The sequence below is a fragment of the Pedobacter sp. HDW13 genome (assembly GCF_011303555.1).
Taxonomy (GTDB): domain Bacteria; phylum Bacteroidota; class Bacteroidia; order Sphingobacteriales; family Sphingobacteriaceae; genus Pedobacter.
Genome location: NZ_CP049868.1, coordinates 3,402,619 through 3,460,289 on the forward strand (window position 1 = coordinate 3,402,619; position 57,671 = coordinate 3,460,289).

General features: G+C 41.6%; 40 protein-coding genes (2 of these 40 only partly in view). 36 read left to right on the forward strand and 4 right to left on the reverse strand.

Annotated features, from left to right (window positions below):
- The 9 genes from G7074_RS14430 to G7074_RS14470 all read left to right on the forward strand — a co-directional run.
- A protein-coding gene (locus G7074_RS14430) for a SusC/RagA family TonB-linked outer membrane protein (RefSeq protein ID WP_166209050.1) crosses the window boundary here: on the forward strand, positions 1 to 894 show its 3' end. 2,700 nt of this gene lie to the left of the window's left edge; only the last 894 of its 3,594 coding nucleotides appear in the window; its start codon lies off the left edge, out of view; the stop codon is at positions 892 to 894.
- 44 nt (positions 895 to 938) lie between these two features.
- Positions 939 to 2,858: a RagB/SusD family nutrient uptake outer membrane protein gene (locus G7074_RS14435; RefSeq protein ID WP_166209053.1), complete on the forward strand. Its 1,920-nt coding sequence runs from the start codon at positions 939 to 941 to the stop codon at positions 2,856 to 2,858.
- Between the two features lie 33 nt (positions 2,859 to 2,891).
- Positions 2,892 to 3,338, forward strand: coding sequence for a hypothetical protein (locus G7074_RS14440; RefSeq protein ID WP_166209056.1), 447 nt, complete (start codon positions 2,892 to 2,894; stop codon positions 3,336 to 3,338).
- A gap of 69 nt (positions 3,339 to 3,407) precedes the next feature.
- Positions 3,408 to 4,400, forward strand: a complete 993-nt coding sequence (locus G7074_RS14445; protein ID WP_166209059.1) for a metallophosphoesterase — start codon at positions 3,408 to 3,410, stop codon at positions 4,398 to 4,400.
- Positions 4,401 to 4,803: 403 nt separating this feature from the next.
- Positions 4,804 to 5,364 carry an RNA polymerase sigma-70 factor gene (locus tag G7074_RS14450; protein ID WP_124558429.1) on the forward strand — a complete coding sequence of 187 codons (561 nt, stop codon included), beginning with the start codon at positions 4,804 to 4,806 and terminating at the stop codon, positions 5,362 to 5,364.
- Positions 5,365 to 5,432: 68 nt separating this feature from the next.
- Complete coding sequence (locus G7074_RS14455; RefSeq protein ID WP_124558430.1) at positions 5,433 to 6,596, forward strand: FecR family protein; 1,164 nt, start codon at positions 5,433 to 5,435, stop codon at positions 6,594 to 6,596.
- A 240-nt stretch (positions 6,597 to 6,836) separates the two neighbouring features.
- The gene (locus tag G7074_RS14460) at positions 6,837 to 10,199 is read left to right on the forward strand and encodes a TonB-dependent receptor (protein WP_166209062.1); all 3,363 of its coding nucleotides are present in this window, start codon (positions 6,837 to 6,839) and stop codon (positions 10,197 to 10,199) included.
- 58 nt (positions 10,200 to 10,257) lie between these two features.
- Positions 10,258 to 12,093, forward strand: coding sequence for a RagB/SusD family nutrient uptake outer membrane protein (locus G7074_RS14465; protein ID WP_124558432.1), 1,836 nt, complete (start codon positions 10,258 to 10,260; stop codon positions 12,091 to 12,093).
- A gap of 138 nt (positions 12,094 to 12,231) precedes the next feature.
- Positions 12,232 to 13,737 carry an alpha-L-fucosidase gene (locus G7074_RS14470; protein ID WP_166209065.1) on the forward strand — a complete coding sequence of 502 codons (1,506 nt, stop codon included), beginning with the start codon at positions 12,232 to 12,234 and terminating at the stop codon, positions 13,735 to 13,737.
- Positions 13,738 to 13,836: 99 nt separating this feature from the next.
- Here the strand turns inward: G7074_RS14470 and G7074_RS14475 are convergent, their stop codons facing one another.
- Together G7074_RS14475 and G7074_RS14480 are read right to left on the reverse strand one after the other, a co-directional pair.
- Positions 13,837 to 14,268, reverse strand: a complete 432-nt coding sequence (locus G7074_RS14475) for a MarR family winged helix-turn-helix transcriptional regulator (protein ID WP_166209067.1) — start codon at positions 14,266 to 14,268, stop codon at positions 13,837 to 13,839.
- Between the two features lie 13 nt (positions 14,269 to 14,281).
- Positions 14,282 to 14,785: a GNAT family N-acetyltransferase gene (locus tag G7074_RS14480; protein ID WP_166209070.1), complete on the reverse strand. Its 504-nt coding sequence runs from the start codon at positions 14,783 to 14,785 to the stop codon at positions 14,282 to 14,284.
- Between the two features lie 238 nt (positions 14,786 to 15,023).
- Here G7074_RS14480 and G7074_RS14485 point away from each other — a divergent pair, with 238 nt between their 5' ends.
- The 7 genes from G7074_RS14485 to G7074_RS14515 all read left to right on the forward strand — a co-directional run bounded on the left by G7074_RS14485 (position 15,024) and on the right by G7074_RS14515 (position 23,520).
- Positions 15,024 to 15,584 carry an RNA polymerase sigma-70 factor gene (locus G7074_RS14485; protein ID WP_166209073.1) on the forward strand — a complete coding sequence of 187 codons (561 nt, stop codon included), beginning with the start codon at positions 15,024 to 15,026 and terminating at the stop codon, positions 15,582 to 15,584.
- 100 nt (positions 15,585 to 15,684) lie between these two features.
- Complete coding sequence (locus G7074_RS14490; RefSeq protein WP_166209076.1) at positions 15,685 to 16,842, forward strand: FecR family protein; 1,158 nt, start codon at positions 15,685 to 15,687, stop codon at positions 16,840 to 16,842.
- Positions 16,843 to 17,097: 255 nt separating this feature from the next.
- Positions 17,098 to 17,472 carry an STN domain-containing protein gene (locus G7074_RS14495; protein ID WP_166209079.1) on the forward strand — a complete coding sequence of 125 codons (375 nt, stop codon included), beginning with the start codon at positions 17,098 to 17,100 and terminating at the stop codon, positions 17,470 to 17,472.
- 2 nt (positions 17,473 to 17,474) lie between these two features.
- The gene (locus G7074_RS14500) at positions 17,475 to 20,330 is read left to right on the forward strand and encodes a TonB-dependent receptor (RefSeq protein WP_166209081.1); all 2,856 of its coding nucleotides are present in this window, start codon (positions 17,475 to 17,477) and stop codon (positions 20,328 to 20,330) included.
- A gap of 19 nt (positions 20,331 to 20,349) precedes the next feature.
- Positions 20,350 to 21,978, forward strand: coding sequence for a RagB/SusD family nutrient uptake outer membrane protein (locus G7074_RS14505; protein WP_166209083.1), 1,629 nt, complete (start codon positions 20,350 to 20,352; stop codon positions 21,976 to 21,978).
- 143 nt (positions 21,979 to 22,121) lie between these two features.
- Positions 22,122 to 22,901, forward strand: coding sequence for a helix-turn-helix domain-containing protein (locus G7074_RS14510; RefSeq protein WP_166209084.1), 780 nt, complete (start codon positions 22,122 to 22,124; stop codon positions 22,899 to 22,901).
- An 85-nt stretch (positions 22,902 to 22,986) separates the two neighbouring features.
- Positions 22,987 to 23,520, forward strand: a complete 534-nt coding sequence (locus tag G7074_RS14515) for a dihydrofolate reductase family protein (RefSeq protein ID WP_166209086.1) — start codon at positions 22,987 to 22,989, stop codon at positions 23,518 to 23,520.
- 184 nt (positions 23,521 to 23,704) lie between these two features.
- Here the strand turns inward: G7074_RS14515 and G7074_RS14520 are convergent, their stop codons facing one another.
- Entirely contained in the window at positions 23,705 to 24,151 is a 447-nt protein-coding gene (locus G7074_RS14520) for a hypothetical protein (RefSeq protein WP_166209088.1), read from the reverse strand.
- A 427-nt stretch (positions 24,152 to 24,578) separates the two neighbouring features.
- Here G7074_RS14520 and G7074_RS14525 point away from each other — a divergent pair, with 427 nt between their 5' ends.
- From G7074_RS14525 to G7074_RS14540, 4 genes are all read left to right on the forward strand, one after another.
- Positions 24,579 to 26,681 (forward strand): polysaccharide lyase 8 family protein, encoded by a 2,103-nt coding sequence (locus G7074_RS14525; RefSeq protein WP_166209090.1) that lies wholly within the window; start codon positions 24,579 to 24,581, stop codon positions 26,679 to 26,681.
- Positions 26,682 to 27,000: 319 nt separating this feature from the next.
- Complete coding sequence (locus G7074_RS14530; RefSeq protein ID WP_166209092.1) at positions 27,001 to 28,521, forward strand: alpha-L-fucosidase; 1,521 nt, start codon at positions 27,001 to 27,003, stop codon at positions 28,519 to 28,521.
- Positions 28,522 to 28,759: 238 nt separating this feature from the next.
- Entirely contained in the window at positions 28,760 to 30,658 is a 1,899-nt protein-coding gene (locus G7074_RS14535; protein WP_166209094.1) for a glycoside hydrolase family 36 protein, read from the forward strand.
- A 171-nt stretch (positions 30,659 to 30,829) separates the two neighbouring features.
- Entirely contained in the window at positions 30,830 to 33,583 is a 2,754-nt protein-coding gene (locus G7074_RS14540) for a glycoside hydrolase family 2 TIM barrel-domain containing protein (protein ID WP_166209095.1), read from the forward strand.
- Between the two features lie 120 nt (positions 33,584 to 33,703).
- Here G7074_RS14540 and G7074_RS14545 read toward each other — a convergent pair whose 3' ends face one another.
- On the reverse strand, positions 33,704 to 36,838 hold the full coding sequence (locus G7074_RS14545) for a GH92 family glycosyl hydrolase (RefSeq protein WP_166209097.1): 3,135 nt from the start codon (positions 36,836 to 36,838) through the stop codon (positions 33,704 to 33,706).
- Positions 36,839 to 37,256: 418 nt separating this feature from the next.
- On the opposite strand from G7074_RS14545, the gene G7074_RS14550 reads away from it, so the two are divergent.
- The 16 genes from G7074_RS14550 to G7074_RS14625 form a co-directional block, all read left to right on the forward strand.
- On the forward strand, positions 37,257 to 38,057 hold the full coding sequence (locus G7074_RS14550) for an alkaline phosphatase family protein (protein ID WP_166209099.1): 801 nt from the start codon (positions 37,257 to 37,259) through the stop codon (positions 38,055 to 38,057).
- Positions 37,970 to 38,926, forward strand: coding sequence for a LamG domain-containing protein (locus tag G7074_RS14555; RefSeq protein ID WP_166209101.1), 957 nt, complete (start codon positions 37,970 to 37,972; stop codon positions 38,924 to 38,926). Before G7074_RS14550 ends, G7074_RS14555 begins: the two co-directional genes overlap by 88 nt.
- A gap of 461 nt (positions 38,927 to 39,387) precedes the next feature.
- Entirely contained in the window at positions 39,388 to 39,936 is a 549-nt protein-coding gene (locus tag G7074_RS14560) for an RNA polymerase sigma-70 factor (protein WP_124558443.1), read from the forward strand.
- A gap of 70 nt (positions 39,937 to 40,006) precedes the next feature.
- A complete protein-coding gene (locus tag G7074_RS14565; RefSeq protein ID WP_124558444.1) occupies positions 40,007 to 41,098 on the forward strand; it encodes a FecR family protein in 1,092 nt (363 codons plus the stop codon).
- A gap of 142 nt (positions 41,099 to 41,240) precedes the next feature.
- Entirely contained in the window at positions 41,241 to 44,639 is a 3,399-nt protein-coding gene (locus G7074_RS14570) for a SusC/RagA family TonB-linked outer membrane protein (protein WP_166209103.1), read from the forward strand.
- Between the two features lie 30 nt (positions 44,640 to 44,669).
- Positions 44,670 to 46,310, forward strand: a complete 1,641-nt coding sequence (locus tag G7074_RS14575; RefSeq protein ID WP_124558446.1) for a RagB/SusD family nutrient uptake outer membrane protein — start codon at positions 44,670 to 44,672, stop codon at positions 46,308 to 46,310.
- Positions 46,311 to 46,369: 59 nt separating this feature from the next.
- Positions 46,370 to 46,963, forward strand: coding sequence for a hypothetical protein (locus G7074_RS14580; RefSeq protein ID WP_166209105.1), 594 nt, complete (start codon positions 46,370 to 46,372; stop codon positions 46,961 to 46,963).
- Complete coding sequence (locus tag G7074_RS14585; protein ID WP_166209107.1) at positions 46,873 to 48,921, forward strand: hypothetical protein; 2,049 nt, start codon at positions 46,873 to 46,875, stop codon at positions 48,919 to 48,921. The genes G7074_RS14580 and G7074_RS14585 overlap by 91 nt, the downstream gene beginning before the upstream one ends.
- A gap of 9 nt (positions 48,922 to 48,930) precedes the next feature.
- A complete protein-coding gene (locus tag G7074_RS14590; protein ID WP_166209109.1) occupies positions 48,931 to 51,168 on the forward strand; it encodes an alpha-N-acetylglucosaminidase in 2,238 nt (745 codons plus the stop codon).
- A 334-nt stretch (positions 51,169 to 51,502) separates the two neighbouring features.
- Positions 51,503 to 52,066: an RNA polymerase sigma factor gene (locus tag G7074_RS14595; protein WP_166209112.1), complete on the forward strand. Its 564-nt coding sequence runs from the start codon at positions 51,503 to 51,505 to the stop codon at positions 52,064 to 52,066.
- A 43-nt stretch (positions 52,067 to 52,109) separates the two neighbouring features.
- The gene (locus tag G7074_RS14600) at positions 52,110 to 53,126 is read left to right on the forward strand and encodes a FecR family protein (protein WP_166209115.1); all 1,017 of its coding nucleotides are present in this window, start codon (positions 52,110 to 52,112) and stop codon (positions 53,124 to 53,126) included.
- Between the two features lie 27 nt (positions 53,127 to 53,153).
- The gene (locus G7074_RS14605) at positions 53,154 to 54,032 is read left to right on the forward strand and encodes a DUF4974 domain-containing protein (protein ID WP_166209118.1); all 879 of its coding nucleotides are present in this window, start codon (positions 53,154 to 53,156) and stop codon (positions 54,030 to 54,032) included.
- A gap of 182 nt (positions 54,033 to 54,214) precedes the next feature.
- On the forward strand, positions 54,215 to 54,802 hold the full coding sequence (locus tag G7074_RS14610; RefSeq protein ID WP_240916311.1) for a hypothetical protein: 588 nt from the start codon (positions 54,215 to 54,217) through the stop codon (positions 54,800 to 54,802).
- Positions 54,802 to 56,685: a TonB-dependent receptor domain-containing protein gene (locus tag G7074_RS14615; RefSeq protein WP_166209120.1), complete on the forward strand. Its 1,884-nt coding sequence runs from the start codon at positions 54,802 to 54,804 to the stop codon at positions 56,683 to 56,685. The genes G7074_RS14610 and G7074_RS14615 overlap by 1 nt, the downstream gene beginning before the upstream one ends.
- A gap of 23 nt (positions 56,686 to 56,708) precedes the next feature.
- On the forward strand, positions 56,709 to 56,888 hold the full coding sequence (locus G7074_RS14620; RefSeq protein WP_166209123.1) for a hypothetical protein: 180 nt from the start codon (positions 56,709 to 56,711) through the stop codon (positions 56,886 to 56,888).
- Positions 56,885 to 57,671, forward strand: the 5' portion of a protein-coding gene (locus G7074_RS14625) for a RagB/SusD family nutrient uptake outer membrane protein (RefSeq protein WP_166209126.1). Its footprint extends 422 nt past the window's final position; 787 of the gene's 1,209 nt are visible here — the first part of the coding sequence; it begins with the start codon at positions 56,885 to 56,887; the stop codon falls past the right edge of the window. The genes G7074_RS14620 and G7074_RS14625 overlap by 4 nt, the downstream gene beginning before the upstream one ends.

Consider the following 57,671-nt stretch of genomic DNA (forward strand, 5'->3'; position numbering starts at 1 on the left):
AACTCGGTTTCAGAAACCAGGGGCTGGGAGCTGAGTATCGGCTGGAATGATAAATTCACCCTGGCATCGAAACCATTTACTTATGATATCAGGGTAAACATGAGCGATTATATTGGCTACGTTACTCAGTATAGCAGTAACACCTCAGGTTTAAGAAGCGGCGCCTGGACACCTGGTGAGCTTTTCGGTCAGAACTTTGTGTATAAATCAGCAGGTATAGCACAAAACATCAATGATTTAAACGGTCACACGCTTACCGGCACCTATAATTATCCAGGTTATCTACAGTATCAGGATCTGAACGGCGATGGTTATATCAATGCCGGTAATGGCGGTTTTTGGTATAGCATGGGCGATGTAGTGAGGGATGGTTTCAATTATCCACGTAAGAGTTATTCAATCGTGCCTTCCTTTTCGTGGAATAACTTCAACATATCGGCAGTATTTGAAGGGGTAATGCAATGGAAAATATACAGCAATTCATTGTATGTATGGGGTACTAATGCCGGTAGCAGCATTGCGTATTTTGGTACACCGGTATTTAAAGAAAGTAGCCAACTGGGATACTGGAGTACAGATAATCGGGATGCTTTTTTCCCGGCATTAAATACGGGTAGTGCTTTGGCTACTAACAAATATGCGCTCGATCTTGCCCATCTGCGTATCAGGAATATAACAATTGGTTATGATCTTCCTCAGAAATGGATAGCCAAAGCCCGCTTAAAAAATGTAAATATCTACGCCAGTGGTGAAAACCTGGGATTTATTTATTCCAAATCATTTATAAAATACGATCCCGAATTTTTGAGTAACCTCTCTGGCCTGTTCAGTAACAGCACAAGTGGCTATCCACCTTTGCGCTACTATTCATTTGGTATTAAGGTAGGGTTGTAACCTAACTGATAAAGCTCATAAAATGTACTTAAAATTTTAAACACATGAAACTGTTCATAAATAAAATAAAATGCCTTACGCTGCCCGGTATGGTGCTCCTTTTGGTACTCAGTTCCTGTAAAAAGGATTTTTTAAATAAAGAACCTTTAATTTCTACAGGGCCCGATAACCTTTTCCGTACAGCTGCCGATTTGCAAACCTATGCAAATGGCTTTTATCCCAAATTGGCACCCCAGTACACAGCCTTAGGTACTATAGCCAATACCAGTTTAGATGCCAATTCAGATGTAATGATCAGCCAAACTACGGTAACCGCAGGTTTAAACATGCTAACCTCAAACTCAGTTGCTCCCGAAACCAGCTCCATCTGGAATAATGGTTATACAGCCATCAGAAGCGATAACTATTTCCTTCATTATGCTTTGTTAAACGCACAGAAAAACGCTTCAACCAGACATTACATTGGCGAGGGCTATTTTTTCAGGGCCTGGGATTATTTTGCCTTGCTACGAAATTTTGGAGGCGTACCTATTGTTACTGATATTTTAAAGGAAACCGATGTCGCAGAACTTTATAAACCCCGTGCTTCGCGTTACGAAGTAGCCAGTCAGATTATTAAAGATCTCGATTCTGCTATTGCAAAACTCAATTGGAAAGGCGAAGCCGAGGGCGGAATAGCCGGGAGAATTACCAAAGATGCCGCATTGGTATTAAAAACCAGGGTGGCACTTTACGAAGGTACCTGGGAGCGTTACCATGGCCGAAAAAACTCGCCCTTTGCCATGCAGGGTAAAAACGGAGCAGAATTTCTGGCGATGGTTGAGCCTGCGGCGAATATGTTAATCAGTCGTTATGGCAGTAAAATATTTACCAATCAGGGCGATAGGTCATTAGCCTATAATCAGTTATTTGCCCAAAAGGATGCTGCGGCTACTGATGGCGTAATTCTTTATAAAGTTTACGATGCTTCCAAGCTTACAGAAAGCCATAATTTCTTTTGGAAGATTATAGATCTGGGGCCTTCCATTACCGATCACCTGGTAGATATGTACCTGAAAACCGATGGTAACCAGCAAGGTGCAACGAGCACGTTGAGCACATTAAGCAGCACCCTCGATCCCCGGTTTAAACAAACGGTTTGGACCTCAGACAGAGGGCCATTTAATAAACTGCCCGGCCGTGGTGGCGATGGTACACCTTTCCGGTATCCGCTTATTGCACCTGCAGGCTCCTACACCGAAGGCTTTACCTCTACCGGTTACCGGAATTTTAAAGGTGCCGTTTTTGCCCAGGAGTACAGAAAAGGAGAAACAGATGATGTGTTGATGCGTTACGAAGAATCTTTATTGGCCCTGGCAGAGGCTAAATCCATTTTAGGTACACTTAACCAGGCAGATTTGGATAAAACCGTAAACGTGATCAGAAGCAGGGTGGGAATGATTCCTATGACCATTAATGCAGGGGCCGGATTTGTATATCGCGAAGATCTGGGTTTTGATCTTAGCGAAACACCTTTGGTTAATGAAATCAGGAGAGAGCGCAGTGTAGAGTTTGCTCTCGAAGGGTTCAGGTTGGATGATTTAAAGAGGTGGGGTGTATTTGAAAAGGTGGTTAACGGTTATCAGCCCAAGGGTGCTTTATTGCAGGAGTTTTTAGATTATTATAACCGCACTCCGTCCCAGGTAGCCCTGGATATGGGAAGCGATGCTACAAAATATAGCCAGATCCGCGCTGATGGGTATACCCTGAATGAAACGGTGCTGAATTTAACCTCAGGCAGTAACGTAGATCGTTTTCCTGATGGGAGGATTAACCCCTTATTTAAAATAGCCGATTTCAGGCCGGGAGGCCGGGGGTTCTTTATTGAACCTGCAAGAGATTACCTCGCCGGGGTTCCGCTGCAGGAAATCAGGCTATACCAAACCAAGGGGGCTAAACTTGAGCAAAACCCTGGCTGGAGATAAGAAGATTTAATGATTACTATAAAATTCAAAATTATGAAACCTAATAAGTGGATAGTTATATTGCTGTTTATCTTTTCGATAAGTACAACAGCATGTTTAAAACCAAGAGTAGGGCTAGATGATACCGTTTGGGGCGATCAGGCCTATATTACCGGGGTGGTACTTTTTAAATATACTGCGGTAACCAATCAATTGGGGTATACCGATCCGGTGTCGGGGTACCAGAATACAGGTATTACCACACCAACGAATGTTATCGATAAAAATAATGCAATGATTACCATTGCGGCAGCCAAAGGAACCGATGTTACCAAAATGGGTATCAGGTTTACACATTTTGCCCAGAAAATAGAACCATTAGATGGCGCTCCGCCAGCGGGCGTAATCGCCGATTTTTCGAAAGGTAAATTTGTATATCGCGTAACATCGGCCAATGGTATTGTGCGCGATTGGACAATTATGATATCAGTAGCACCTTAATACGCTAATAGAAAAGGCTGAAACCTATACTGGGTTTGGCCTTTTCATAAAAATAATAAATTATTAACTATGGAAAAGATCAACAGAAGAAGCTTTATTAATGGCATAATGGTCACCGGTATTGTTTTGCAGATTCCCAATACCGTTTTGGGCATGTTTCCTTCAAAAGCGAAAATGGTTAAGGCCAGCCTCATTACCGATTTGCACCACGATATTATGCACGATGGTGCGGAGCGATTGGAAGCATTTTTAGTTCATGTTAAGAAAAATAAGCCCGACTTTATCATGCAAATGGGGGATTTTGCTTATCCCAACATTAAAAATAAGACGCTCATCGACCGTTTTAACCATGCACATGAAACAGCTTTGCATATAATTGGCAATCACGATACCGATGCCGGACATACCAAAGAACAGTGCCTGGAGTATTATAAAATGCCAGCCCGGTACTATACCAAAGAAATTAATGGTATTTGTTTCATTGTTTTAGATGGTAATGATAAAGGATCACCTACCCGTAAGAGTGGATACCCATCGTACATTAACGACGAACAGAGACAGTGGTTGCAGCAGCAATTAAAAACGATAAATAAACCCATTGTAGTAATGAGCCACCAGCCTTTGGCTGGCGAACTGGCAGTTGATAATGCTGCAGAAATACAAGAAATATTAAGTAGTGCTGCCGATAAGATTTTAGTAGCCATAAACGGGCATACCCATATCGATTGCCAGCTTTTAATTAAGAATATAAACTATGTACACCTTAATTCTGCTTCTTATTTCTGGGTAGGATCAAAGTACAAACACAACAGTTATTCCGAAGAAATTCATGAAAAGTACCCATGGATTTCCAGCACCTGTCCTTACCAGGATGCCTTATTTACCACTTTAACCATTAACCCTACATCCGCAACCATTCATATTGAGGGACGAAAAAGCAATTGGGTAGGTGCTTCGCCTGCACAGTTAAATTATGTTGAGCAAATTGCCCTTGCTCCAGACAAAGAAATTGTACCTTTTATCAGCAAAAGGAATATTCAGGTAACGCGTAAAGAAAAATAGCAAACGCTTAATTTTTTAGCCACAGATTTACAGATTAGCTATAGGGTGAGATTAAATCTGCTGGTCTGTGGCTTTAATTCGAATAGCCACTCCGATAGTTTACACCTAAGACCATGTAAGCTTTAGTTTTTCCGCTTTTAACCCCTTCCTTAAACTCCAAAACCCTGGACTTCCGACTTTCCGACCTCGGTCTTTTTCACCATCTTAGACATTTAAGGACATCCAAGCTCTTCGTTTTGGTCTCTCCGCTGTAGGCTTTAGCCTTAAATTCACCTTGTTCATTTTGATCTTACTGTAATTCTTATAAATTTGCTGTTACCAAATAAAACAAGTCAGAGCTAAAACTCCCTGGAGATCCATTTAATTTATACCCACTATCCTTATCTAACGGCTAATAATAAGTATGTTCAATAAAAACAACGGAGATGTTGCTGATGTTTTGCAACCTGAGGAGCTTTTTAAAAAGCTTTACCGGCGTTTATATGATTTTGCATATTACTTGTTAAAGGATAAAGAATTGGCAGAAGATGTAGCCCAGGATGCCTTTGTGGTTTATTTAGAACAACAGGAAAGTATAGCTGCCAATTTCAATGCAGTAAAATCATTTTTATACACTACCGTAAAAAACGCCTGTTTAAATAAAATACGGCATAACAATGTGGTCGATGTTTATAATAAAAACAATCCGTTGGATATTTATTCCGATCCACAGATATTGGAAGGTATTATCCATACCGAGATTATTGCCGAGATTTATGATCAGATTAATGCCCTTCCACTCGGATGCGCCATGGTAATCAGATATGGTTATTTAGAAGGATTAAGCAATAGCGAAATTGCCAAACTGATGAATATTAGCATCAACACGGTTAAAAGTCAGAAAAAACGCGCGTTATCTTTGATGAAAATACACCTCGGAAAAGCTGCAATGGCACTTTTTGCGGCTATGTATCTCCATCATTAATTTTTTTCAAATTATTTTCCATCCTTTTTTACTCTTCAGGTTTCTTAGTTGTATAGCCCATACAAACGATGAAAGAAGAAGCCTTTGAATTGTCAGCATTAATTTCCGGATACCTGCTTTGTACTCTAACCACCGAAGAGGAGGAACGATTGAAGTTGCTTTTGGCTGAAGATGAAGAAAGGTATGAGCTGCTTGAAACTTACCGTACTGCCGGCATCACAGCAGAGCGCCTGGCAAATATGGATGGTGTGGATGTAGATCAGGCCTGGCGTAAGGTTAACAACCGTTTTAACGGAACTAAAGTTGTTCAGCATAAAAACCGTTATGGCTGGCTTAAATATGCGGCCATTTTGATCGCAGTTATTGGAGTTTCTATTTTCTATTTCAATTTAAATAAACCCGATCCACGGATTATTCCCGATATAACCAAAACCTACAAAAACGATGTTTTACCGGGCACCCAAACGGCTAAGCTAATCCTTTCTGATGGTATCCAAATATCGCTAAACAAAGAAAAACAGGTAATTGACGATGAAAAAGGTACTACGATTATCAGCAACCTTGGCGAAATCAGTTACGGACAGTCCAAAACTAACGATCCCGCCAGCACAAAATACAACACTTTAATTGTACCCATGGCCGGAACTTACAAGGTAACCTTGCCTGATGGTTCAAAAGTAATGTTGAATGCCATGTCGGAACTGAAATTTCCGGTAAGCTTTGCAGGCAATGAGCGGTTAGTGAGTTTAAAAGGCGAAGCTTATTTCGAAGTGGCAAAAGATGCTACCCGTCCGTTTAAAGTTAAACTTAACGAATCGGATGTTGAAGTTTTAGGCACCCATTTTAACATTTCGGCATATAACCAAACGGCAAAAACCACACTTTTAGAAGGATCGATTAAGGTGAGTAATGGCAAAAGCAGCAATATCCTTATTCCGGGCAGGCAGGCACTGTCCGATCAGCAAAATATTGCAGTTTCAAAAGGCGATGTGGATAAAGCCGTGGCCTGGTGTAAAGGCGATTTTTATTTCAGTAATGATGCGTTGGAGCCTGTTTTGATTGAAATAAGCAGGTGGTACGATTTAAAACTTGTTTACAAAAGGAAATTGCCAGATATCCATATTGGCGGGCATGTGAGCAGAAAGGCTAAATTAAGCGAAGTACTGGATATGCTTAAAGATGTAAGTAACCTGTCTTTTGGTATAGAAGGCCGGAACCTGATTATCAATTAACCAAATATAAACCAAACTGAAAAAATATGATGTAAAAGCAGACAGGACCACGTATGTCTGAAAAATGAATACCGGAAGTGTACCACCACCTCCGGTAAGTAATTCAGGTACGAAAAAACAGTATTAAAACCGAACTTATTTCTCTAACCTAAATCAAACGAAAGTATGAATTTCTTTTGTCACAGACAAAATATTGCCCACCGGCAAGCAATTTCCGGTATACCAATAGTTATCAAAATTATGAAACTTGTTACCCTTTTAATTTTTGTACTTCAGATTGGCGTATTCGCCAACGGAAGGGCGCAACAGGTTAATATTTCAGTAAAAAACGCAGCGTTAAAAACCGTTTTTACTGAGTTAAATAAACAAACCAGTTACCGGTTTCTTTACAACGAAGAAACCATTCAAAAGGCTTTGCCAGTTACTTTTAAGGTAAGTAATGCCGATATCAATACCGCCTTAAGTAAAGCCCTGCAAGGCTCAGGTTTAGGGTTCAGGATTCACGGCGAAACCATCACCATTTTAGAAACGGCTAAAATAAATTCGGTTGCAGCAAAGGTATTAACTATTACCGGAACAGTAAAAGATACCTCGGGGCTTGCACTGCCAGGTGTTACGGTGCAGGTTAAAAATAAACCCACCATCGGTACTGCTACCGACGGAAACGGCTCATTTGTATTAAAAGGAGTGCCCGAAGGAGCAGTATTGATTTTTAGTTTGTTGAGCTACAAAAGCCAGGAACAGCCGCTAAATGGCCGTACGGTAATTAATGTACTGCTTAAAAACGACGAAGCTAACCTTAGTGATGTAGTGGTAGTTGGTTTTGGTAAGCAAAAAAAGAGCAGCCTGGTAAGTTCCGTTTCTTCGGTAAAGGGCGATGCACTACGCATACCCACCCGCAGCTTAACTAATGCCATTGCCGGCCAGGTACCCGGTATTATTGCCATTCAGCGATCGGGAGAACCGGGTTATGATAATGCCGAATTCTGGATCAGGGGAGTAAGTTCCTTTGCCGGCGGAACCAATCCGCTTGTGCTGGTTGATGGGATACCTCGCGCCATGACTGATATTGAACCAGATGAAATTGAAACCTTTAACGTATTGAAAGATGCTGCAGCCACAGCAGTATATGGGGCAGAAGGGGCTAATGGTGTAATTTTAATTACTTCAAAGCGCGGTGTGGTGCAAAAAACAAAAATTACCTACCGTGGCGAGTATACACAGAATAAACCCACCAGGCTCCCCGAGTTTATGGATTCTTACGATTACCTTTTTGCTTATAATGAAGCCTTGCGTAATGAGGATAGTCCGGTGTTTAAAACAGATGAGCAGCTGGCCTTGTATAAGAATGGTACAGACCCTGATTTATATCCGAATGCCAAGTTTCTGGATGTTATGCTCAGAGATAATACCTACAATACCCGCCATACTTTAAATTTCAGAGGTGGGGGCGATATTGCTAAGTTTTTTGTTTCGGGCGCTTACTATCAGGAAAACGGAATTTTTAATTCCAATCCCAATAATATTTATGATAATAATCTGGGGCTTAAGCGCTACAATCTGCGTAGCAATATTGATTTAAATGTTACCAAAACAACTGTATTGGGAGTAGATTTGAGCGGACAATACCTGTTAACAAACTATCCGGGTACAGGAACTGCAGCCATTTTTTCGCGGATGATGGGTGTGCCGGGTTATCTTTTTCCTGCCGTTTACTCAGATGGCACTATAGCCGGCCATCCGGGTATTCCAAGTTCCAACCGCTCTAACCCCTACAATTTGTTAATGGAATCGGGTTATGCTAAAGAATGGAGAACAAGTTTACAATCCAAATTATCTTTAGATCAAAAGTTAGATTTTATTACCAAAGGATTGAGCTTTAGAGGGATTGTTAGTTTTGATGCTACCATGAATTATTACATGAACAGACTAAAGTCGCCTAAACAGTTCAATGCAACCGCACGCGATGCCAATGGTAAGCTAATCTTTACTCAGGTTGGAAATCCTGAAACAACTTTGGGCGAGCCTGTAGAAACAAGTAATGGTCAGAAAAATATCTATTTAGAAAGTTCATTAAATTATAACCGTGTTTTCGCAAACGATCATACTGTTGGCGCTATGTTGTTAACTTACCAAAAAGAAGCACAGCAGCAAGGGGAGGCATTGGCCTTTAAAAAGCAGGCTTATGTGGGTAGGCTAACCTATAACTACGCCAACCGGTATTCTGTAGAAGGCAATTTCGGCGTAACCGGAAGTGAAACTTTTTCGCCCGGTAACCGTTTTGGTTTTTTTCCTGCAATAGGTGGGGCATGGTATGCCAGTAACGAACCTTTTTATCCTGAAGCGCTGCGTAAGGTAGTATCATCTTTAAAATTCAGGGCATCTGTTGGTAAAACAGGTAACGACAATACCGGCGGGGCAAGATTTCTTTACCGTGGTACCTATACCACTGGCACCACCGGCTATCCAATTGGAATTGGTGGTACAGGCTCTCTGAATGGTTTAAATGGTATTGTGGAGGGACGTTTTGAAGCACCCGATTTAACCTGGGAGATAGAAAATAAGAAGAATTACGGAGTAGATATTGAATTGTTTAAAGGTGCTGTAGATTTTTCTGTTGATTATTTCAATAACCTGCGCTCCAGTATTTTATTGCAACGCCGCACTGTTTCGGGCGTTACCGGCTTCAGGCAGTCGCCATGGCAAAATTTCGGTTCGGTATCCAACAAAGGGATGGACGGATCAGTTAACATTAAACAAAATATTGGCGGTTTGAAATTAACGGCGCGGGGTAACTTAACTATTGCCAAAAACAAAATACTCGAGATTGATGAACTACCACAACCTTATCCCTGGATGAACCAAACCGGGACAAGCATTGGTGAGTGGAACCTGTATACAGCTGATGGTTTATATGCCGATAACGATTTTACACTCGTTACCGATGCCGCAGGGAAACGTACCTACACTTTAAAACCAGGGCTACCTGTAAGCACACTGGGTGGTGTAGTTAGGCCCGGCGATATTAAATACAAGGATTTAAACGGTGACGGGAAGATCGATAATTTTGACCGGAGCTATTATACAGGCAGTAATCCTGCTAATCCGGGCATTGTGTACGGTTTTGGGCTCAATGCCGAGTATAAGGGTTTTTACGGCAGTATCTTTTTTCAGGGTGTGGGGCGTACCTCAACCGTATTTGGTCAATTTGCGGGCGGTAACTTTTTTCCATTTGCATTTGGCGTCGAAGAGTCAAATTTAAGAGCAGAAGCCGCTAACAGGTGGACTGAGGCTAATCCAAGTCAGGATGTGATGTATCCGAGGTTGCACTCCAATAGTTTTGCAAACAATCAGGTAGCCAGCACCTGGTGGCTGAGAGATGCCAGTTTTATTCGTTTAAAAAATATTGAACTGGGTTATCGTTTCCCTAAAAAAATGCTGCGGAAAATTGGTTTCGAAACCGGCAGGATATACTTAATGGGTAATAATTTAGCCGTTTGGGATAACATTAAAATGTGGGATCCTGAGATCGGGAATGCCAATGAAGGCCTAAATTACCCCATTCCGCGTTCGTACACCATTGGCATTGAGTTTAATTTATAATATCCAAAGAAGAAGAATGATGAAATCAAAAATATATAAAGCCTTGTTGCTGTGCTGCATGATCATAAGTCTAGGTTCGTGCAGTAAAAACTATTTAAATGTATCCGATGAGCTTGCAGGTCAGCTTACACTCGACCAGATTTTTTCTACACCGGCCAATGCACGTGCTTTCCACCGCAATATTTTTGCAGGTATTGGCACTTCATCGGCAATGGTTTTTCAGTTATCTACTACAGCCGTTAGGGGGGTAGATAATCCCTGGCCAGCTTTTACCGATGAAAACAGAAACCAGCAAGGTGCTTTCAGGGTAGAACCGCCTGCAGGTTTTAATGCTTCAAATGCACCATTTAGCCGTTGGGATTTATACCTGTATATCCGCCAGGCCAATGTTTTTATGGCCAATGCTAAGGTTATACCTCGTGTTGGTGGCACTTCGTCGGGTGGCACTGTTGCCGATGCTATCGAGGAGCCTGAATTTAAAAAGTTAATGGCACAGGCCAGGTTTCTAAGGGCGTATTATCATTATTTGTTGTTCGAACTATATGGGCCAATTCCGATTATGGATAAGACTGTTAACCCTAATGATGCCGATTTGGATTTTGAGCGCAATAGTGTGGATGAAGTGGTAAATTATGTAACCAAAGAGATGGATGCCGTAGCTCCCGATCTTGATGAATATATTCCCTTAACCGATATCAATAATCTCGCTCTGCCGACCAAAGGTGTTGCCCTTGCTATAAAGGCCAAAATACTGGTTATGGCTGCCAGTCCACTGTACAATGGTGGTTTTGCTGAAGCAATGGCATTAACCAATAAGAGTGGTAAGAAGTTGTTCCCGGCAAAAGATGATAACAAATGGCAAAAAGCGGTTAATGCACTTCAGGATTTTATTAATTTCTCGGTCGGTAAATATGATTTGTACCGCGAATTTACTGCAGGAGTATTAGATCCCGATAAATCTATTTATCAGTTGTTTCAGGCTATGAACAGTGAAGTAATCTGGGCAAGTGGTAACGAAGCCTACGGCAGCATTTCTTCGGGAGATGGTATGGTACGCCGGGCAACCCCACGTAGCCAGGGTGGTTATGGAAATGTTGGCACTACACAGGAATTGGTGGATGCCTTCTTTATGAAAAACGGTAAATCCATTAACGATTCAGGATCGGGTTATAGCGAGGTAGGTTTTTCCACTGTAACCGAGGTGCCTGCAGGAAGATCTGAAGCAGGGACTTTTAACATGTATGTAAACCGCGAGCCCCGTTTTTATGCTTCTATTGTTTATCATGGAAAAAGATGGCCTGTAACCAACGCACTGATTAAGTTTACCAAGGGAAATGGTAACGATATTGCTTCTAACTATTCGATTACCGGTTACAACATGTACAAACGCTTAAACAGAACAGTAAGCCAGTCGGTAACCACGGCACCGAAAAGCTTTTACCGCCCTTCTTTTATCTTTCGCTTAGCGGAATTTTACCTTTTATATGCCGAGGCATTAAATGAAGTTAATCCTGCCGATCCTAAAATTGCCCAGTACGTAGATTTGGTACGCGAACGTGCAGGTATTCCCAAATGGAGCGTAAGTAATCCGGCTATTATTGGCAATCAGGCTTTGCAACGTGAGGCAATCAGAAAGGAAAGCCGGGTTGAGCTTTGTTTTGAAGGTCAGCGATATTTTGATGTGCGCAGGTGGATGATTGCCGAGAATGCTTCGGGACAGGGCGCACAGGGAGGTCCTTTTTACGGTATGAACGTAGGAGCCGAAACCGATGCTGAATTTCTAAAACGCACACAGTACGAAACCAGGGTATTTACCCGTGCATATTATTTATGGCCTATTCCATTAGCAGAAATCCAGAAAAGTACCAAGCTGGTACAGAATCCCGGATGGTAAACTGGCTAAGTTTAGCAGCCCGGTATTAAAAAAGTTTTAAAAATATGCGCTCTTTAAAAGCAGCAGCTTAATTGCTGTTGCTTTTATGCATAAATTTATGAGCTCAATTGAGTTTACCCCACACAACCAACAACACAAATGAAAAAGACAATTTTTATTATTTCTTTGCTTTTCTCGCAGGCCTATGCCCAGAAAAGCATCGTTAGTATTTCGCCCGGCGATAACCAAAGTACCATCATTAACAAGGCGGCTAACGTAACACCATCGGCACGCCAGCTGCGCTGGCAGATGCTCGAGTTAACTGCTTTTTTTCACTTTGGTATCAATACCTTTACCGATAGGGAATGGGGCGATGGAAAAGAAAATATTGCTGCTTTTGATCCTGCACAACTCAATGCAGAGCAATGGGTTAAAGCCATTAAAGATGCGGGCTTTAAACAGGCCATTATTACCGCCAAACATCATGATGGTTTTTGTTTATGGCCAAGTAAATTTACAGCGCACAGTATAAAAAATACCCCTTACAAGCAGGGTAAGGGCGATATTGTAAAAGAAGTAGCTGAAGCTTGTAGAAAATACAATATTGGCTTTGGGGTCTATTTATCGCCCTGGGACCGCAATAATGCTTCGTACGGAACAGATGCCTACAATACTTATTTCGTAAACCAGTTAACCGAACTACTTACTCAATATGGTAAAGTAGATGAAGTTTGGTTTGATGGTGCAAATGGCGAAGGGCCTAACGGCAAAAAGCAGGTTTACAATTTTAATAGCTGGTACACCTTAATCAGGAAATTGCAGCCACAGGCGGTTATTGCAGTGCAGGGGCCCGATGTACGCTGGGTAGGTACCGAAACAGGTGTTGGGCGCGAAACTGAATGGAGTGTGCTACCTATGGGAGAGCAGAGTCAGGAGAAGATAGCCGCATTATCTCAAAAAGATGTAAATGTAATTCCGACCTTAACGGGGTCTTACAAAGATCAGGATCGTGGTAGCCGCAGTAAGCTGGTGAATGCAACAGGTTTGGTGTGGTATCCGGCCGAAACCGATGTGAGCATTCGTCCGGGATGGTTTTACCATAGCAACGAAGATGCTAAGGTTAAAACACCGGGGAAGTTAATGGACATTTATTTTACATCGGTAGGTAGAAACGGGGTTTTACTTTTAAATATTCCGCCAAATACCCAGGGGCTTATAGCCGAAAGCGACGTTAAAAACCTGGCTGCCTTTGGCCGGAAAATGAAAAACACCTTTACCAATAATATTGCTGAGTCGGCAACGATCACCTCGGCATCAGGCAAAGACCTAAAAGCCATGTTTGATGGTAAATTAAATACTTATTTTACAACAACTGGTAAGGATAGCTCAACTACCATCGAATTAAACTGGACAAAAAATACAACCTTTAATGTACTCTCGCTACAGGAAAATATTGCCGTGGGGCAGCGTATAGAAAAGTTTGAAGCCGAATATTTTGATGGTACCGAATGGAAGAATTTTGCATCGGGTACTACAGTAGGCTACAAACGCTTGTTAAAATTTAATGCAGTTACCGCTAAACGGGTAAGGTTTAAAATATTGGCTTCGAGGTTAAACCCAACATTGGCCGAATTTGGCTTGTACCTTTTGGATGAGAAAGAATAGGATAAGCTTTTAAAGGTAAAACATAGTTGGGAGGACAGTTGTATTGCAGCTGTCCTCTTTTATTAGTACCCTGTACGCATAATAATTGTATAGTAAAAACTATCGAAACAATAACTCGCTTATCGCTTCGATGTTGTTTCTTAATTTTTCCTGCTCTTCGTCTGTAAGTTTGCCAATCATTTGTTTTACCTGTTGATTGGAGGCCGCGTTGAGGTTATTAAAAACAGTATTACCTGTTGGGGTTAGTGCTAATAAACTCATTCTTGCATCCGCGCTCGAGGCACTTTTGGATATAAGTCCGTTTGTTTCAAAGCGTTTTAGTACTTTACTCAGATAGCCCTTGTCGATATCAATTTGTAGGATGATATCAGAAGCACTAATGGGCATATTGGCATGTATTTCGTACAGTATCCTAGCTTCGGCTAAGGAGTAACCGCTGGCCAGTAAATGGCTGTCGAGAAGGCCAATTAGTTTGGTATAGTTGCGGTTAAACGATCTGATGGTCTGAATAATCGATGTTTTGTTTTTCATAAATTATTTTTGATTACTCGGTTATTATTAAATCGTAACGTCTTTCCCTGATGGCTTTTCCGAAATGGTCTGATGATTTTTCTGCTGTCATTTGAAATCCAAACCGCTCGTATAATGCAGTTGCTGTATGCTGGTCTTCTGTTGTCCAAAGGTAAGCATGCTTAATATTTTTTTGCTGCACAAAACGGATAAACTCATGCATTAAAAATTTACCCAAACCAATACTGCGATATGCTGGGGCTAATATAAAATAACGGAACTGTAACTGTTCTTCACGGTGTTGGGCAACCAGACAGCCAATTATTTTCCCCTTATGTTCACAGATCCATACTTTATCCTTGTCGGCATGATAAGACAGGGCAAATTCTTTCAGGCTTTCTAATACATAGGCCTCAAATTTCAGTCCGTAGTTACATTCTTTGGCGTATAAATCTCCATGAATATAAGCGATATACCCCAAATCGCCCGGGGCAAGGTTGTTTCTGATTTGAATATCTGATAGTTTAATTTGTTCCATGTTGCAATTATATAGTTGACATATTCAACTATGTGCAAAGTAAAATAATTTTGTTGAATTAGTCAACTAATAAATAGAATTATCCTTTTTATTAAGTGTGTATTGAGCAATTTTAACTATTGTTTTTTAGAACGGGTAGTTAGTATGTGACTTACTATATGTTTTTTTTAAAAAATGTTTTATGTTTGTTACATCTAGTCTGCTCATGTTATAAATAAAAACCTATATAAATTTAACTATGGCAGAAATGTTGCCTGACGATAATGAGCTATTAGTTTCATTTGATGAAATATTTAAACTTTATTATCCTCGATTGTGTGATTTTGCTGCCCGCATGCTGGGAGATTATACCGATGAGGTAGAAGATGTGGTGCAGGATACTTTTGTAATATTTCACAAGCAAATGAGCCAGGTTTCTACCCATCCTATTGCCGTTAAAAATTACCTCTATACCTCCGTTAAATATGCCTGTTTTAAAAAGCATAGGCACAATAAAATTATTCGCAAATACCAGGAAACGTTAAAAGTTGATGAGCCTGAACAAGCTTTTACGTTGGATGCGATTATCCATGCCGAAATTATTGGCGAAATACACAGGACGCTTAAAACATTGCCACCCGGTTGTGCCGAAGTATTTAAGCTGGGGTATTTTGATGAGCTTTCCAATCAGGAAATTGCTGAGCGCTTAAATATCAGTATCAATACCGTTAAAAGCCAAAAGAAAAGGGCGCTCGATCTGCTCAGGACTAAACTTAAGCCAGAGGCACTTGCATTACTGCTTCCGTTTTTATTAAGATAATTTTCTGTCTGATTATCAGTTGTTTGCATTTTTTTTATTTTTTCTTCCATCCTTATTTGCCGGTTAAGTCTCTTTACCTGCAAAACCAAAAACAAAGTAGATGAACAACCTGTACCCGTTTGAGATCGCGAGATTAATAGAGGGCCATTTAAATCAGAAACTAACCGCTGAAGAAGAGGCAAAGTTTCAGGATTTACTGGTTACCGATTTACGCGTTAAAAGGTTGTTGGATGAGTACAGGAATTCGGGAGATTTAAACAAGCGCTTAAATTTTTTAGATGGTTTGGATTTAGATGCCGCCTTACTTAAAGTAAAACACAAGGCAAATGCTGCAGCGCGAAAGCCAGCCATAATAAAGCTCATTTTAAAATATGCTGCAGTTTTAATATTAACCGGGGCTGGTATTTTCTGGTATTATCAGGTTAATCTTCCAAAGCAGCCAGGTTTATCTCAAACCGTACTGGTAGCCCAGGACAGCAAGAATAAAGTTACGCTTACCTTATCTGATGGCAGAAGGATCGATCTTGAACAACAAGGTGTAATGGTAAAAGAAACCAATGGTACAGCTATTACCATAAATCAGGATGCGATTACCTACCCTAAAAACCAGTCGATAAGCCCAGTAGGAAACAATGTGCTCAATGTGCCAACCGGAAAAATTTTTAAAGTTAAACTGGCCGATGGTACTGTTGTATGGTTAAACAACCAGTCTGAATTAACCTTTCCTGTATCATTCGTTAAAAGCCATAATCGTATTGTATCGTTAAAAGGTGAGGCCTATTTTGAGGTAGCACACAACGCTTCAAGTCCTTTTAAAGTAAGGGTAAATGGTACCGAAATCAAGGTGCTCGGTACCAGGTTTAATGTTAATGCATTTCAGCAAAAAACAGTGTCGGCTACATTGTTCGAGGGATCGGTAAAGATGGCAACAAATGGCACCGTACGTTTGCTTAAACCAGGAGAACAGGCAATAGCAAATGGAGGGGACATTAAGCTGAATCGTGCCAATTTAGAAAAGGTGCTCTCCTGGAAGAACGGTTACTTCTACTTTAAAGAAGATGGAATTGAAACCATTTTAGCGCAACTTGCCAGGTGGTATAACATAAAGGTAGTATATGCACAAAATAATAACCCGGAATTACATTATAGCGGAAAAATATCAAGGGCTGAAAAATTGGAAGATGTGTTGAAAATACTAGCAGATATTACCGGAATGAAATTTAAAAGAAATGGTAATACGCTCTCAGTTGATAATTAAAAATAATTTACCAACAAATTAATAACCGCTGCCTATGATAAAATAAAATCTACGTTTGCTTACAAACACAAATGAACCTAAAAAAAATAAACCGGGAGTAATCCACTACTTCCGGTTTTGTAAGGTCCGATTTGTATTAGAGTATCACCTAACCAAATATTAACCAAACATTACTAAAGTATGAAATATCTGTTTTATGTCCAAGAACATGAAAGAAAATCGCTTTGCCCAATATTTATTCAGAGTATCAGGATTATGAAGCTAACCACAATATTATTTTTTTTGTTTTCGCTCGGGGTGCATGCCAGTGGGCGCGCGCAACAAATTACATTAACACTTAAAAATACCAGCTTAAAGGTCGTTTTTCAGGAAGTTGAGAAACAAACGAGTTACGCGTTTTTGTACAACGATGAACTTTTATTAAAAGTTAAACCCGTTACCCTGCAGGTAAAAAATGCTTCAATTGAAGAAGTTTTAAACCTTGCCTTTATGGGCAAACCATTATCATATAAACTGCGCAATAAAACTATCACCATTGTAGAAAAAAAGAACGAGGAGGTGGTTAATGTGGCCGATTTCTCTTTAAACGGAGAGGTTGTTGATGAGGCCGGAAAGCCAGTTCCGGGGTAAATGTGAAGCTGGAAAATTCGAATAATGGAGCCTCTACAGATTTTAACGGAAAGTTCTCATTAAAGAATGTAAAAGTAAATGATGTCCTGATTGTATCGGGAGTAGGATATGTTACTCAAAGAATAATAGTGAATAAAGAGGGCGATCTAAAAATTACTTTACTGGAAGATAGTAAAGGTTTGGATGAGCTTGTAGTAGTTGGACAGGGTGTGCAGAAAAAGGCCAGCGTAATCGGATCAATATCTTCAGTATCTACAAAAGAATTGAAACAAAGTCCGGTAGCCAACCTGAGTAATGCCCTGGCAGGAAGATTGCCCGGACTAATTTCGATTCAGCGTAACGGCAGGCAGGGAAGCGATGGGGCAACCTTATTGATTAGAGGTGTAGCCACATTAAATGGTACGAGCCCCATGGTTGTAGTTGATGGGGTAGAAGGGCGTACCCTTTCGGATATAGAACCCAGTGACGTAGAAAGTGTGAGTATTCTTAAAGATGCAACTGCTACAGCAATTTATGGGATAAGAGGAGCAAATGGTGTAGTACTGATTACCAGTAGAAGAGGTTCTGCAGCCAAAGCTCCATCCATTAGCTTTACCAGCCAGTATGGTTTGCAAGAACCAACCAGAATACCCGAAGTAGTAAATTCATTTGAATATGCTACATTAATTAATCAGGCCAATAAAAATAATGGAACGCCGCTTACCTACAGTGCGGCCCAACTGGAAGGATACAGAACACATTCGGATCCCTTCTTATACCCTGACAATGATTTTGCTAAAATTTTATTAAGAAAATCATCGGTGATGACGAGACAGAACCTGACGGTTACTGGCGGTTCGAACTTTGCCAGGTTCTTTGTTTCTGCGGGTTACTTATCGCAGGCAGGTATTTATAACAAATTTGAAACTCCTTATCCTTCAGATCAGGTGTTTAAAAGGTATAATTTCCGTGGTAATGTGGATGTTGATGTAACCAAAACCACGCTGTTAAGGTTAGATTTATCGGGCAGTTTCGGCTCTGTAAATAGGCCCAGATATGAGAACGAACCATTTTTTGCCGTAGTTCGTTTTGCTCCGAATATCTATCCGATTAAAAACCCAGATGGCACATGGGGATCGGCAGTTTCACTTACCAACAACCCGGTTGCGGAACTTTCTGATAACGGCTACGTTGTATCTTACACCGGCCGCTCGCAGGGTACTTTTGCCATCACACAAAAGCTGGATGTACTAACCAAGGGCCTGTCGGCAACGGCTTCGCTTTCCTACGATGCCAATTACTTTCAGGATCAAACCCGGTCTAAAAACTATGATGCTTTTCAGTATAATGCAAATGGTACTTATACTAGAACCAGAACAGGGTCTAAGCTTGGCGCCGTGAGCGGTGCCTATGGCTTAAGCCGTTTTGCTACTTATAGGGCAATACTGGCATATGACAGGGCTTTTGGCAATCATGCGCTAACAAGTTCTGCTATTTACACCCAGCAGAAATCTTATAGCAATGTAGATATTCCTGCTGCCCTACAGGGATTATCAGGAAGAACAACCTACAATTACCGGAACAAATATTTTGCTGAAGCCACTTATGCTTATAATGGCTCAGAAAATTTTGCTAAGGGCAAACGTTTTGGGTTTTTTCCGGCCGGAGCGGTTGGATGGATTGCCACTGAAGAGGAATTCTTTAAAGAAAAGCTCAAATTTATTTCGTTTTTAAAGTTAAAGGCATCGTACGGGGTAGTCGGTAATGATCAGATCGGTGGTAGCCGTTTCTTATTCAATAGCTATTTTGCTGATGCCAGTGGAGGTTCTTTTGGAAACCCTCCGGCAGGTACTCCCGGATTGGCTGAATCCTTTTTAGGGAATGAAAATATTACCTGGGAACGGGGATATAAGAAAAACATCGCCTTTGAAAGTAAATTCTTTAATAACCTCATTACTTTTAATGTTGATCTCTACCGTGAAGACCGAAAACAGATTCTGGTAAATTCATTAGTACCACAGCTGGCAGGTTTACCTAATTCACCTCCTATTAACAAAGGACAGGTAAAAAACCAGGGATTTGAGGTTGAGTTAGGTATCCGTAAGAATTTCAATAACTTTTTGATAAACATTAAAGGAAATATTGGTTTTAACCGTAGTAAAGTAATTGATAATAATGAAGCTACACCAGTTTACGCTTATCAATCGGGCAAAGGAAAACGTGTAGGCCAGCCATTAGGCCTAATTTCCGAGGGCTTTTTTGCAAGCAGTCAGGAAATTGCAGCCAGCCCCCTACAAACTTATACCAGTAAAATAGTGCCAGGCGATTTAAAATATCTGGACTACAATGGAGATGGGGTGGTTAATGATTTTGATCGTGTGGCTATTGGTTATTCTACCGTTCCTGAAATGCAATACGGAGCTATGTTTGATCTGAGCTACAAAAACTTCGATTTAAGCGTGCTTTTCCAGGGCTCTGCTCATTCGAGTGTTTATTTCGATCAGTTTGGTTATGTTCCATTTGACAGGCAGGGAACAGCGCTTAAGGACCATTTGAACAGCTGGACGCCAGAGAACGCTGCAACTGCTACTTATCCAAGGATTGATATTGGTGCTAATGCCAATAATACCCGGCTTTCCACCTTTACCCAGCAGAATGGCAATTACATGAGATTAAAAAATGCAGAAATTGGTTATTCTTTTTCGCAGAGCCTGTTAAGAAGGGTTGGTTTGAAAAGGGTACGGATATTTGCCAACGGACAAAACCTGGCTACCTGGTCTAAAATTAAACTCGTAGATCCAGAATATGGCAGCGGAAGCATTGGGACTACCTATCCGCAGCAGAAGGTATATAATTTTGGCCTAAACCTCGATTTCTAGAATTTTAACTTACAGCGTCATGAAAAAAATAATCATCATAACGGTTTTAATACTGAGCTGCACAACTTTTTATTCGTGCAATAAAGATTTCTTAAACCTTGCCCCCAATGAAAATATTACTGAAGAGCAGGTTTTCAGTACAATGATTCAAACGGAGAATTTTACCAATAATATTTATACCGGACTTCCGGCGCCATTTACCCGTACAGGCGATGGGAATACCCCTCTTGATTGTCTTAGCGATGAAGGAGCACCAACTTTCTTTCAAAATGGTCGTGCTTTTAATGGTGGTGGGTATGGCCCAACCAACATTACGAGCTTTATAGGTAACATCTGGTTAAATTCATTCCGGAATATCAGGAAAGTGAATATCCTTTTAGAGAAACTTCCGGCGGTGCCAGCTACCGGGCCTGAAGAAGAAGAAACCAGAAAAAGGCTACGTGGCGAGGCATTGTTTTTACGTGCATTTTATTATTTTGATATCATTAAGGTCTTCGGAAGGTTTCCTATCGTAGCTAAACGATTGGCAGTAGATCAGGAATTCCAGATTCCGAGAAATAACTATGATGAGTGTGTGGCTTTTATACAAAAAGATCTGGAAGATGCCGTTCAATTACTACCGGCTAGCTATCCGGCCAATCAGTTGGGAAGAGCAAATAAGGCCATGTGTATGGCGCTAAAATCAAGGCTTTTATTGTATGCCGCAAGTCCGTTGAACACTGCAGATAACGCTGCAAAATGGCAGGCTGCAGCCAAGGCGGCCAAGGATGTAATAGACCTGAACCAGTTTTCTTTGTACAATGCCAATGCCAACAAAGCCGAAAATTACAAAAGCGTATTTAATATTTTTGCTAACCAGGAAGTAATCTGGTTTATTAATATTGGCAATGGAAAAACATATGAACAACTCTATTATCCGATAGGGAGCAATGGTTGGGGAAATGTAACGCCTACGCAAAACATGGTAGATGAGTACCAGATGGCCAACGGGAAGGACATTACCGACCCAACCTCGGGCTATGACCCTGCTAAGCCTTATCTGAACAGAGAGCCACGTTTTTATGCCACCGTATGGTACAATGGTAGTGTAGTAAGAGGGCTTGCGGTACAAACTTATCCAGGCGGAAGAGATGCAATTAACGGCGGTAATAATAATACCAAAACAGGTTACTACTTACGCAAATACTGTGATGAAACAGTGAATCTGTCTTCAGGTCCGGGCAGGCAAATGATGAGTATCTGGTTTAGGCTGGGCGAGCTTTACCTGAATTACGCCGAGGCCAGCAACGAGGCTAATGCTGCTCCTGCAGCCGATCCATTAATCTATACTTATATTAATCTGATTAGAAACAGAGCTGGTTTACCTGATCTTCAGCCAGGATTGTCAAAAACACAAATGCGAGCGGCAGTCAGACATGAAAGACGAGTTGAACTTGCTTTTGAAGAACACCGCTTTTTTGATGACAGAAGATGGAAACTAACTTTTGGAGGAGAGATTAAAGGAATAGTTTGGGCTGATGCAGCGGGTTCGACCTATAATTTAGTCACCGCAGAAAACCGGCCTTTTAACGAAAAAATGTGGTATATGCCCATTCCTCAGTCTGAAATAGATATTACCAAAATGCAACAAAATCCAGGCTGGCAGTAAGCATAGCCTAAACGATGCATAAATAACCTTTGATGATCCGGGATTTGATTGAATATTTTTTCAAATCCCGGATTCGTTTTTTGTAATCATACCGCATGACAATGGAATTGAACGCCGTAGAATAATGGGTATATTTGTGCAGGATGCAAATTGAAAGTTACGATATACTACCGGCACTGAAACCCTATGTTAGCCAGATTTGTACCATGGATTGCGATGGGGGATTGGATAGGGATGATATCCGCGTATTACCCGATACCCGTGTAGAGATTTTTATCAATTATACGTCGTCCCCGGTTGCCATAATCGATAATGAACTGTATAAAGGTAGTATCGTTAATTTTAGGATGAACAAGCCGGTTGATGTGCAAATGAGGAAAGGAGAAGGTTGTATGGCTGTTTGTTTTCAACCAGGTATGGCTTATCGATTCTTCAAAATTCCACTCCATTTATTATCGAATAGTACTACACCATTGGCCGAGCTTTGGGAAAAGAAGGCTGCCATGCTGGAAGCATTAATGGCCGATGGCGGCACCCATAACCGCAGGGTGGCTTTATTGCAGCAGTATTTGTTGCAAGAGTTGCGCAAAGCTGAAGATAATCTGGCGATCGAATATTGCCTTCAACAGATTCAATTATCCAAAGGCTTAATCTCTTTAGCTGCCCTTACCAGTCATATTGGTTTTAGCCAGCGCCATCTATCCAGGCAGTTTCAGCAATATGTAGGTTTATCGCCGCGCGATTACCTGAGGGTTTCCAGATTTATTTATTCACTCGAGCGCCTAAAGAGTAATCCTACGCGTTCTCTTACTCGTGTGGCTTACCAGAGTGGTTATTACGATCAGGCTCACTTTATTCGTGATTATAAGCAATACACTGGTTTTACACCTGGTGAAGTATTGCGAAGCAAAAATATTTTATAAAAAGATCTTTCACCATTTTTTGTCCGTTCTGTACAATTATACAAAACAAGTCTTAGCCATATTTGTATCTTAAACACAACACCACATGAGAAAGTTAATATTGGGCTTAGCCATTAGCCTGGATGGTTATATTGAAGGAACAAAAGGCGAATACGATTGGTGTTTCACCGATCAGGATTATGGTCTTAAAGTGTTTTTCGACCGGATAGATGCCATGTTTATTGGTAGAAAAAGTTACGAGGTGATGCAGCAGCACGAAAACAGCAGCGATGCTGCAATCCCTGGTATGCCGGTACTCACCGAGTATGTATTTTCTAAAACATTAACCTCGGTAAAAGCAGGTGCAGTGCTCATCGCTAATGATGCGGTAGCAGAAGCACAAAGAATAAAATCGGAACAAGGTAAAGATATCTGGTTGTTTGGGGGGGCTTCGCTAAGCGACGCCATGATGAAAGCAGGGTTGGTTGATGAGTTATGGTTATCGGTACATCCAATTTTATTAGGAGATGGAAAACCGCTGTTTCGCGGGCACAGCAATCGCATAAGCCTTAACCTGCTCGAGAGCAAAACTTACGAAACCGGGCTGGTATCTTTGCGGTACAAGGTGATTAATGTTTAAGCCTTAAGTTGTTTTACCTCCTTAGACGTATAAGAAGAGTAAAACTGATTGCTTTATATTTTACCATATGAGGCATTTAAGTGAGCAGGCTTGTATGAAACTTATTTGATTTATATGGTTCAATAAAAATAACCGTTGATTCTTTTACCACCTTAGACATATAAGAACATTAAAGCAGATAGGTTTATAGTTTTACCTGCAACACAGCTGACCGACTTTGAAAATTCAGACTGGGTAACCCCTTTTTTAAACGGTAATAGCCAAATGCACCGAGGGCTATAAGCAGTAAGAAAATATTTTCATCGAGTGGGCAGGTAGTGATATAATTTTGAATTAAAACCCCGCAAGAGCTACCCACAATGCACTGGCGGTAATTATCGGGTGTAGGGTTATTTATGCAGGTAGATGTTGTGGTAGAGGGCGAACCATTGTAAACATCAACAGTGTAGCCATTACAACTAGAAGTAGTACCTGCGGGCGAAGTATAAACAACAGTACCATAAGTGCCACCTCCGTAGTATATGACACAGCCATTTTGAGCATGAGATATAGATGGATAAACAACTAAGCAGATTACAAACAACAACACAATCTTCGCCATAGCAAAGCCACGGCACAACCTTAAGTTCATAATAATATTTTTTAGACGACTATTAATTTGCTGAGCCTAAAATTGAGACTCAATCTTCAAAAATAGTTCATTTCATCATCGCTATAACGCGGTTTTGATCTAAATCAACAACTATAAATACTTTGTCAGGCTGGTTAACTAAGGTCGGCTGCTTTTTATAATAATTTTTTAATCCTGTTTACACCAACCATCCTCGGTTTTTTGTTTTTAACCCAACTTAGGCAATTATTCCCCCTATTTAGGACGATTTTTATCCCAGAGTAAACTGCTTACACCGTAAATTTGAAGATGACATAACCAAACGGTATGCATTAGGATGAACAACACCTGACCAAATGAATATGAAAAAGAACCTTAAAATAAGCATGCGCTCCATTTCTGAGCTTCTGGTTTATGCCTGTTTTGTTAAATTTTAACATCCCTGTAAATGATAAAAAAGATAAAATTAGCTTTAGTACTAACAATCGTTGGATTGTTGCAGGTTCAGATCGCCACTGCACAAGATGAGTTTGATATCGTCAGGAAGAATATTGTAAACAACCTGAAAGCACAAGCTAAAACTACAACAGAAGCCATAGCTACTCTGCAGCAAAATCAGCAAGCCGATGGCAGCTGGGCAGATATTCAGTATACCGATGATAGAATCACCCTGTGGACACCCATCAGGCATTTGCACCAAATAAAAGAATACTGTATCGCCATTAATAAGGGCTATAACCGTAAGCTCGACGAAAGGATTGTTGCCGGCTTAAACTATTGGTTAAAAGCAGCCCCTAAGAGCAAAAACTGGTGGTATAACGATATTGCTACACCGCAGGCACTTGGCGAAATACTGATGCTGATTGATGAAGCTAAGGTTAGTTATCCAAAAACAACCAAAGATGCCCTGCTAGAATCGATGAAAAGGGGCGATCCCTATAAGCAAACCGGTGCTAATAAGCTCGATATTGCCATGCACTACCTGTACAGGGCCTGTGCGGCAAAAGATGCTGTGCTGATGGATGCCGCAGTCAATCAGTTATTTGCTCCCATTGAGTTCTCCAGTCAGGAAGGTTTGCAAACCGATTATTCCTACTTTCAGCATGGTAAACAACTGTATCTGGCGGGTTATGGTGCTGTGTTTTTAACAGGCGAGTATAAAGCGGCGGCAGCCGTAATGAATACCAGGTTTGCCTTAAGTAAAGAAAAGCAAAACCTCCTTTATAGTTATTTAACCGAAACCTTTTTACGTGCCATAAGGGGGCGCTACAGCGATTTTAGCATAGAAGGGAGAAGCATTTCGCGGCCTAACATGCTGGATAAGAAAAATGCAGTTTTAGATGGCTATGCCGAAAATACAGCTGCCATGCTTGCACTGGCAAAAAATATAGACCCATCAGGTGCCAGGGCCATTGATGCAGCTATAGCACGCATAGAAGAGCGTCAACCGCCTGCTCTTGGCGTTAGCCCTTACCACAAACAGTTTTACAGGGCCGATTATACCATGCACCAGCGTAAAGCATATAGCTTTAACATTCGGGCCGTTTCTGTTAGAACCAGGCGTACAGAGAGTGGTAATGGCGAAAATATTTTTGGCAGGTTTCTGGCTGATGGGTCGACTAATATTCAGCGTACGGGAAGCGAATATTTCAATATCATGCCCCTTTGGGAGTGGGATAAATTGCCCGGAATAACCTGTCGAGATTACTTAACAGATCAGCCTGCAGTTGTAGAATGGGGCGAAAAAGGCAATATGGATTTTGTGGGTGGGGTTAGCGATGGAAAATACGGTTGCACGGTTTATGATATGGATTATAACCAGGTTGCAGCGAAGAAAGCGTGGTTCCTTTTTGATCGCGAAATAGTTTGTTTAGGTACTGGCATTAATAGCACCGAAGCCGAAAATATTACTACCACGCTTAACCAATGCTGGCTGAAAGGAAAAGTAGGCTTAGCCAAAAACAAATGGTTATTAACCGATACGGAAAAACTGGATAATCCGGCCTGGGTTTGGCACGATAGCATTGGCTACTGTTTTTTACAGAATACCAGAGCTGTAGTAAGCGCTGCAATGCAAAAAGGTAGCTGGAAACGCATTAACAAAGGCTATAGCGATGAAGAAGTAAACGGGAAAGTGTTTAAACTATTTATCGATCATGGTGTAAAACCTGCAAATGCAAGCTATGCTTATTGTGTGTTACCCAATGTTGCCTTACAGGAAATGAACAGCATAGTTACTTCAAATATTAAAGTGCTGGCCAATAATAACCAGGTGCAGGCTGTAGCCAATAATGCTTTGCAAATGCTGCAGGTTTGCTTTTATCAGCCTCAAAGCCTTAGCTATAAACAACTGAAAGTAACGGTCGATCAACCCTGTCTGGTGCTTGTAAAAGAAATGAATGCCAGTACGCCCGAAATATGGCTTGCAGACCCCTCACAAAAACTAACTGAGCTTACGGTTACCGTTCAGGTTAACAATAAACCTGTAACCAGGCACATAACATTGCCAGATGGCGAAAGCAGGGGTAAAAGCTTGAAGGTTAGTTTTTAGATTAGGATACCTTAAAGCAGCCACGGACTCACAGATTAGCACGGAGGTTTTTTGCATCATCCTCACTAATGAAGCAATGAATAGCCTTCAAGGGCTAATATTGCGTAATAAGCAGCTAATATAGTTGAAAAGAAATATCCGGAAATAATTGAAGTTTGAGCAGTGAAATGGTAGCATGGATGAATTGCTGATCAGCAAGTTAAAAGCATAATAAAGCAGAGGCATGGAAATAACATTGCCCGGTAAAAGCTAAGCCAATCTGTAAGCAATGAATGGTGCCGGGCGCTTAGGTAAGAATTGTACGCATATGTTGTTAAAAATGAATAAGTATCAAATAGTGGTTTCGAAAGCAAAACAAATTGGTTTATTGTTGGGCTTCATTTTGTGCTGCAGTACTGCAAGTGCACAGCTACTGGAACCGGCTACAAAGCCAAATGAAGCACAAAGGGAAATGATTAAACGTGGTTATGGCATGTTTATGCATTTTGGCCTTAACACTTTTGCTAACCTGGAATGGTCTGACGGAACAATACCTGTTGATACCTATCATCCAACCAATCTCGATCCTGACCAGTGGGTAAAAACCGCTAAAGAAGCTGGTTTCCGTTATGTAGTGCTGGTTACCAAACATCACGATGGTTTTTGCCTTTGGGACAGTAAATACACCACTTACGATGTAGCATCTTCGCCCGTTAAAACCGATGTAGTAAAAGCCGTTGCCGATGCCTGTAAGAAATACGGTATCAAACTTGGTTTGTACTATTCGTTGTGGGACAGGCACGAACCTACTTATAAAGACAAAGACCCTAAAGTATATGTTAATTATATGCTCAATCAGCTTACCGAGCTGTTTACTAATTATGGCTCTATTTGCGAGCTTTGGCTGGATGGTGGCTGGGACAGGCAGCCCGGCGATTGGGGCGTAGACCAGTTGTATGCATTGGTTAAAAAATACAGTCCGCAGTGTGCAATCAGCATCAACCATACCATTGTGAACGAAGAAGGAAAACGCAAGTTCACCGTGCCGAGTAACATGACGGTAGATAATAAGTACTATTTTCAATACTTTCCGAGCGATTTTCGCCTGTGGGACCCACGTTTAGTAGGTAAATTTGATAAAAAACAGTATTTGCACCAGGGCAAATCTTATTATCTGCCTTTCGAGCATACCCTATGTTTAAGTTCGCGTTGGAACTGGTTTCAGAAAACAGAGGATTTACCGGTAAGGGAACTGGATGAACTGGAAGAGCTATTTTACTGGTGTACCGATAATGATAATACGCTGGTGATTAATGTACCTCCCGATAATACCGGAAGGATAAAGGAATATGAAGCGCTTGCTGTAATTGAACTGGGGAAAAGGCTGGGATTATCAGCCAATAAACCTCTGCCTAAAAACGGCGAGTTTATTTCGTTAAAAAGCCCGGTTACAGCCAGCAGTGTATTTGCAGATAAGGAGAACAAATACGAAGCAGCTGCGGTAACCGATGGCAGTTTGGATAGCCGTTGGGCTGCGGCCGATACGCTGGCCGAACTAACTATTGAGCTTAATCCGGCAAAACCGTTTAATAAGATTAGTGTATTCGAATACCAGGATACCAAACAATTACCAGATAATTTTTCGCAATTGCGCTTACCCCGGATTCAGGAATACGAAGTAGCGATTTTAAAAGATGAAAAATGGCAAACCATTTATTTAGGTACAACACCAATGGGCGATTGTAAGGTAATCAGGCTGCCCCGTAATTATCAGAGCAATAAGCTAAGGTTTAAGGTTAAAAAAGCTTCCGCACCACCTTCTATTTATGAAATTTCCGTTATAAACACTGGAAAAGGGTAATTATTGGCTTGGTGCTTATAAGCAAGTCTCTAACCTCTATTGCTAATATAACATAATAAGCAGCTAAAATAATTGATGAAAATAAGCCGGAAATAGCTGAAGTTTGAAGAACTAACCAAATAATTTCCGATGCAGTTAAGCCAGGGCTGTCCTGACCGTACTATCTTGCATTTGCCAATAAATGAGATATTGGCATTGCCGGCACTATTTGGCCTTTTAAAAACTATTTTATTTTAAAATGATGAGGAATATAAAAAGGTTTATCATGCTTTGCCTGATGGCACTGGTTACAATAAATGCAGTAGCAACAGGCATACCACATCAAAAAGCTGTCGATGTTTTCTTATCAGGCTTAAAACAATCAAAACCAAGGGTAATTTTAGCCGATGGAAGCCAGGCCAATGCCGCTAGTGTTTTGGTTAACCGCATTTGGAAAGGTAAGTTGTGTGCACTTTCTATAAAAAATACTTCCCAGCAAGCACTTAGCATTCGCGAAGTAGTGGTTTTTGACTTTAACCATGGCCTTAGCGGTAACACGCCCATTTATGGCGAGAGTTTCCAAAAGCTGGGCCAAATAGGGGGTACATTGGCTAAGCCCGAAGATTGGGGCTCTTATTCAGATCGTGCCCACTATAAAATACCCGAGCCAGAGGGCTTGCGTACGGCTTACGGTATGCTTACTTTGCAACCTCAGCAAGCCGATCGGTTATTAGTGGCTACCACTTCCTGCAACCGCTTTATTTCCCGTTTCTCCTTTGATGCAAAACGCCTTCGCATATCAATGGATTGCGAAAATCTGTTGTTAAAACCCGGTGAAACCTGGAACCTCGAAGAGTTTATGGGCGTGGCAGGCCCTGAAAGGGAAAAGCTCTACGATCAGCTTACCCGGGCCATTGCCGTACATCATCCTAAACTGGAGTTTAAGCCTATCCCCATGGGCTGGTGTTCGTGGTTATGTTTCGGGCCAAAAGTTACGGCCAAAAACGTTTCCGATAATACCGGATGGATTGCGAATAATTTACCTGAGTTAAAATATGTACAAATTGATGATGGTTATCAACCCTGGATGGGCGATTGGCTGGAGGCAGGCGATGCCTTCGGTGGTGGCGTATCCAATGTTTTAAAAGAAATAAAAGATAAAAAGCTCGAGCCAGCCATTTGGGTAGCGCCTTTTATCGCCAGTCCGCAATCCCGGTTGTTTAAAGAACATCCCGATTGGATGGTAAAAGACGAATCGGGTAAACCCATGCGCTCAGATAAAGTAGGATTTGGAGGCTGGCGTCAGGGTCCATGGTATGCGCTTGATGGTACGCATCCCGAAGTGCAGAAATATTTTACAGAATTGTTTAAAACCATGCGCGAAAAATGGGGCTGTACCTATTTTAAATTAGATGCCAACTACTGGGGAGCTATTCATGGTGGCGTGCATTACGATAAATCTGCTACCCGTATCGAAGCCTATCGCCGAGGTATGGAAGCCATCCGTAAAGGAGCAGGCGATGCTTTCCTGTTGGGTTGTAATCACCCGATTTGGGCCTCATTGGGCTTAGTTCACGGTTCGCGCAGCTCTATGGACATTTCGCACAGTTGGGACTCTTTTAAAAGCATAGGCAAAGAAAATCTGTTAAGAAGCTGGCAAAATGGCCGCTTCTGGTGGAATGATCCGGATTGTATTGTGCTTACAAGTGGTGGTTCTAATGGGGTAATGGATAATGCCGGTAATTTTACAGGTGATAAAAATGCCAAACCAGGCATTCCTGAAAACGAATTCCTTTTTCACGCAGCAAGCATATATGCCACCGGAGGGTTGTTGCTAAGCGGCGATGATCTGCCAACCATTAGTCCAGAGCATTTGGTAATTTTAAAGAAACTGATTCCACCAACAGGTGTGGCAGCAAGGTTCGAAAATGAAAAGTTCGAAGTAGGAAACACAACATTAAAAGGCGAAACGGTTTATTCGGTATTTAACTGGAGCAATACTCCTGTGAAACGTACCGTAAAACTACCAGCCGGAAAATACAGGCTTACCAATAAATTTACCGGCAAAGCTATTGGCGTGTTTCAAGGTGAGTATGTAATAAATGATATGGCAGGACGTAGCGGTTTGTTAATAACTGCAACAAGGGTTGCCAATTAAAAGCACTAGAGTGATTTGAACAAAGTAATGCTGCTCAATAACCGCTATAACCCGGTTAAATTGAAATAATGATGGTTAACCGCAGGGCTGTGGGACAAGGATTTTACAGACCAGCGAGGAATAATTGCGTAGTTTTAAAAAAATAACACCAATTAAACCTGAGTTAGAACAATGAAAAAAGTAACGCTGTCCTTATTATGTGCCCTCGTGGGTTTCAGTGCATTTTCTCAACAAACCATTATCAAATACCTTTCCGGAACGGATAAAGACCATACCGTAAACTGGGATTTTTATTGCACTGAAGGTAGAAAAAGCGGTGTATGGACCAAAATTGCAGTCCCCTCTAACTGGGAACAGCAAGGCTTTGGAGCCTATAATTATGGACACGATAAAATCAAAAATAAAGAGCAGGGTCAATACAAACATGAGTTTTTTGCTGATGGTGTAACAGGGAAAAAGGTATTCATTGTTTTTGAAGGTTCGATGACCGATACCAAGGTAATGGTTAATGGCATGCAGGCTGGCCCGGTACATCAGGGTAGTTTTTATAGCTTTAAGTACGATATAACCGATTTGGTAAAACCCAATGCCAAAAACCTGCTCGAAGTAACTGTCGATAAACAATCAGCCAACCCATCTGTAAATAAGGCGGAGCGCAGTGGCGATTTTTGGATCTTCGGTGGAATTTACCGCCCGGTTTATCTTGAAATTGTGCCGCAGACCTTTATCGAAAGGCTGGCCGTAAATGCAAAAGCCGATGGAGCATTTCAGCTGGATGTATATGCGCAAAACTTAAAACAAGGCGAACAAATTGAAGCCCAGGCAGAAAAGCTTAGTGGCGAAAAACTGGGTAGACCTTTTACGGCTAAGGCAAACGCAGCGGGTGATGGTTACGTATTGCAGGCTAATTTTAACAAACCTTTGTTGTGGAGTGCCGAATTTCCGAACCGGTACCAGGTAGTGGTTAGCATAAAGAATGAAAGGGGTATTGTTCACCAGATCAAACAAAAATTTGGTTTTCGTACGGTAGAGCTGCGTGCAAAAGATGGCTTGTACGTTAATGGAGCCCGCGTTTTGATGAAAGGCAGCAACCGCCACAGTTTTTGGCCAGAAACCGGTCGTACACTCAGCCATGGGGTTCATGTATTGGATGTACAGTTGATGAAGGATATGAACATGAATGCTGTGCGCATGTCGCACTACCCACCTGACCGGGACTTCCTGGAGGTTTGCGATTCACTTGGTTTATACGTGATAGACGAGCTTACCGGCTGGCAGGCCAATTACGATACGGAAATAGGTAAAAAACTGGTTAAAGAGCTGGTTGTGCATGATGTAAACCATCCTTCTATTTTATTTTGGGCCAATGGCAACGAAGGCGGCTTTAACCGCGAACTCGATGATCAATATGCATTGTACGATCCGCAAAACCGAACCGTTATCCACCCCTGGGAGAAATTTAATGGTACCGACACCAAGCATTACCCCGATTATAAGGGGATGGAAAGCAGAACCGCTACCGGCGAAGAAGTCTTTTTTCCTACCGAGTTTATGCATGCTTTGTACGATGGCGGGGCAGGAGCAGCACTCGATGATTTCTGGACACAAATGTTAAAACACCCACATGGTGGCGGTGGTTTTATATGGGCCTTTTTAGATGAATCGATCATTCGTACAGATAAAAATAATACGTATGATGGAGATGGTAATCATGCACCCGATGGTATTGTAGGGCCGCACCGCGAAAAAGAAGGCAGCTATTACACCATTAAAGAAATCTGGTCTCCGGCGTACATCAATCTACAAGCCCTTAAAGCAGATTTTGATGGTAAAATACCTGTCGAAAACCGCTATGCTTTCACTAACCTTAATCAATGTACATTTAAATGGAAGCTGGTTAAATTCCCTTCAGCAACTGCTAAAACTACAGCAGCCCTGGTAAGTGCAACAGGCATATTAAAGCCCCTAAACCTTAAACCAGCCGAAAAGGGCGTGTTAAGTTTACCATTACCCGCAACCTGGGCCAAAAACGATGCCTTATATCTTAGCGCATATGGTCCAGATAAAAAAGAGCTCTTTACCTGGAGCTGGACCATTTCCGCTCCGGCAGCTTTTGCATCTAAAATTAGCAGCACTACGGCCAAATCGAATATCAAATTAACGCAAACCGATGCCACATTGAGTATTAACTGCGACGGGGTCAGTTACGATTTTGATAAAACAACCGGCTATATCCAAAAAGTCGTAAAACCAACAGGCACTATTTCTTTGTCAGGCGGGCCGGTTTTGGCCGGAGTAAATACCCAACTCAAGCAGTTTACGCATCAGGCGGTTAAAGGCCAGTATATTGTTGAAGCCGATTATACAGGCGACGCTGCTTTACATGTAAAATGGACTTTTACTTCTGGGCAGCCTGTTAAACTGGAATATGAGTATAGCCAGCAAGGCGATGCAAGCTTTATGGGCATTACTTTCAATTACCCCGAAGAAAAAGTTACGGGAATGAAATGGTTGGGACGAGGGCCTTATCGCGTTTGGAAAAACAGGTTAAAAGGCCAGCAATTTGGTGTTTGGCATAAAGATTACAACAATACCATAACCGGTGAAAGCTGGAAATACCCCGAATTTAAAGGCTATCATGCCGAAGTAAACTGGGTAACAATCGAAAATCGCGAAGCTCCTTTTACAGTTTATACAGCAAATAAAAATATATACCTGCAAATGTTTAAGCCAGCACGCGAAGCCGCTGCACTGGCTAACAATAATGTCGAACCTGCTTTTCCTGATGGGAGCATTGGTTTTTTAAATGCCATTAGTCCAATCGGAACCAAGTTCCAATCGGCAAAAGTTATGGGGCCGCAAAGCGAACTGAACCATGCCAATGGCGAAAAGATCAGCGGTAAGCTATGGTTCGATTTCAGGTAAAAAATTAAAACACGGAATCTCATGCTAAAAGAGATTAACGAAGTAATACTGTGCTTAAAAATAAAGCCTGAAACCGTAAGGTTTCAGGCTTTATTTTTACTCCGAATACAGATCCAGATTTTATATTCCCCAGTTCTTATTAGGTTTTGGTCCCATTTGCAATATCAGTTTCCCACCCTTCAATAATTCGCTTGCAGGAAATTTGAAAGACTGTAATGGCTTTCCATTTAAGGTAGCTTTTTGTACATATTTATTGTCGCGTGATACATCAGAAGCCTCAATTGTAAATGATTTTCCACGGCCATACTGCTCACCAAGATTAATGGTTACCGATGGGAAAATAGGACTGGCAATTTCATAAACTGGTTCGATACTGCAGCCCCCATCCGTTTGGAACAAGCCCAAAGCAGCCATTACAAACCAGGCACTCATTTGGCCCTGGTCTTCATCACCCAGGTAAGCATTTGCTAAATCGCTGCCATAATACCTGTCGATAATTGCCCTGCTCCAACGCTGCGTTAGCCAGGGCTTTTGCACCCAGTTAAACAAAAAGGCAAAATGCATCGACTGCTGGTTACCCTGAATTACCGGATAATCCCAGTACTGGTCGCCCGGTGCATTGAAACGTAATTTATTACTTTCTGTAAACCCCCACGACAGGCGCTCTACAAATTTATCTGCCCCAATCTCTTTCGCCAATCCCGGTACATCCTGTGGTACAAAATAGGTGAGCTGCCAGGCATTACCTTCTACATAGTGGTGGTTGGCACCTGATTTAAAAGGATCGAAATCTGGCGCCCAGGTACCGTCTGATTTACGCATCCGGGCATACCCCGTTTCCTTGTCAATTGCATTACGCCAATAGTTTCCCCTTATGGCAAATTCTTTTTCATCTTCTTTTTTGCCCAACGCCCGCGCAAACTGCGAAACCGTCCAGTCATCGTAAGCATATTCTAAGGTATTAGAAAATCTTCCAAGGTCGTAAGGTACGAAATGGTACTTTAGGTAGGGGACCAGATCACGGTTGCCCGCATAACCGAGCCCCACCTTTTGTGATGGAGTAGTTTGCATTTTCTTCATGGCTTCAAACGCTTTATTGGCATCGAAATCGCGTATGCCCATTTGATAGGCGCTCACCATTAACGGAATTTCATGTTCTGCAACCATTACGGGTACATAATTCATGCCCGCAGGTCCTTTGGCCAGCCAGCCATTGGTATCGTACATGGCCAGCTGCGATTTTACCCATTTAGAAGACCACTCAGGGGTAACCAGGTTCCAAAACTGGTTCAGGTTCCAGAAGGTATTCCAAAAAGCATCGCAACCCAGTGCCAGCGAATTAGGGTCTTTGAGTTTCTGCACTTTTTGAAAAGCATCTACCCAGCTGCCATCCAGGTCGCTCCAGGTATTCCGGCTGGCCAGTGCCCTGTACATATTGGTATAAAAACGGATTTTCTCTCTCCGGTCGTTAGATTGAACAGCCACCCGTCCAATCAGCTTATTCCAGGTATCACGTTGTCCGTTTCTTACCTTATCAAAACTCCATCCATAAGGTTCGGTAATTTCCTGTTTCAGGTTATCTGAAGCATTTTCAATGCTCACCATCGAAATACCCGTACGCACCTGCACCACCGGGTTTGTTCTGGTGTCGAACTCTACATAGGCACCAGCATCTTTTACTTCCCCGGTATTTACCAGATCTTTATTACCCACGCTATCATTCTGCCAGGTTCCGAATTTTTGAATTGGCTGATCAAATTCAATTACGAAATGGAGCTGGTAATCCTGGTTTACATCACCCGACCAGGCACCGGGCGTAAACTGTCTCGATACCCCTTCAATCCGCCTGTCGCTTACTTTTTTCAGGGTTACATTTTTAAGTGTATAGGCATATTCAGAGGGGATTTGTAAATCAATCATCACCCTCGAATCAGTAGCTTTAGGGTAGGTATAACGCTGGAAACCGCAGCGGGTAGTGGCAGTTAGCTCTGCTTTAACCTTATAATCGCTTAGCATTACTTTATAGTAACCCAAAGGGGCTTCTTCTGTTGCTTTATCAATCTGCGAGCGGTAGCCCTCGCCAGTACTCCGCTCATCGCCTGTTTTAATCTTTAGCGGGCCGTTTACCGGCAGCATGCCTAAGCCGGCCATTGTCCATTCGTGGATGTGGCTAAATACACCCACACTCTCAAAACTTGGTTCGTAACCAGCCTGCCAGCCGTTATTCTGGTTGTCGGGGCTGAGTTTTACCATACTAAAGGGCATCCAGGGGCCAGGAGCAATCATCCAGCGGGAATGAGCAGTGCCCATTCTGGTATCTACATAATCTGCAGGCGTAAACAACCGTTGTGCCGATCGTTTTACCATGCCATTTTCCAGCAATATCCCATCACTGTAAATCTCATACTTACTTTGTTTAGCTACTGTAACAGCAGGCATGGGCACCTCGAACTGGTATCTTGCACTATCCAGCCGCTCACGGAATACCTCACTACCATCCAGTTTTACCGTTAGCACAGGTTTGCCAGAAATCAGCTGTGCATCGACTAATAAAGGCTGAATTTCTTTACCTTGCGCGTTAAGTTGATAATCCGCAGGCTTTACCCTTCTCAAAAACACATTTTTATTGCTGATTAACCTGGCCGAAGCCGGGCCTTCCAACCTCACCTGATCAAACACCAGCCACGATCCCTCAAGGGTGGTCATCAAAATCTCATTACCGCCTTTCCGCAACTGTTTCGCTTCAAGTGGAATTTCAATTTTATATTCGTGTGCTGTGTTTAAATCACCTTCAAAAGACTTATCAGCCTCCCGTTTAGGCAATTGTTTTACATGCGAAACACCATTAATGGTAACTTTAAACAGGGGAGGTAGTGTGCCCTGATAACCAATCAGGTCTACTACAAATTTCCAGCCCGCTCCTGTAGGCTGGTGTTGCAGGCCGAATAAAATATTGGCATTATGTGTTCTTAGACCTGAGGTTCCGCCTGTGCCTCCCCAGGCATCTTTGGGGCCAGGCAATATATAAGCCCAATCCTGCTCAGGCTTTGAAACACCAATCAGATAAAACTTATCTTCCCAGCCAAAATCTTTTTCCAAAAAATGCTTATAACCCGATGGCGCCAGCGCCAGTTCTGCCGATTTGTTATCTGCATTGCCGATTTGCCACAAAGTTGTTTGGGCGCTCGTGGTACTGGTTAAGTACAACAAAAGCAGGGTTAGTAATTTGTTCAGGGATAATTTTCTCTTGTTCATTTGTGTTTACATTTTTGATCTACTCTACCGCTTAGCTTATAATGAAATAAGTATAAACTGGAGTAAATAGTTTGTATGTACATATTAAAAATTGAAGTTAGTTAGAATTTAGTGTTTTTAGATGTAAAAAATGAAAATAGTATCCTTTTTTATCAAGGGACATAAATAGCCTTGTTACGGAAAGCGTAATATGTATGTACAATATTTGTTTTTATGATTGCTTTCTAATCAGAACCGGAAATCTCATCTGTGCGAAAATGAATGAATTTGAAAATACCACCCTAAGTAGGGAAGCTTTGATTTTTAGGCGAATTATCTGTTTGTAAATGGTGCTTTAATTTTAAAAAATAATTTTTTATTAACTTTCTTATGTTTAGTTTTATTAAACATTTACACAATAATATTAAACATTTAAACTATGAAAAAATTAAAATCCCTACTATTTCTAATTGCGACGGCGCTGGTCGTACTTTCGTGTAAAAAGGCTGTAACAGAGGCTGGTGCAAGTGCATCATCCCCGGATGAAAAGGCAACTGCGCGGAATATCTTGGCTGTAAAACCTAAAAAAGTACTTTTTATTGGTATTGATGGTTGTGTGTGGAAAGCCCTCACAGCGACTAATGCACCGAACCTAAAAAACCTGATGGACCAGTCTTATACAAGCACCAATGCATTGGCACAGGTGCCCACCTGGTCATCAAACGGATGGTCGGCATTGTTTACTGGTGTAGGTGTTGCCAAACACAAAGCATCTGATAATAGCTTTTCGGGTGCTGACTTTGTAAACTATCCTTCTTTTTTCCGGCAGATTAAAACCAGCTTACCTGCTTTAAGAACAGCATCGATCGTAACCTGGTCGTCGATAAATAATTTTATTGTCGCCACACCTGATGTAACTGTAAAACAGAACAGTGCAAATGATAATGCCACTGAAGTCAGAATTATACAGGAAATTACCAGCAGCAATACAGATGTTTCCTTTTGTCATTTCGATAATGTAGATCATGCCGGCCATGCGAGTAACTACAGGCTTACCTCACAAATGTATATTGATTCGGTAAAGGCCGTTGATGCCAGAGTAGGAAGGATACTGAATGCGGTAAAAACGCGGACTACTTATAACAATGAAGATTGGCTTATTGTAGTTGCTACAGATCATGGCGGCGATTTAAGTCACGGGGAAGTAGTTACCTGGAGCAAAATGCATTTATTATCCTGAACAATAGCGCAATTAGCCCACAACTGGTAAATACACTGCCCACCACTACCACCGAATCAAATCCGCATAATATTACCACTGTCGATTTTAAAACAAATGTGTACGGAGAGCTTCCAGCCTTAAGTAACCTGAACTTAAGTGCAACCAGCAGTTTTACCATCGAATTTAGGGCCAGGGCAACTACAACCACCAGCGATCCGGTAATTATCGGTAATAAAAACTGGGCGAGTGGTTATAACAAAGGCATTATAATTGCCAATAGAAATGGTGTAATCAGGGCTAACTTTGGCGATGGAACACACCGCCTGGATATAGATGGGGTAGACCTCAGTGATCAGTTATGGCATCAGGTAGCTGTGGTAGTTAACCGGGGTACACAAAAAGCTATCCTATATGATGGTGGCATTCAGGTAGCCGAAGGTAATATCTCGTCGGTGGGCGATTTACAAAGCGGTAATGTATTTAAAATCGGGCAGGATGGAACTGGCAATTATAGCCCTTATTTTACCGGTAATATTTCTGAGCTAAGGTTGTTTAAATCGGCTTTACCGGCAACCAGTATCAGTGCATACAGTTTTACCGCTTTAACATCTGCACACCCACAGCAAGCAGATTTAGTTTTATATACCAAGGGGAATGAAACATCCGGAACGGTTTACAACGGTACATTGGTTACGCCAAAAATAAATATCCTAACCAAAAACAGCGCGACAATTACCCGCAGTGCTTTAACGGTTCCAATTTTTTATCGTAAAACAACCGATTATCATGGTGCTCCATATTTATACACCGTGCCGCCAACCATTTTAAGCTTTCTGGGTATTAGCCCTCCGGCTTATTATGACGGGCAAACCCTGATTAATTTTTAATTGATTATGAAAATGATAGACTTAAAAAGCACTAAGGTTTTGATCAGGAATACTTAATTATACTTTAAGAGTTATGCATAATGTAATACAGCCTGAAATCCTATGATTTCAGACTGTATTTTTTGTAAGGAAAGCTGCCAGCGAACCAGATATCTGTTCTTAGTCTGCAAAATTGTTAATTCTAATCAGCATTTTATTAAGGAATTTTGCCTTTTTTACATAGCCTTTCAAATAGACTGAAATGTCTCATTTGTTTTGTGTAAGGCCTGTTCTACCAACAAAAAGCTGCTTTTTTGTCCGGATTTAGCTGCTTAGCTAGCTTAAAATAATACTACTGCATGAGCAGAACCTTTTTTTACAATTTGTTGCAGTGGTTTAAAGTACATAGCTTTATCAGCGCCTTTAAACATTTGTTAAAGAGGCATAAACCAAATATCGAACTATTCCCTGCCTAATTTGAGATGGATATTATTGCATTACAACATAGGATTGCATTAATGAGAGATGAAACAGCTTACAAAAAGCTATTTCTCCATTTTTATTCAGGGCTATTGCGCTTTAGCATCACTTACGTAAAACAGAAAGAGATTGCCGAAGAAATTGTATCAGATGTATTGTTGAAAGTGTGGACGATGGAAAAAGCGCTGCTCGATGTTTCAAATGCCAAAGTATACCTTTTCTGTGCAACTAAAAACAGCTCGATTAACTTTTTGGTGAGAAATAGAAAATATACCACCTGGGATATTGATCAGGTAGCCCCATCAAGTTTAGTAGAACTTTCTACACCAATGGAAAGGATGCTGGATGCCGAATTGAAGGAAAAGATCGAAAAATGCGTTAAAGCCCTCTCTCCTAAATGCAGGATGGCTTTTATGTTAAACAGGCAGGATGGCCTTTCTTACCGTGAAGTTGCTGAGATCATGGAAATTTCTTCGAATACCGTTGACCGGCATCTGCAGCTGGCACAGCAAAAACTGGGCGCTGCTTTAAGCGTATATCTACACCGTTAAAAATATTTAAAATTTTATTGGGGACTTTTCCCTTTTCTGTTGTCTTACACATTAATAACCTTTTTTATTGATGGACGACGCACGCTTTTACTGGCTGATCAACCAGGTTAATGCCGGTAATATTTTAGACGAAGAATTAAATGAATTGCACGAACTTATGGAGTACGATCCGGGTTTGCGCACTATATATACCCTTTTAACGGCTAAATCTGAGCCTCAAAGCCGGGCAGAAGAAGCACAAGCCATGGAGGCCTACATGGCACATTATGCTAAAATGCAGTTGTCGGGCCATTTTGATCAGGCAACAACAGACCAATCCTTATTATCACAAAAAACTGAAAAGAAAAAGATATTCAAACTTCCTAAAAGGCTACTCCAGGCTGCTGCAGCAATGCTGTTGCTTGCAATCCCCATTTACTTGCTGATGTTAAAAAAACAAAGTAATCAAGAGCTGGTATTGGTAACCAAAAAAGGAGAAAAAAATAAGGTTGTATTGGCCGATGGTACCAAAGTTTGGCTGAATGCCGATAGTAAACTTTCTTATTCCAAAGTATTTACAGGTGCTACAAGAGCTGTTACCTTAAGCGGAGAAGCTTATTTTGAGGTTGCGCGCGATAAAAAACATCCTTTTATTATTTCGGCTAATGGGATCAAGGTAAAAGTTTTGGGAACGGCTTTTAACTTAAAAGCTTATCCGGACGATGAGAATACCGAAACAACACTGATTCATGGCCTGGTAGAGGTAAGTATGGATGATCAGCCTTTAAGCCGAATTAGCCTTAAACCCGGAGAGAAGCTGAAAGTGCACAATGAGCAAAAAGACAAACCGAAAGAAACCGTCAAAAAAGAACAGCCTACTATTCTGCTGAGCAAATCGAATGTACAGATTGAAGATAATAAAGTAAAAGAAAGTCTTTGGACCGAAAACAAGCTGGTATTTGATGGCGAGCCTTTTCAAAATATTGCTGTTAAGCTTGGCAGATGGTACAATAAAGAAATTATCATTAATGATGAAGACCTCGCAAGGATTAATTTATCAGGAACCTATGAAAATAAAACCCTCGAGCAGGTGTTGCTTTCCCTGCAGTTAGCAGCCAAATTTAACTACCGGATAGAAAAAAATCTGGTTTATATCCAATCAATAACCTCAACCAAAAACTAAACCAATTGATATGAAAGAAACCTAAACTTTAGAGAAAAAAAAGGAGAATGTTGACGCATCCCCCTTTAATTGTGAATTGTCGAAATGGCCCTCGCTGAACACGTATTAAGCCATTTAATTAACAAAACCAAAAAACAAATATATGAAAAAAAATGAACCACAGGCCGTTCTGCAACGGCCGTATCGTTCTATGCTCAAGCTTTTGCTTATGATGAAAATTGTTGTACTTTTTATTTTATTAGGTACGCTACAAACGTTTGCCACCCGGAGTGTTGCACAGGAGAAAGTTTCTATTTCTATGCAGCAGGTAGACCTGAAACAGATATTCAAATCTATTGAAAATCAAACCACTATACATTTTGTGTACAATGATGAGATTTTGCCCGCCGGCAAGTTCTTTAATGCCAGTTTTGCCAACCAATCGTGGAAAGATGTACTTGCAACGGTGTTGGCCAACACAGGTATTCATTACCGTATTGTAGAAGAAAACCTGGTAGTTTTGACCCTTGGCGACCATAACCGGATTGTAGTTAGGGGAAAGGTAACCGACGCCAAAAACACCGGGATCCCGGGAGTAAGCGTTTTAGAAAAAGGAACAAAAAACGGCGCTGTTACCAACGAAAATGGCGAGTTTAATATCAATGTTACCGATGTATCGGCTACTTTGATTTTTAAGTTTGTGGGTTATGTTACCCAGGAGTTGAATGCCAGCAATAGCTTTATGACGGTGGTGCTAAAAGAAGATGCAGCAGAGCTAAATGAAGTAGTAGTTGTGGGCTACGGCAAGCAGGAGAAGAAATTTTTAACAGGGTCTGTAGTTTCTATCTCAGGCAGTACAGTTAGCAATATTCCGGTTTCCAATGTTTCCAATGCGCTTGCCGGAAGATTAGCTGGTTTGGTGGTAATGTCCCCAAGTGGCCTACCGGGAGTAAGTTCTTCAGTAAGGGTTAGGGGAACTACTTCATATTCTGGTCAGGACCCGCTTTATGTTATAGATGATATTCCGCGTAGTAAACAAGAGTTTGATTTACTTTCGCCCAATGATATCGAGAGTATCTCGGTTTTAAAAGATGGTGCGGCAGCTATTTACGGGGTTAGAGGCGGTAGCGGTGTAGTACTGGTTACCACCAAACAAGGCGCCGAAGGACCTGCTAAGTTTAGTTTTAACATCAGTCACGGACAATCAGATCCTACGCGCATGCCTAAAAGGCTAAACTCATACCAGGATGCACTTTACCGCAACAATTACTATCTAAATCAAGGCGTTGCAGCTAACGATCCGCGATATTATACACCCGATGAACTTGAATTTTATAAGGCCGGAACCATTAATACAGATCTTTTTGAAATGATTAGTAAAACGCCGCGCACTACCGATGCCAATTTAAGTGTAACAGGTGGCTCGCAAAATGCCCGGTATTATGTTTCTACAGGTTATTTTAGCGAAACCGGCTTGTTTGATAAGTTAGAATCTAAACGGTTTAACATACTCAGTAACCTCGATTTCAAATTTGGCAATGGTTTTTCAGCTAAGGTAAACTTGCAGGGAACAGTTAGGCCAAATACCACTCCATGGTGGTATGATGGCGTAAATACAACAACCTTAAGCGATCTTACCCGTGCTGCAATGAATTTTACTCCGCTAAGCCCTGCGTATGTAAACGGTCTGCCCGATGGAAGTTTATACCACTTTTTAGTACCCGAGGTAATTAAAAATGGTTATATCAAAGGAGATCGGACCAATTTGAATGGTTTCTTAAAACTGAGTTACAATCCAAATTATATTAAAGGATTTGGTGCCGATATCAGTTACAATTACAATAAACAATCAGACCTGTATAAAACCAGGTATCAGCCTTATACCCTTTATCTTTTCAACCGTTTTGGAGGCAACAACCATTTAATTGGCGATCAGGTAATTGGTACCAAGGCTGCTGCGCAGCAACCTTACGATTTTTTTCAGGAGCAGTACATCCAAAACAAAACTTATGTATTTAATGCTGCTGCCCATTACGACCGTACTTTTGGTCAGCACGATCTGAGTGTGCAGGTTTTTTACGAGCAATCCGAATCTAAAGGAGATAATTTCTCCGCTAAGGGCGAAAACCTGCTCTCGAGTACTATCGATCAGCTATTTGTAGCCAATAGCGATCCTGCCCGCCGTTCTTTAACCGGCACTGGTAATGAATTCGGAAGATCGTCGGTTTTTGGCCGCTTGAACTACAAATTTAAAGGTAAATACCTTTTAGATGCAATTGTACGTGCCGATGCGTCATCAGCTTTTGCCCCTAAAAATAAGTGGGGATATTTCCCTTCACTATCCGGCGGATGGATTTTATCCGAAGAACCTTTTATTAAAAACATGCTACCTAATGTCGATAATTTGAAACTTAGGGCAGGTTATGGTTTGCTGGGCTATGATAATATTGATCTCTCTCAATGGTATTCTTATTTTTCATTACAAAGCAGCGCCGTTTTTTCAACTCCTGTAAATACCATTGCACCACAACGTTATCCTAATCCGGATATTAAATGGCAAAAAATTGCCACCACCAACATCGGGGTAGATGCCAGTTTTTATAAAGGATTAATAAGCGGTAGCCTGGATTTATTTTACAAGAAAACATCCGATTTGTTAGTGGCCAACCAAACCGTCGTTCCATCTACATTTGGTATTGCACTGGCACAGGTTAATTATGGGCAGGTTAATGCCAAAGGTTTTGAGTTAACTTTAAGGCATGATAATCAGATTGGACAAGTTAAATATTATGTTGGTTTTAACTTTGCCTACACCACCAATAAGGTAATCAAATATCCCGAGCAGGCCAATATTCCCGATTATCAGCGCAGAACCGGTAGGCCGGTTAATTTTATTACAGGTTATCAGTCTAACGGCATTATTCGCAATCCGGAACAACTGGCCAATTACCTGAAACTAAAATACGGCACGCGGGCATTTGAGCTTGGTGATATTGGTTTTGCCGATCTTTTTGGTCCCAGCAATGGTGCGCCTGATGGTATAATCAATGCCAATGATAATGTGGTTTTATCTAACCTGTCATACGATCCGCGCATTACCTATGGTATCCCCCTGGGCGCTTCGTGGAAAGGCTTTGATCTTGGCGTATTGTTACAAGGCGTAGGGGCGCGTAAAGTAATGCTTAGCGACAGGAGTCAGTGGCAGGAGCAAAATGTACTTGCCTTTTGGTCAGATTTCTGGTCGGCTGAGAATCCAAATGCAGCTTACCCCAAAATTGGCGGTTTAAACGGAACCGAAGGACCTGCCTCATCATTTTGGCTTCGTAGCGGTAACTACCTGAGGTTAAAAAGCCTGGAGCTTGGTTACACCTTACCTGCAAGGGCTACAAAAAGCATTGGTTTGGAGAAATGCCGTTTGTTCTTAACCGGAACCAATCTTTTCATTATCAGCGATGATATTAAGATGTACGATCCGGAATTACCCACAAACGAAACCGGTTATGGCGCATTCCAATACCCAATGCTCAGAACCATTTCTGCAGGTGCAAGTATTTCTTTTTAAACAATGTGAGCCAATTAAAAAGATCAGAACATGAAAAAAATATGCTTTAAAATATGCTGTTTAGCTACCGTGCTTTTTATGGCATGGAGCTGCAAAAAAGTAACAGAAAAGAACGACATCAATAATATACAAGATGCTTTGGTGTGGCAGGATACCGTTTTGATAACCGCTTTTGCCAATAACCTCTATCTCGATGTTCCATCCTGGGACCTGGGTTTAACCGGTTATACCGATGAGTCGAGAAATGGTAACCCGGTAATTAACGGCACGGTTACGCCCGATGCCAGTATCTCTTACTGGCCCTACACTGCAATCCGTAAAATTAATTTAATGATCAAGCAGTTGCCTACTTCGGCCGGAAGTGCCGGTTTGAAGAACAGGTTTACCGGAGAGGCTAAGTTTTTAAGGGCCTATCAATATTTTCAAATGGTAAGAAGGCACGGAGGTGTTCCCATTATAACGGTTCCACAAGAGCTTACCGACGATATTTTTGTGAGCCGGAACAAAACTTCCGAATGTATCAGTTTTATGGTAAAGGATTTGGATGAGGCCATTGCCTTATTGCCTTCGGTTACGCCTGGTTCAAATGTAGGCCGGGCGAGTAAAGAAGCAGCGCTTGCCTTAAAAGCCCGCATCCTGGTCGATTGGGCTTCGCCACGTTACAATCCTAACAATGATGCTAGCCGCTGGCAAGCGGCTTACGCTGCCTGTAACGAGGCGCTAACAAAATTAAATGCCAGTGGTTATGGCCTTTTCGATTCGTACGGCAGTTTATTCCTTACCGAGATGAATAAGGAAGTAATTTTTGCCATTCGTTTTGCTAATCCCGGCCGTACGCAAGGGCGCGATGCTACAGTTAGACCCATTTCAGTATCGGTAAATTCGACTGGCGGAAATCAGCCCTCGCAAGAGATGGCAGATGCCTATCCGATGAAAGATGGTTCGGATGTGAATAGTGCCCTGAGTTATCAGCAGCGTTTTAGTGGCCGCGACGACCGGTTTTATGCTACCATCGTTTACAATGGCGCCACTTATTTTGGCCGTAAACAGTGGACCTATGTTAACTCTGGCATAGATGGTTATCGCGATGTGAACGGTACCTATACTGGATATTATTGTAAAAAAGCGGTCGATACTACCTTAACGGCTGCCCAGGCCGGCACATCAGGCACTGATTTTATTGCCATCAGGTATGCCGATATTTTATTGCTTGCAGCCGAGGCTGCCAACGAAACCGGAAATGCCAGTGTTGCTTACGATGCTTTAACTAAAATCCGTGCAAGGGCTAAAATCCTACCAGGCGTTAATAATTTGTATGGTTTAACCGCAGGGATGAGTCAGACCGATTTAAGAAGCCGGATTCAGAAAGAGCGTCAGGTTGAGCTTGCTTTTGAGCAGATCCGTTTCTTCGACCTTTTGCGATGGAACACGCTTTCCAGCACACTGAATGGTAAAACCCGCAAAGCATTGAAACTGATTAATCCAACTCCTGCAGTACCGCCAACCAGCGCAACAGTATTTACAGAGAGTTTAGATCCAATCGATCTTCAACCCATCGTAATTCAGGGGAATAGTCTTTTTTATCCCATTCCGCGGAGTATTATTCAGAATAACCCTAAAATTCTGCAAAACATAGGCTGGGAAAACGGAACTTTTGATCCGGTACAATAAATATCATTTCAAGGGCTACATCAATATTTTCTGATGTAGCCTTATTACATCTCACACACATGAAATTATTAAGAATAGCTTTCCTGCTTTTATTCTTTCTGGAGGTAAAGGCACAGCAAATCCAAATTGGTAATGGCCTGGTAGAACGGAATTTTACTTTTGATGGAAAGGTTTGGCGAACGGCATCATTCCGCAATCAAGCCACACACCAGGTAATTGCGGTTAAAAGCGATGAGTTTCTGCTTTTAGCCATGAACAAGGAACAGGGACTAACGATATCAGATTTTACAGCTGCCGCTGCTCCCGAAAAATATAACCACGCCGATACTTCTTTTTTAACCTTTACCTATAAACCACTTCCCCAAATCGCTAAAGATCCCATTGCGCCTCAAACCATCAAAGTTCAGTATAGCTTAAAAAAAGGAGAGACCTTTATGCGCAAAAGCCTGCAGTTAGTTTATAAGGAAACTGCAACGATTGACCGTTTGGAAGTAGAGCGATTAACCATTGCGCAGGAGCAAAAAGGCGGGGTAAAGGAGAGCCGGTTTTTGTTGGCAATCAATTGTTTCTGGGTCTGGAATATCCCGGAGGCTACGCCAGGCGAACCGATGGCAATACCCCTAAAGATTATGGCAGGCATTACGAAAAAGTAGGCAATTATAGCGATATCAATCTTGAAGGAAGAGACATTGAACCTAAAGGAACTAAAGGCATGATCCGCCTGATGCATTTTCCGGGATATGTCCTGAAAAATGCAAATAATCGCTATGAAATGATCAGTAAAACTGCTGTAAACGGTTTTGCAAGGCCTAACCAATCAGTAGAAATGGCTTTCATGACCTATCTGGAAGGATTATGGAAAAAGCCAAAGTCTTTTCTGCATTATAATAATTGGTTCGAGCCCAAAGCAAAAGATTTAAGTGGCGATGGGCTGATTAATATTTACAGGGAGTTTAAAGCCGCAACTGTACCTTATGGTATTAATTTAGATGCAGTAGTGCCCGATAATGGCTGGCAGAATACCAGATCGATCTGGGATCCGCTTCCGAAGTTTTTCCCCAATGGCATTAAAGATGTTAAGAAATTAAGCGACCGCTTAAGGGCCGAGGGTACAGGTTTTGGCCTTTGGCTATCTATTAACGGGTATGTTAATAAAATAGACTGGGGGCTGGCCGAAGGATACAAAGAAGCAAAACCTAACGCTTATTTTGCAAAGTTCGGCCGGTATTATAGCCTTTCTTCAACCCAATATAAAGATACTGTATTGAAGAAAATTCCGCTATTGGCAAAAGAAACCGGCACCATTTATTTTAAGCACGATTTTAACCAGTTAAGCGATCTGGCAGAGGGTAACAACCACCCGGCAACCGATCGTCATGGTCATGAAGCAAATCTCGATGCCTGCCTTGAAGTTTTGGTGGCTACCCGTAAAATGAACCCCGAAATTTATCAGAATATGACCAATTGGGTGTGGTTTTCGCCCTGGTGGCTTAAATATGCCGATGCGCTGTGGATGCTGGCGGGCGATGATGGAACAAATGGCAACTGGCCAGAAATTTCTACACGTGCCATGGCCTCAACCGATCGCGATACCTATTTATGGCGCATGTGGGGAAATCCCGCCGACAGGCCTTTAGTGCCCATTTCGAGATTGATGACCCATGGAATCATCAAAACAAGCGATGGTAGAATGGAAAGCCAAAGCGATAACCTTCAGGATTGGCAGGAATATGTGTTGATGCATTATGGAAGAGGTACACTTTTAAAAGAGTGGTACATCTCTCCATCAGCCATGCACCCCGATGAGTGGAAGGCTTTATGCACGGTACACAATTGGGCAAAAGCACATCAGAAAGCATTAAACAATACCTTTTTTGTAGGTGGTAGGCCAGATGAAGGACATGCTTACGGTTATATAGGCTGGGATGGCGACAAAGGTGTATTGGTAGCCCGTAACCCGGATGGCAGGGAGCAGAAACTCCGGATTCCTTTTAATCAAAGCATTCATTTTGGCGGGCAGAACGGAACAGTTTTTCATGCCAATGTGGTATTTCCATATGCAGATGCCTATCCGCAGCATTTTATTGCCGGGCAGGAAATTGAAATTGTTTTACCAGGTTATGCTACAATGGCTTTTGAGTTCGAAAAGGGTAAGCCAGAAAATGCGGTTACGCTTCCAGCCCTACCAGTAGTGAAAACAAGCGAAGATACCGATGGCCCCATCAATGAGATTACACTTCCGGTAACCGTTAACGACCGTTGCGATTTACTGGTAACAGGCTTTCCTGATCTTCCGGAGCTACGTATAGACGGAAACACCGTGGTGCCGGTAAGAACAAGTAAATCGAAGATTAACAATTTTGCTGGTTATGCTGTAGCAGGTATGCCAAGTACCGTAGCCAAAGCCTGGAATATGGCCAGCTTTGATTTAAAACCTTACTTAGGTAAGAAAATTAAGATCAGCTACAAAGGCATGGGAGCATTTAAGAGCTTTTTGCTGATAGAACAGGCCGTTGATGGAAATAAAGTAACAACCGGAAATGATAAGCTTTGGCCAATAACCAATAACAGTCGCAGACAGACCATACCATTAATCAACAAAACACACTAAACAGAAACTATGAAAACCATTCATAAAATAATACTATATCTGTTGCTGTTAGTCCCCGCGGCAAATGCCCTGGCTTCAGATTTTGAAACGGGTACAAAGAGCCTGATAAAAAGGGTATTACCTAAACATGCTTCTTTTTTCGAGGTAGCGCAAATAACTGCTGATAACAATAAAGATGTATTTGAGATAGAAGGAAAAGGAAGTAAAATTGTATTGCGTGGAAATACGCCTGTAGAAGTTGCCTCGGCCTTAAACTGGTACCTCAAATATTATTGTCATGCACAACGCTCCTGGTGTGGCGATAATATGGATTTGCCTGCAAAACTTCCTGTTCCTGCGAGTAAGGTTCGGATCACTTCGCCATACAAAGACCGCGTGTACCTCAACTATTGTACCTTCAATTACTCCATGAGTTGGTGGGATTGGGAGCGTTGGGAAAGGGAAATAGACTGGATGGCGATGCAGGGAATAAACATGCCCCTGTCCATTACAGGACAAGAAGCCGTTTGGCAAAATACTTTGCGCAAGTATGGCATGAACGATGAGGAAATCCGTTCGTTTTTGGTAGGTCCGGCTTATTTTGCCTGGCAATGGATGACCAATATTGAAAGCATTAACGGGCCTCTGCCACAAAACTGGATTGACAGAAGCATTGTTTTGGGACAGAAAATTCTGACCCGCCAACGGCAGCTGGGTATGACCCCAATTCTTCAGGGTTTTACCGGATACGTGCCCATTAAGCTGATGGAAAAACAACCCCAGGCAGATATCCGTAAAAAAGCAGTATGGTTTTATGTCGGCCCCGGCACTGCACAACTCAATCCCTTAGACCCCTTGTATGCCCGGATGAGCAGAACTTTTATCGAAGAGCAAACCAGGTTATTTGGTACCAACCATATTTATGCTGCCGATCCTTTTCATGAAGGAAAAGCACCTGTAGATGGAGATGAATATTTAGCGCAGGTAGGGAAGGCGATATATTCTACCACGGCAAGTGTGGATCCGAAAGCGGTAATTGCCATGCAAACCTGGAGCATGCAAAAAGCAATAGTACAGTCTATTCCACCCGAGCGGATATTGATGCTTGATTTAAATGCCTCAAAATGGAAAGGAAGTGAGGCTTTCTGGGGAAGGCCATGGGTAGGTGGGATTATTCACAACTTTGGTGGCAATACGGCTATGGGTGGGGATTTGAATGCTGTATTAGCAGCTTACCCGGCAATTTTAAACCAGCCCGAAAAATCAAAACAATTTCAGGGAATAGGCATGTTCCCTGAGGCCATAGAACATAACCCGATTATTTACGAGGCTGCAGCAGAAATGGCCTGGAGAAAAGAAAAGCCCGATACCAAAAAATGGATGGACGATTACCTGCTGGCCCGATATGGAAGCAGCAACGAAAAAGTAAGTTTAGCCTGGGATACGTTATTGCATACCGCATATGGTAAAAGTGGTATTGTAACCTTTATGGAAAGCAGTATCTGCGCCAGACCGGCTTTAAAAATAAATGGTGCATCGCCCAATGGTGCTTTAAACTCAGAAAAAAAGTATCGCTTTAAAAGCCTTTGGGAAGCACTGGCACTATTGCAAAAAGCCCCGGCAAATATGCAGGCCAAAGATACTTACCGTTATGACCTGGTAGATTTAGCCCGTCAGTGCGTGGCAGATTTAGCCATACCCATGCAAAAAGAAGTGGCCGATGCCTACCGCAACGGAGATAAAGCTGCGTTTGGCCAAAGTGCTAAACAATACCTGGCTTTAATGGACGATTTTGACCAGCTGCTGGGAACACGAAAAGAATTTCTTTTAGGTAAGTGGATTGCAGATGCACGGGCAATAGGAAAAACAATGGCCGAAAGTGATCTTTATGAAAAAAATGCCCGGGCCTTAATTACCATATGGGGACCATATAATGAGCAGGCCATTCAATATGACTATTCGGCAAGGCAATGGAACGGTATGGTGAAAGATTTTTATAAGGCCCGCTGGAAAAAGTTTATCGATTTCCTAAGCGCTGAACTCGAAAAAGGAGAAAATGAACGTTACAAAGAGGAAAAAATCAATAACAGGTTTAACCGGCCAAGTAATACCGCAAACGACTTTTATAAAGCTATGTCCAAATGGGAGTCAGACTGGACCGAACTACATAACCCTAAATTTAATGATAAGCCAGCTGGCGATGAAGTTAAAATTGTTAACCAGGTTTACCAAAGCTGGTTGCCAACAGCCAACAGGTTATTGAAGTAACTAAACGATAAATTATGAAACTTCGGTAAAGAATACAAGGAAGAATTAGTTCTGCTCTGGTCCATTCTTTTTAAAACCATCCATGTAAATTGTTATTGAACTTACATGGATGGTTTTTGTTTTTTGAATTATTCGTTTGCTGGAGTATTTCGCTGTTTTTGAGATTCTTAAATTTAGCTGATGTGGTCTGGAAAATCCATCATATCTCAGCGCTGTATTGCACAAAATAACAATCGATTGAAATGAATGGTTATATTTGTGAAGTTGATACAATCCTAAGTCCCTTTAAAAGGATAAAATCTCGATAATTAACCATTTTAATCACGATCAATCAATGAACCTGCACCGCACAGAAGCTGAACTTTGGAGGTCTTTTTGTGCAGGAGATGAAAATTCGTTAGTGGGTTTATATGAGCAGTATTACACTACTTTTTTTGTTTGGGGCTGTAAATGGTTAGGTGGGGAGGCTGATTTTGTGAAAGACCAGCTTCACGATTTTTTTATTTACATCTGGGAGCGGCGCGAAAGGCTTGCTCTGGATATCAATGTTAAAGCTTATCTGCTCACTTCTTTCCGCAGGCAGTTGCTTTACCAATGGAAAAAGCACAAGAAATCAGAGCCCATCGAAAATTTTGTTGATACGCTCGAAATATATGAATCAGAACTTCTGGATGCCGAATCGATAACCGAACAGTTTGCTCAACTCGAAAAAGCACTTACCCTGCTCAGCCCTGCACAAAGAGAGGTAGTAGAACTCCGTTTTCTGCAAAATAAAACCATGCAGGAGATAGCAGACCACAAAAATACAAGTCTCCGAACAGTCTATAATCTGCTTCACAGGGGCGTTAATAAGCTTCGGTCAGAAATAAATGAAAAAAACTTTCTTTGGCTGTGGTAAATTTCATATCACTTGTTCTCTGTATTAGAAAGAACAAGCAATTATGGAGTTTAATTCAAGCAACGATTTTATAGAAGACGAATCTTTTGTCGATTACTGCCTTAACCTGAAGGCAGAGCACGTTGCCCTGTGGAAAGACTATGCTACCCAAAATCCTGATAAATTAAAATATATGGACGAAGCAGCAGAACGGATTCAAAACCTGCAACTGCTGTTACTGTCCGAAAAATTAAAACCCCGGGCAGTTGCCTCATTAAAACAATATTTACACAAGGATAAGCAAAGGCCGGTTTTATGGCGGTATATTGCCTCTGCGGCTGCAGCATTGCTGGTTTTAACGGCTGCTATCTTTTTATTTTACCGCCTTCAGCACCAAGAGCACCAATCAGACCTTGCTCAGTTCTCGACCCATAAGTATTTTTACCAGGCAGGGGCCAACCAAAGAAAAGCCATTAACCTCTGGGATGGTAGCTTTGTTATTCTCGATAAAAATGCAAAATTATATATCGATTCTACTTTTGGCAATGTAGACCGCTCCATGCATTTATCGGGAGTGGCTTACTTTAAGGTAGCTAAAGATAAAGCACACCCATTTAAAGTTTACACCGGCGATTACGTTACCACCGCTGTTGGTACTTCATTTAAGCTGGAAACCAACAACCCGCTAAAAAAACTTAAAGTAGAGTTAGAAGAAGGTAAGGTTACTGTTGCAAAAAGAAAGGGTAACCTATGGAACCTGCTGGCTACCCTAAACCCCAAAGAGAGCATCAGTTTTGGCAACCGCTTAAATTTGCTTCAAAATCAACGCTTTTCTGTTCAAAATTTCAATAAGTGGAAAGCCCAGGAAATTATTTTCAAGAATGCTCCACTCAGGGAAGTACTCCTGCAACTGGAAATTTATTATAACGTTGCCATCGACTTAGAAGATAGCGATGCAGGCAAGGAAACTTTTAACGGAACCTTCAGGCATGATTCTATTAAATCTGTTTTGGAAATGTTATGCTTCTCCGTAAACAAACACTACAAATTTACCGATTCAAACCACATTATTATTTATTAACCAACAAACCAAACAACCAAACATTTCATGAAGTTAAAAAAAATAAAGTGGGGCTTGCTCAGGCAAACCCCATTAACCAGATTTCTATTGATCAGCTTTTTGTTTATTTCAATTTGTTTAAACGCATTTGCACAGGAAAAAAAACAAATTGCATTTAATAAAACACCTGCCGAAGAAGCCTTTACTAAACTGGAAAAAGAGTTTAAAGTACGTTTTTACTACTCGGATAAAAGCATTGGCAAAAAGGAAGTAATTAACATGGTTTCCAAACTACGCTCTTTAAACGAAGTACTCGATTATTTAAACGAGGCCAATGGCCTGGTTTTTAAAACCAATGGTAATATGATCGCAGTAAGTAAAAAGGATAAAGACAATCTTCCGGCCGCTAGCTCACCTAAAACAAGTTTCGAAATGAAAGGCAAGGTAGGGCTGATAGATGGAGACCATATTATTTATGTTGTGGGCATTACCGTTCGGGAAGCAGGTTCGGCAAGCTCGGCGATAACCGACGATAAGGGTAATTTTAAAATTACTACCACATCGCCGGCACCCACACTATCCTTCAGTTACATCGGCTATCAAACCATAACAGTCGATGTTAAATCGAACGCGCAATTGAATGTTAATTTGCAGGAAGATGCCAATATGCTTAAAGAGGTTACCGTGGTATCTAACGGTTATCAAACACTGGCAAAGAAGAATACAACTGGGAGTTATGCTACCATTACCGCAGCCGATATTGAGCGCAGGAGCAGCCAAACCCTCGATCGTATTTTAGAAGGATCGGTTCCCGGCTTATCGGTGTACAACGGCTTCAGGTCGGTGGCCGGAGTAAGAACGCAAACCGGACCCGATATTCAGGTAAGGGGTGGTAGTGCCATTCAGAGCGAGCGGAATACCCCTTAATTATTGTTGATGGTTTTCCGGTTAACCAGTTACCCGATAACTTTAACGATGTAGAAAAAATTGATGTCTTAAAAGATGCCTCAGCTTCGGCCATATGGGGTGCCAGGGCAGCCAACGGCGTAATTGTAATTACCACTAAACGCGGAAAACAAGGTGTTTTAACCATCGATTTTTCTGCGAATTTGTACCTGACAGAAAAAAATGATTTTAGTGTGCTTAAGCGGGCAAGCTCGGCCGATATGATTGGTGTAGATAACGAAATTTATGCAAAGGGATATTTTACCGGTGCTTTTTTTCAAGGTACACAGGGCGGCTTTTCTCCTTCATTTGATTACATCCTGCAAAAAGAAAAAGGATTAATTTCTGGAGCAGACCTTAGCCGTAAACAAGATTCACTTTCGGGGCTGTCTAATCTTCAGCAAAATAAAGCGCTCTTAGCCCGTATGGGTATACGTCAGAATTATTATTTATCGCTGGCTGGTGGCGCAAATAAATACCGTTTCAGGTTTTCCGGATCGTATGATAATAGTAAATCCAATTTTATAGGAGATGCCTATCGTGCAATACAGGTAAATATGCGCAACGATTATGAGATTACGCGCTGGTTACACGCCGTGGCCGATTTAAATGCCGTTTTTAACAATCAGGATGCTGGTACTGATGTAAGGTCACAGCTTTATGGCCTTGCCCCATATCAAATGCAGCTTGATGCAAACGGTAATTATGTTTACGATTACAATGCATTTAATGTGAATACAATGCCACCCTAATGGCTAAAGGTTACTACGATAATGGTAAAAATCTATTACAGGATGCAAGACTGTCAGATAACAACAGCAGTGTTTTCGGCTTAAGAACAAAACTTGGTTTAGAGGCTACACTGGCTAAAGGCTTAACCTTTAATACCTATTTCCTCTACGATAAAATGAAAACAACCAACAATCAGCTGGTTAACGAATATTCGTCTGCAGCCCGGTTGTTGTTAAACCGCTATGCCAGTTTAGATGCTAACGGGAAAGCATTTTTTAACCTGCCAAAGGGAAATTACCTTAATCTGGCCGAAACTACAAACGATAATACCTCTGTGCGTTCGCAAATTAATTATACCAACCTGTTTGCAGGCAAACACTTTGTTAGTTTAGGCGGTGGCGCAGAAGTTAAACAATATGTAACCAATGGATTAACCAACCGTAAATACAATTACAACGACGATTTGCAGTCGTGGTCGCCAATTAACCAGATTGTGCTGCTAAACGGTGTAATCGGGCAAAGCGGATCCAATACCACTTACGATGCAACCCAATATGATAAATTCAGCTACGTAAACAACAGAGAGGTTTCTTTTTATGCCACAGGTACCTACACTTACGATGACAGGTACACTTTACAGGGTAGTTTACGCTTTGATGAGTCTAATTTATTTGGTGTCGACCCCAAATACAGACGTACGCCACTTTGGTCGGTAGGCGGAGCCTGGGATGTAACCAAAGAGCAGTTTTTTCATGTCGATTTTATTAATCTGCTTAAGCTGAGGGCTACTGTTGGTTTAACCGGTAACTACGATCCCAGCACTACACCTTTACTGGTTGCAACCAGAACTTTTCAGGCTGCAACTTCTGATTACCGTGCAAGGGTTGATGCCAGTAATCCCTATAATCCAAAATTGAGATGGGAAAGAACAAAAACATACAATTTTGGGGCTGATGTAGCTTTCCTGAAAAACAGGTTCCAGCTGAGCATAGATATGTACAAAAAATATGGTTACGATTTGTTGGGTACACAATTGCTCGATCCAACCATTGGCTTTACTTCAACAAAGCTAAACGGAGCGCAAATGACCAATAATGGTTTAGAGCTGGCCTTAACAGGCAGGGTGTTGCAGGCAGGTAGTTTCGTATGGACAAGTACATTCAATTTTGCCTACAATACCAATAAAATTACCGAGAATAAAATTGCAGAAAGCAATCCTACTACAGGCCGTGTTACCGGTACCGTACCTTTTTATGTGGAGGGCTATCAGCGCGAAGGATTATGGAGCTATAAATGGGCAGGCTTGAGCAATATCGGCGATCCGCAGGTTTATGATGGCAACGGCAATAAAGTTTTGGTGCCGGTTTTGGGATCGTTGGAATACAGCGGCTCGTACCGGCCAAAATATACCGGTGGTTTTACCAATATTTTCAATTACAAAGGCGTTTTTGCCAGTGCAGTGCTCATCTATAATTTCGGGGGCGTTTTCCGTCGCGAAATGCCATCCATGAACGGTTACGACTGGAGCCCGGTTATTAATTACCAGGTTGCCGATAGGTGGAAAGCATCCGGAGACGAAGCGCGTACAGATATTGCAGCTTACCAGTCTTCTCCCACTTTGCTATATGATGGCCGCGATCGCGCAGCTAAATACTCCAATAATAGTGTAGAAAGCAGCAGTTTTATCCGCTTAAGAGAAATACAGATTGGTTATAAAATACCGGCTGCTATATTAAAAAACACACCGGTTAAGAGCTTATCTATATCGGCCCAAATGAACAATATTGCCATCTGGACCAAAAATAAATATGGTATAGACCCCGAGGCTGTTGATGCACAAACAGGTGCTTACTATCTGCCTACGCCTAAGGTAACTACGTTTAGCCTGCGCGCAGGTTTCTAACTCATAAATTAAATTATAATCTAATGAAAATTAAATTAATTATAATCGCGGCATTTATCCTCATTGGTTTTGGATCGTGCAAAAAATACCTGGATGCTAACCCAATAAAGGGAAAAGTAATCCCTAAAACACTTGCCGATTACGAAGAATTCTTAAATGATATCTTACTTAGTCAATCGGGTTATACCTACCCGAATTCATGACCGATGATATTTTGAGTGCTACGGTTATTGCGCCAACAACCGATAGAATGTCCAGGGCATACACCTGGCAAAAAGATTTGTTGTTATCAACCGACGATGACAGCGAATGGAATGCCCCGTACAACTATATTTATATCTGTAACCTGGTACTCGATAATTTGCAGGCGGCAACGCAGGGCGACGATCAGACCAGAAACCGTTTAAAGGCCGAAGCCTTAACCCAACGGGCATATTACCTTTTTACCCTAGCTAATTTATACGGGAAAGATTATGTAGCAGAAAGCGCTGCAACTGATCTGTCTGTTCCGTTAATGCTGCACGCCGATCTCGAAGCCGTAGCTAAGCGGGCCACTGTAAAAGAAGTTTACGATCAGGTAATTAACGATCTGACTGCAGCTGTTGCAACTACCGATTTTCCAGATGCCGGCCGTAACTATATTCACCCCGGTAAACTCGCTTCAATGGCTTTGTTAGCCAGAGTTTATCTTTTTAAAGGCGATTACGTAAATGCTTTAAAATATGCTAACGAAGTGCTGGCTAAGAAAAGTACGCTTTTCGATTGGAATGTGCTGAGCTTCAGCAATCCGTTAAAACCAACAGCTGCTACTATTCTCAATAATCCGCTGCCTCAAAATAATATAGAGAATATTTACAGTAAAACAGCGTCAAATCAAGGTTTGTTAACACGTTTTATGGCCAGTTCCGATCTGTTAAGTGTTTTAGACCAGAAAGACCTGCGCTATGTTTTCAATTTTACCCGTTTAACCTCAACCGGGGCTGCCA

Bases quoted from the DNA above. Each gene is read 5' to 3' on its own strand.
- G7074_RS14435 (WP_166209053.1), top strand. From the start codon at position 939: ATGAAACTGTTCATAAATAAAATAAAATGCCTTACGCTGCCCGGTATG.
- G7074_RS14440 (WP_166209056.1), top strand. From the start codon at position 2,892: ATGAAACCTAATAAGTGGATAGTTATATTGCTGTTTATCTTTTCGATA.
- G7074_RS14445 (WP_166209059.1), top strand. From the start codon at position 3,408: ATGGAAAAGATCAACAGAAGAAGCTTTATTAATGGCATAATGGTCACC.
- G7074_RS14450 (WP_124558429.1), top strand. From the start codon at position 4,804: ATGTTCAATAAAAACAACGGAGATGTTGCTGATGTTTTGCAACCTGAG.
- G7074_RS14455 (WP_124558430.1), top strand. From the start codon at position 5,433: ATGAAAGAAGAAGCCTTTGAATTGTCAGCATTAATTTCCGGATACCTG.
- G7074_RS14460 (WP_166209062.1), top strand. From the start codon at position 6,837: ATGAAACTTGTTACCCTTTTAATTTTTGTACTTCAGATTGGCGTATTC.
- G7074_RS14465 (WP_124558432.1), top strand. From the start codon at position 10,258: ATGATCATAAGTCTAGGTTCGTGCAGTAAAAACTATTTAAATGTATCC.
- G7074_RS14470 (WP_166209065.1), top strand. From the start codon at position 12,232: ATGAAAAAGACAATTTTTATTATTTCTTTGCTTTTCTCGCAGGCCTAT.
- G7074_RS14475 (WP_166209067.1), bottom strand. From the start codon at position 14,268: ATGAAAAACAAAACATCGATTATTCAGACCATCAGATCGTTTAACCGC.
- G7074_RS14480 (WP_166209070.1), bottom strand. From the start codon at position 14,785: ATGGAACAAATTAAACTATCAGATATTCAAATCAGAAACAACCTTGCC.
- G7074_RS14485 (WP_166209073.1), top strand. From the start codon at position 15,024: ATGGCAGAAATGTTGCCTGACGATAATGAGCTATTAGTTTCATTTGAT.
- G7074_RS14490 (WP_166209076.1), top strand. From the start codon at position 15,685: ATGAACAACCTGTACCCGTTTGAGATCGCGAGATTAATAGAGGGCCAT.
- G7074_RS14495 (WP_166209079.1), top strand. From the start codon at position 17,098: ATGAAGCTAACCACAATATTATTTTTTTTGTTTTCGCTCGGGGTGCAT.
- G7074_RS14505 (WP_166209083.1), top strand. From the start codon at position 20,350: ATGAAAAAAATAATCATCATAACGGTTTTAATACTGAGCTGCACAACT.
- G7074_RS14510 (WP_166209084.1), top strand. From the start codon at position 22,122: ATGCAAATTGAAAGTTACGATATACTACCGGCACTGAAACCCTATGTT.
- G7074_RS14515 (WP_166209086.1), top strand. From the start codon at position 22,987: ATGAGAAAGTTAATATTGGGCTTAGCCATTAGCCTGGATGGTTATATT.
- G7074_RS14520 (WP_166209088.1), bottom strand. From the start codon at position 24,151: ATGAACTTAAGGTTGTGCCGTGGCTTTGCTATGGCGAAGATTGTGTTG.
- G7074_RS14525 (WP_166209090.1), top strand. From the start codon at position 24,579: ATGATAAAAAAGATAAAATTAGCTTTAGTACTAACAATCGTTGGATTG.
- G7074_RS14530 (WP_166209092.1), top strand. From the start codon at position 27,001: ATGAATAAGTATCAAATAGTGGTTTCGAAAGCAAAACAAATTGGTTTA.
- G7074_RS14535 (WP_166209094.1), top strand. From the start codon at position 28,760: ATGATGAGGAATATAAAAAGGTTTATCATGCTTTGCCTGATGGCACTG.
- G7074_RS14540 (WP_166209095.1), top strand. From the start codon at position 30,830: ATGAAAAAAGTAACGCTGTCCTTATTATGTGCCCTCGTGGGTTTCAGT.
- G7074_RS14545 (WP_166209097.1), bottom strand. From the start codon at position 36,838: ATGAACAAGAGAAAATTATCCCTGAACAAATTACTAACCCTGCTTTTG.
- G7074_RS14550 (WP_166209099.1), top strand. From the start codon at position 37,257: ATGAAAAAATTAAAATCCCTACTATTTCTAATTGCGACGGCGCTGGTC.
- G7074_RS14560 (WP_124558443.1), top strand. From the start codon at position 39,388: ATGGATATTATTGCATTACAACATAGGATTGCATTAATGAGAGATGAA.
- G7074_RS14565 (WP_124558444.1), top strand. From the start codon at position 40,007: ATGGACGACGCACGCTTTTACTGGCTGATCAACCAGGTTAATGCCGGT.
- G7074_RS14570 (WP_166209103.1), top strand. From the start codon at position 41,241: ATGAAAAAAAATGAACCACAGGCCGTTCTGCAACGGCCGTATCGTTCT.
- G7074_RS14575 (WP_124558446.1), top strand. From the start codon at position 44,670: ATGAAAAAAATATGCTTTAAAATATGCTGTTTAGCTACCGTGCTTTTT.
- G7074_RS14580 (WP_166209105.1), top strand. From the start codon at position 46,370: ATGAAATTATTAAGAATAGCTTTCCTGCTTTTATTCTTTCTGGAGGTA.
- G7074_RS14590 (WP_166209109.1), top strand. From the start codon at position 48,931: ATGAAAACCATTCATAAAATAATACTATATCTGTTGCTGTTAGTCCCC.
- G7074_RS14595 (WP_166209112.1), top strand. From the start codon at position 51,503: ATGAACCTGCACCGCACAGAAGCTGAACTTTGGAGGTCTTTTTGTGCA.
- G7074_RS14600 (WP_166209115.1), top strand. From the start codon at position 52,110: ATGGAGTTTAATTCAAGCAACGATTTTATAGAAGACGAATCTTTTGTC.
- G7074_RS14605 (WP_166209118.1), top strand. From the start codon at position 53,154: ATGAAGTTAAAAAAAATAAAGTGGGGCTTGCTCAGGCAAACCCCATTA.
- G7074_RS14615 (WP_166209120.1), top strand. From the start codon at position 54,802: ATGGCTAAAGGTTACTACGATAATGGTAAAAATCTATTACAGGATGCA.
- G7074_RS14620 (WP_166209123.1), top strand. From the start codon at position 56,709: ATGAAAATTAAATTAATTATAATCGCGGCATTTATCCTCATTGGTTTT.